At 65.7% G+C, this 55,161-nt stretch carries 59 protein-coding genes, 1 tRNA gene and 1 other RNA gene (2 of these 61 running past the window's edge); 24 read left to right on the top strand and 37 right to left on the bottom strand.

Annotated features, from left to right (window positions below; genetic code table 11):
• Window positions 1-517 carry the 3' portion of a nucleotide exchange factor GrpE gene (locus PHA81_RS06980; protein ID WP_005045070.1) on the top strand. 140 nt of this gene lie to the left of the window's left edge, so only the last 517 of its 657 coding nucleotides appear in the window; its start codon lies beyond the left edge, outside the window; the stop codon is at window positions 515-517.
• A 31-nt stretch (window positions 518-548) separates the two neighbouring features.
• Here the strand turns inward: PHA81_RS06980 and PHA81_RS06975 are convergent, their stop codons facing one another.
• Window positions 549-1,247, bottom strand: coding sequence for a DUF2071 domain-containing protein (locus PHA81_RS06975; RefSeq protein ID WP_005045068.1), 699 nt, complete (start codon window positions 1,245-1,247; stop codon window positions 549-551).
• Window positions 1,248-1,476: 229 nt separating this feature from the next.
• Between PHA81_RS06975 and dnaK the strand changes: the two genes are divergently transcribed.
• The 3 genes from dnaK to PHA81_RS06960 all read left to right on the top strand — a co-directional run bounded on the left by dnaK (window position 1,477) and on the right by PHA81_RS06960 (window position 4,357).
• On the top strand, window positions 1,477-3,411 hold the full coding sequence (dnaK, locus tag PHA81_RS06970) for a molecular chaperone DnaK (protein ID WP_005045066.1): 1,935 nt from the start codon (window positions 1,477-1,479) through the stop codon (window positions 3,409-3,411).
• Between the two features lie 71 nt (window positions 3,412-3,482).
• Window positions 3,483-3,770 (top strand): DUF211 domain-containing protein, encoded by a 288-nt coding sequence (locus PHA81_RS06965; RefSeq protein ID WP_049910319.1) that lies wholly within the window; start codon window positions 3,483-3,485, stop codon window positions 3,768-3,770.
• Window positions 3,770-4,357 (top strand): VIT1/CCC1 transporter family protein, encoded by a 588-nt coding sequence (locus PHA81_RS06960; RefSeq protein ID WP_005045061.1) that lies wholly within the window; start codon window positions 3,770-3,772, stop codon window positions 4,355-4,357. The genes PHA81_RS06965 and PHA81_RS06960 overlap by 1 nt, the downstream gene beginning before the upstream one ends.
• A 170-nt stretch (window positions 4,358-4,527) precedes the next feature.
• Here the strand turns inward: PHA81_RS06960 and PHA81_RS06955 are convergent, their stop codons facing one another.
• From PHA81_RS06955 to PHA81_RS06945, 3 genes are all read right to left on the bottom strand, one after another.
• Window positions 4,528-6,273: a Rieske (2Fe-2S) protein gene (locus PHA81_RS06955; protein ID WP_273835997.1), complete on the bottom strand. Its 1,746-nt coding sequence runs from the start codon at window positions 6,271-6,273 to the stop codon at window positions 4,528-4,530.
• 302 nt (window positions 6,274-6,575) lie between these two features.
• An RNA gene (gene ffs / locus PHA81_RS06950) (signal recognition particle sRNA) lies at window positions 6,576-6,889 on the bottom strand.
• A 350-nt stretch (window positions 6,890-7,239) separates the two neighbouring features.
• Window positions 7,240-7,653, bottom strand: coding sequence for a hypothetical protein (locus tag PHA81_RS06945; RefSeq protein WP_273835995.1), 414 nt, complete (start codon window positions 7,651-7,653; stop codon window positions 7,240-7,242).
• 102 nt (window positions 7,654-7,755) lie between these two features.
• Here PHA81_RS06945 and PHA81_RS06940 point away from each other — a divergent pair, with 102 nt between their 5' ends.
• Window positions 7,756-8,163 (top strand): DUF5798 family protein, encoded by a 408-nt coding sequence (locus PHA81_RS06940; protein WP_005045056.1) that lies wholly within the window; start codon window positions 7,756-7,758, stop codon window positions 8,161-8,163.
• 36 nt (window positions 8,164-8,199) lie between these two features.
• Here PHA81_RS06940 and PHA81_RS06935 read toward each other — a convergent pair whose 3' ends face one another.
• Window positions 8,200-8,607, bottom strand: a complete 408-nt coding sequence (locus PHA81_RS06935) for a CoA-binding protein (RefSeq protein ID WP_005045054.1) — start codon at window positions 8,605-8,607, stop codon at window positions 8,200-8,202.
• Between the two features lie 64 nt (window positions 8,608-8,671).
• Window positions 8,672-9,511 (bottom strand): geranylgeranylglycerol-phosphate geranylgeranyltransferase, encoded by an 840-nt coding sequence (locus PHA81_RS06930; RefSeq protein ID WP_005045053.1) that lies wholly within the window; start codon window positions 9,509-9,511, stop codon window positions 8,672-8,674.
• Between the two features lie 88 nt (window positions 9,512-9,599).
• Here PHA81_RS06930 and PHA81_RS06925 point away from each other — a divergent pair.
• Window positions 9,600-9,674, top strand: a tRNA-Arg gene (locus tag PHA81_RS06925).
• Between the two features lie 275 nt (window positions 9,675-9,949).
• Here the strand turns inward: PHA81_RS06925 and PHA81_RS06920 are convergent.
• A complete protein-coding gene (locus PHA81_RS06920) occupies window positions 9,950-10,132 on the bottom strand; it encodes a hypothetical protein (RefSeq protein WP_273835990.1) in 183 nt (60 codons plus the stop codon).
• A gap of 174 nt (window positions 10,133-10,306) precedes the next feature.
• On the opposite strand from PHA81_RS06920, the gene PHA81_RS06915 reads away from it, so the two are divergent.
• Complete coding sequence (locus tag PHA81_RS06915; RefSeq protein ID WP_273835988.1) at window positions 10,307-10,465, top strand: hypothetical protein; 159 nt, start codon at window positions 10,307-10,309, stop codon at window positions 10,463-10,465.
• A gap of 18 nt (window positions 10,466-10,483) precedes the next feature.
• Here the strand turns inward: PHA81_RS06915 and PHA81_RS06910 are convergent, their stop codons facing one another.
• From PHA81_RS06910 to PHA81_RS06890, 5 genes are all read right to left on the bottom strand, one after another.
• Entirely contained in the window at window positions 10,484-11,191 is a 708-nt protein-coding gene (locus PHA81_RS06910) for a maleate cis-trans isomerase (RefSeq protein ID WP_273835987.1), read from the bottom strand.
• The gene (locus tag PHA81_RS06905; protein WP_273835986.1) at window positions 11,188-12,873 is read right to left on the bottom strand and encodes a hydantoinase B/oxoprolinase family protein; all 1,686 of its coding nucleotides are present in this window, start codon (window positions 12,871-12,873) and stop codon (window positions 11,188-11,190) included. The genes PHA81_RS06910 and PHA81_RS06905 overlap by 4 nt, the downstream gene beginning before the upstream one ends.
• A complete protein-coding gene (locus tag PHA81_RS06900) occupies window positions 12,870-14,891 on the bottom strand; it encodes a hydantoinase/oxoprolinase family protein (protein ID WP_273836214.1) in 2,022 nt (673 codons plus the stop codon). The genes PHA81_RS06905 and PHA81_RS06900 overlap by 4 nt, the downstream gene beginning before the upstream one ends.
• 38 nt (window positions 14,892-14,929) lie before the next feature.
• On the bottom strand, window positions 14,930-16,138 hold the full coding sequence (locus tag PHA81_RS06895) for an Nramp family divalent metal transporter (protein ID WP_273835984.1): 1,209 nt from the start codon (window positions 16,136-16,138) through the stop codon (window positions 14,930-14,932).
• 132 nt (window positions 16,139-16,270) lie between these two features.
• Window positions 16,271-16,819: a ribbon-helix-helix protein, CopG family gene (locus PHA81_RS06890; RefSeq protein ID WP_273835980.1), complete on the bottom strand. Its 549-nt coding sequence runs from the start codon at window positions 16,817-16,819 to the stop codon at window positions 16,271-16,273.
• Between the two features lie 165 nt (window positions 16,820-16,984).
• Between PHA81_RS06890 and PHA81_RS06885 the strand changes: the two genes are divergently transcribed.
• The 3 genes from PHA81_RS06885 to PHA81_RS06875 all read left to right on the top strand — a co-directional run bounded on the left by PHA81_RS06885 (window position 16,985) and on the right by PHA81_RS06875 (window position 21,785).
• On the top strand, window positions 16,985-18,739 hold the full coding sequence (locus PHA81_RS06885; RefSeq protein ID WP_273835977.1) for a DNA mismatch repair protein: 1,755 nt from the start codon (window positions 16,985-16,987) through the stop codon (window positions 18,737-18,739).
• Window positions 18,740-18,925: 186 nt separating this feature from the next.
• Window positions 18,926-21,262: a DEAD/DEAH box helicase gene (locus PHA81_RS06880; protein ID WP_273835976.1), complete on the top strand. Its 2,337-nt coding sequence runs from the start codon at window positions 18,926-18,928 to the stop codon at window positions 21,260-21,262.
• Between the two features lie 64 nt (window positions 21,263-21,326).
• Entirely contained in the window at window positions 21,327-21,785 is a 459-nt protein-coding gene (locus PHA81_RS06875) for a hypothetical protein (protein WP_273835974.1), read from the top strand.
• Window positions 21,786-22,012: 227 nt separating this feature from the next.
• Here PHA81_RS06875 and PHA81_RS06870 read toward each other — a convergent pair whose 3' ends face one another.
• The 5 genes from PHA81_RS06870 to PHA81_RS06850 all read right to left on the bottom strand — a co-directional run bounded on the left by PHA81_RS06870 (window position 22,013) and on the right by PHA81_RS06850 (window position 27,418).
• Complete coding sequence (locus PHA81_RS06870) at window positions 22,013-22,912, bottom strand: polysaccharide deacetylase (RefSeq protein WP_273835972.1); 900 nt, start codon at window positions 22,910-22,912, stop codon at window positions 22,013-22,015.
• 93 nt (window positions 22,913-23,005) lie between these two features.
• On the bottom strand, window positions 23,006-23,992 hold the full coding sequence (locus tag PHA81_RS06865; protein WP_273835971.1) for an asparaginase: 987 nt from the start codon (window positions 23,990-23,992) through the stop codon (window positions 23,006-23,008).
• A 343-nt stretch (window positions 23,993-24,335) separates the two neighbouring features.
• Window positions 24,336-24,974, bottom strand: coding sequence for a hypothetical protein (locus PHA81_RS06860; protein WP_241430414.1), 639 nt, complete (start codon window positions 24,972-24,974; stop codon window positions 24,336-24,338).
• Window positions 24,975-25,127: 153 nt separating this feature from the next.
• Window positions 25,128-26,267 (bottom strand): FAD-dependent oxidoreductase, encoded by a 1,140-nt coding sequence (locus tag PHA81_RS06855; RefSeq protein ID WP_005045025.1) that lies wholly within the window; start codon window positions 26,265-26,267, stop codon window positions 25,128-25,130.
• Between the two features lie 263 nt (window positions 26,268-26,530).
• The gene (locus PHA81_RS06850; protein ID WP_005045023.1) at window positions 26,531-27,418 is read right to left on the bottom strand and encodes a hypothetical protein; all 888 of its coding nucleotides are present in this window, start codon (window positions 27,416-27,418) and stop codon (window positions 26,531-26,533) included.
• Window positions 27,419-27,470: 52 nt separating this feature from the next.
• Here PHA81_RS06850 and PHA81_RS06845 point away from each other — a divergent pair, with 52 nt between their 5' ends.
• Window positions 27,471-28,184, top strand: coding sequence for a lipoate--protein ligase family protein (locus PHA81_RS06845; RefSeq protein WP_005045021.1), 714 nt, complete (start codon window positions 27,471-27,473; stop codon window positions 28,182-28,184).
• Between the two features lie 24 nt (window positions 28,185-28,208).
• Window positions 28,209-29,495 (top strand): dihydroorotase, encoded by a 1,287-nt coding sequence (locus tag PHA81_RS06840; protein WP_005045019.1) that lies wholly within the window; start codon window positions 28,209-28,211, stop codon window positions 29,493-29,495.
• Here PHA81_RS06840 and PHA81_RS06835 read toward each other — a convergent pair.
• The 5 genes from PHA81_RS06835 to PHA81_RS06815 form a co-directional block, all read right to left on the bottom strand.
• Window positions 29,484-29,828, bottom strand: coding sequence for a hypothetical protein (locus PHA81_RS06835; protein ID WP_005045017.1), 345 nt, complete (start codon window positions 29,826-29,828; stop codon window positions 29,484-29,486). The genes PHA81_RS06840 and PHA81_RS06835 overlap by 12 nt on opposite strands.
• A 3-nt stretch (window positions 29,829-29,831) precedes the next feature.
• The gene (locus PHA81_RS06830) at window positions 29,832-30,803 is read right to left on the bottom strand and encodes an ABC transporter permease (RefSeq protein WP_005045015.1); all 972 of its coding nucleotides are present in this window, start codon (window positions 30,801-30,803) and stop codon (window positions 29,832-29,834) included.
• Between the two features lie 22 nt (window positions 30,804-30,825).
• On the bottom strand, window positions 30,826-31,878 hold the full coding sequence (locus tag PHA81_RS06825) for an ABC transporter permease (protein WP_273835966.1): 1,053 nt from the start codon (window positions 31,876-31,878) through the stop codon (window positions 30,826-30,828).
• 117 nt (window positions 31,879-31,995) lie between these two features.
• A complete protein-coding gene (locus tag PHA81_RS06820; protein ID WP_005045009.1) occupies window positions 31,996-33,792 on the bottom strand; it encodes an ABC transporter substrate-binding protein in 1,797 nt (598 codons plus the stop codon).
• Between the two features lie 60 nt (window positions 33,793-33,852).
• Window positions 33,853-36,333: an ABC transporter ATP-binding protein gene (locus tag PHA81_RS06815; RefSeq protein WP_005045008.1), complete on the bottom strand. Its 2,481-nt coding sequence runs from the start codon at window positions 36,331-36,333 to the stop codon at window positions 33,853-33,855.
• 82 nt (window positions 36,334-36,415) lie between these two features.
• Between PHA81_RS06815 and PHA81_RS06810 the strand changes: the two genes are divergently transcribed.
• A complete protein-coding gene (locus tag PHA81_RS06810; RefSeq protein WP_005045005.1) occupies window positions 36,416-36,877 on the top strand; it encodes a hypothetical protein in 462 nt (153 codons plus the stop codon).
• A 557-nt stretch (window positions 36,878-37,434) separates the two neighbouring features.
• Here the strand turns inward: PHA81_RS06810 and PHA81_RS06805 are convergent.
• On the bottom strand, window positions 37,435-38,277 hold the full coding sequence (locus PHA81_RS06805; protein ID WP_049910316.1) for a DUF5806 family protein: 843 nt from the start codon (window positions 38,275-38,277) through the stop codon (window positions 37,435-37,437).
• A gap of 109 nt (window positions 38,278-38,386) precedes the next feature.
• Between PHA81_RS06805 and PHA81_RS06800 the strand changes: the two genes are divergently transcribed.
• From PHA81_RS06800 to PHA81_RS06790, 3 genes are all read left to right on the top strand, one after another.
• Window positions 38,387-38,749, top strand: a complete 363-nt coding sequence (locus tag PHA81_RS06800) for a universal stress protein (protein ID WP_005044998.1) — start codon at window positions 38,387-38,389, stop codon at window positions 38,747-38,749.
• A complete protein-coding gene (locus PHA81_RS06795) occupies window positions 38,746-39,264 on the top strand; it encodes a GNAT family N-acetyltransferase (RefSeq protein ID WP_005044995.1) in 519 nt (172 codons plus the stop codon). The genes PHA81_RS06800 and PHA81_RS06795 overlap by 4 nt, the downstream gene beginning before the upstream one ends.
• A gap of 70 nt (window positions 39,265-39,334) precedes the next feature.
• Complete coding sequence (locus tag PHA81_RS06790; protein WP_273835960.1) at window positions 39,335-39,469, top strand: hypothetical protein; 135 nt, start codon at window positions 39,335-39,337, stop codon at window positions 39,467-39,469.
• A 60-nt stretch (window positions 39,470-39,529) separates the two neighbouring features.
• Here PHA81_RS06790 and PHA81_RS06785 read toward each other — a convergent pair whose 3' ends face one another.
• The gene (locus tag PHA81_RS06785) at window positions 39,530-40,039 is read right to left on the bottom strand and encodes a universal stress protein (RefSeq protein ID WP_005044992.1); all 510 of its coding nucleotides are present in this window, start codon (window positions 40,037-40,039) and stop codon (window positions 39,530-39,532) included.
• A 51-nt stretch (window positions 40,040-40,090) separates the two neighbouring features.
• Entirely contained in the window at window positions 40,091-40,252 is a 162-nt protein-coding gene (locus tag PHA81_RS06780) for a hypothetical protein (RefSeq protein ID WP_161606972.1), read from the bottom strand.
• Between the two features lie 214 nt (window positions 40,253-40,466).
• Here PHA81_RS06780 and PHA81_RS06775 point away from each other — a divergent pair, with 214 nt between their 5' ends.
• The 3 genes from PHA81_RS06775 to PHA81_RS06765 all read left to right on the top strand — a co-directional run bounded on the left by PHA81_RS06775 (window position 40,467) and on the right by PHA81_RS06765 (window position 42,553).
• A complete protein-coding gene (locus tag PHA81_RS06775) occupies window positions 40,467-40,913 on the top strand; it encodes a universal stress protein (RefSeq protein ID WP_273835957.1) in 447 nt (148 codons plus the stop codon).
• A 24-nt stretch (window positions 40,914-40,937) separates the two neighbouring features.
• Window positions 40,938-41,372 carry a universal stress protein gene (locus PHA81_RS06770; RefSeq protein WP_005044983.1) on the top strand — a complete coding sequence of 145 codons (435 nt, stop codon included), beginning with the start codon at window positions 40,938-40,940 and terminating at the stop codon, window positions 41,370-41,372.
• Window positions 41,373-41,449: 77 nt separating this feature from the next.
• Complete coding sequence (locus PHA81_RS06765) at window positions 41,450-42,553, top strand: hypothetical protein (protein WP_005044981.1); 1,104 nt, start codon at window positions 41,450-41,452, stop codon at window positions 42,551-42,553.
• Between the two features lie 8 nt (window positions 42,554-42,561).
• Here PHA81_RS06765 and PHA81_RS06760 read toward each other — a convergent pair whose 3' ends face one another.
• From PHA81_RS06760 to PHA81_RS06735, 6 genes are all read right to left on the bottom strand, one after another.
• Window positions 42,562-42,939 (bottom strand): hypothetical protein, encoded by a 378-nt coding sequence (locus PHA81_RS06760; RefSeq protein ID WP_049910307.1) that lies wholly within the window; start codon window positions 42,937-42,939, stop codon window positions 42,562-42,564.
• Window positions 42,909-44,087, bottom strand: coding sequence for an aminoglycoside phosphotransferase family protein (locus tag PHA81_RS06755; protein ID WP_005044978.1), 1,179 nt, complete (start codon window positions 44,085-44,087; stop codon window positions 42,909-42,911). Before PHA81_RS06755 ends, PHA81_RS06760 begins: the two co-directional genes overlap by 31 nt.
• A 22-nt stretch (window positions 44,088-44,109) precedes the next feature.
• Window positions 44,110-44,583: a DUF5807 family protein gene (locus PHA81_RS06750; RefSeq protein WP_273835953.1), complete on the bottom strand. Its 474-nt coding sequence runs from the start codon at window positions 44,581-44,583 to the stop codon at window positions 44,110-44,112.
• 79 nt (window positions 44,584-44,662) lie between these two features.
• A complete protein-coding gene (locus PHA81_RS06745) occupies window positions 44,663-45,103 on the bottom strand; it encodes a hypothetical protein (protein WP_005044974.1) in 441 nt (146 codons plus the stop codon).
• A 2-nt stretch (window positions 45,104-45,105) separates the two neighbouring features.
• Window positions 45,106-45,537 (bottom strand): 30S ribosomal protein S6e, encoded by a 432-nt coding sequence (locus tag PHA81_RS06740; RefSeq protein ID WP_005044973.1) that lies wholly within the window; start codon window positions 45,535-45,537, stop codon window positions 45,106-45,108.
• A 24-nt stretch (window positions 45,538-45,561) separates the two neighbouring features.
• Window positions 45,562-46,113: a hypothetical protein gene (locus tag PHA81_RS06735; RefSeq protein ID WP_273835948.1), complete on the bottom strand. Its 552-nt coding sequence runs from the start codon at window positions 46,111-46,113 to the stop codon at window positions 45,562-45,564.
• Here PHA81_RS06735 and PHA81_RS06730 point away from each other — a divergent pair.
• The 4 genes from PHA81_RS06730 to PHA81_RS06715 all read left to right on the top strand — a co-directional run bounded on the left by PHA81_RS06730 (window position 46,112) and on the right by PHA81_RS06715 (window position 49,176).
• Window positions 46,112-46,804, top strand: a complete 693-nt coding sequence (locus PHA81_RS06730) for a hypothetical protein (protein WP_273835947.1) — start codon at window positions 46,112-46,114, stop codon at window positions 46,802-46,804. The two genes, PHA81_RS06735 and PHA81_RS06730, sit on opposite strands and share 2 nt — an antisense overlap.
• A gap of 167 nt (window positions 46,805-46,971) precedes the next feature.
• Window positions 46,972-47,421 (top strand): hypothetical protein, encoded by a 450-nt coding sequence (locus PHA81_RS06725; RefSeq protein ID WP_005044971.1) that lies wholly within the window; start codon window positions 46,972-46,974, stop codon window positions 47,419-47,421.
• A gap of 43 nt (window positions 47,422-47,464) precedes the next feature.
• A complete protein-coding gene (locus tag PHA81_RS06720; RefSeq protein ID WP_005044970.1) occupies window positions 47,465-48,856 on the top strand; it encodes a hypothetical protein in 1,392 nt (463 codons plus the stop codon).
• On the top strand, window positions 48,853-49,176 hold the full coding sequence (locus PHA81_RS06715; protein WP_005044969.1) for a hypothetical protein: 324 nt from the start codon (window positions 48,853-48,855) through the stop codon (window positions 49,174-49,176). The genes PHA81_RS06720 and PHA81_RS06715 overlap by 4 nt, the downstream gene beginning before the upstream one ends.
• 30 nt (window positions 49,177-49,206) lie before the next feature.
• Here PHA81_RS06715 and PHA81_RS06710 read toward each other — a convergent pair whose 3' ends face one another.
• From PHA81_RS06710 to coxB, 6 genes are all read right to left on the bottom strand, one after another.
• Window positions 49,207-49,383, bottom strand: a complete 177-nt coding sequence (locus PHA81_RS06710) for a hypothetical protein (protein ID WP_169317827.1) — start codon at window positions 49,381-49,383, stop codon at window positions 49,207-49,209.
• 64 nt (window positions 49,384-49,447) lie between these two features.
• Entirely contained in the window at window positions 49,448-49,657 is a 210-nt protein-coding gene (locus PHA81_RS06705; protein ID WP_005044968.1) for a hypothetical protein, read from the bottom strand.
• Complete coding sequence (locus tag PHA81_RS06700) at window positions 49,657-50,019, bottom strand: hypothetical protein (protein ID WP_005044967.1); 363 nt, start codon at window positions 50,017-50,019, stop codon at window positions 49,657-49,659. Before PHA81_RS06700 ends, PHA81_RS06705 begins: the two co-directional genes overlap by 1 nt.
• A gap of 2 nt (window positions 50,020-50,021) precedes the next feature.
• Window positions 50,022-50,291, bottom strand: coding sequence for a cytochrome C oxidase subunit IV family protein (locus PHA81_RS06695; RefSeq protein WP_005044966.1), 270 nt, complete (start codon window positions 50,289-50,291; stop codon window positions 50,022-50,024).
• A gap of 11 nt (window positions 50,292-50,302) precedes the next feature.
• Window positions 50,303-52,837, bottom strand: a complete 2,535-nt coding sequence (locus PHA81_RS06690) for a cbb3-type cytochrome c oxidase subunit I (RefSeq protein WP_005044965.1) — start codon at window positions 52,835-52,837, stop codon at window positions 50,303-50,305.
• Entirely contained in the window at window positions 52,834-53,652 is an 819-nt protein-coding gene (gene coxB, locus PHA81_RS06685; RefSeq protein ID WP_241430413.1) for a cytochrome c oxidase subunit II, read from the bottom strand. The genes PHA81_RS06690 and coxB overlap by 4 nt, the downstream gene beginning before the upstream one ends.
• A 226-nt stretch (window positions 53,653-53,878) precedes the next feature.
• Between coxB and PHA81_RS06680 the strand changes: the two genes are divergently transcribed.
• Window positions 53,879-55,161, top strand: the 5' portion of a protein-coding gene (locus PHA81_RS06680; protein WP_005044963.1) for an MBL fold metallo-hydrolase. It continues 10 nt past the right edge of the window; only the first 1,283 of its 1,293 coding nucleotides appear in the window; the start codon lies at window positions 53,879-53,881; its stop codon lies off the right edge, out of view.

Genomic DNA, 55,161 nt, shown 5'->3' with positions numbered 1-55,161 from the left:
CGAAGCCCGCGTCGCGGACGCCTCGACAGAGGAACTTGCTCGCGAGATCGCCGGGCTCCGCGAGCGCGCTGCGGCGGCCGAGCGCGAACTCGAAGAGCGAACCGAGGAGATCGACGATCTCGAATCGAAACTCAAGCGCAAGCAGGCCGACTTCCAGAACTACAAGCAGCGCACCGAGCGCCAGCAAGAGGAGCTCCAGGAACGCGCGACCGAGGACCTCGTCGAGCGCCTGCTCGACGTTCGGGACAATCTCGCGCGCGCTCTCTCTCAGGACGACGACGCCGACATCCGGCCGGGCGTCGAGAGCACGTTCGCGGAGTTCGACCGGGTGCTCGACGAGGAGAACCTCACGACCATCGAGCCCGAACCGGGCAGCGAGGTCGATCCCCAGCGCCACGAGGTCATGATGAGCGTCGAGAGTGACCAGCCAGGGGATACTGTCGCGGAGGTCTTCCGACCAGGCTACGAGATGGGCGAGAAGGTGCTCCGGCCGGCCCAGATCACCGTCAGCGAGTAGCGTTCACGATCGCTCGACCGATATCTGGTTACTACTCTTGGAGTCGCTTGCTCGCCGAGGCAGTGATCTCGACGCCAGGGCTGTAGTAATGAACCGGCTCACCCAACGGATCAGCGAACCCGTTCGCCCGGAAGATGGTGTTCTCGTCGATCCGGACGTTTGCGGGATAGAGCGGCCACGGATCGTGTTCGACCGTCGAGTACCGCACCGTGCCGTCGGGGGCCTCAGTGTGAAAGCGATAGCGTTCGGTCAAAAACGCCGCGAGGGAGTCCGGCTCCGGGTTGAGGCGCTCGCCGGCGGGTTCGTACGTGGCAGCGAACTCTACCGGCCGCGCACCCGGATGGAGCCGACGACTCTCGAACCGGCTCGTCCCGCTCTCGCTCCGGCGGTGGTTCATGCGGGCGTAGTAGTACGGCAGGTGATGAAAGAGGCGTGCGCCGAGCACCCCGAGGATGCCCTCGGCGTCGAGGCTGAAGAAGTAGACGCTGGGGGTGCCCTCGCAGGTGACGTAGGTCCGGAGGTTGAGTTCGGGGAGGTCGACGCCGAGTCGGGTGGGCAACCCGCACGGGCGGACGGCCGCGTTCGTGAACGGCACCACCGAAAGCCACGCGCTCCCGTCGTAGGTATCGACCGCGAGCGCGTCCGGCAGGTGTGCATCGACGACGTCGGGATCGACGGGCCAGTTGGCGAAGAGGAGCTCCTGCCAGTCCATCGCGAGGGCGATGACCATATGAATGAGGAAGGGGCCGCGAGGGTTCGTGTGTTTCGCCGCGAACGCAGATCGGAGCGCGTTTCACCGATCGCCCGCCGAACGGTCGTATTGCGGTCGGAATATAGGCCGGTGGCGAGCACGGCTCGTGAACCACGAAATCGCAACCGGGGAGTACGATCCACGAGACGCGGCTGGTGACGCATCTTAGCAACTTTTAACCCGCCGAAAGCGATACGCGTACCCAACAATGGCGAGCAACAAGATCCTCGGTATCGATCTCGGCACGACGAACAGCGCCTTCGCAGTGATGGAGGGGAGCGACCCCGAGATCATCGTGAATGGCGAGGGCGACCGCACCACACCCTCCGTGGTGGCCTTCGACGACGACGAACGACTCGTCGGCAAACCGGCGAAGAACCAGGCGATCCAGAACCCCGATCGAACCGTCGAATCGATCAAACGCTACATGGGGGAGGATCACACCGTCGAGATCGACGGCGAGGACTACACTCCGGAAGAGATCTCGGCGCTGATCCTCGGCAAGATCAAGCGCGACGCCGAGGAGTACCTCGGTGACGAGGTCGAGAAAGCGGTCATCACCGTCCCCGCCTACTTCTCGGACAGCCAGCGCCAGGCGACGAAGGACGCCGGCGAGATCGCGGGCTTCGAGGTCGAGCGCATCATCAACGAGCCGACCGCGGCGTCGATGGCGTACGGTCTCGACGACGAGTCCGACCAGACCGTGATGGTCTACGATCTGGGTGGCGGGACGTTCGACGTCTCGGTGCTCGATCTGGGTGGCGGCGTCTACGAGGTCGTCGCCACGAACGGTGACAACGACCTTGGAGGAGACGACTGGGACGACGCCGTCGTCGACTGGCTCGCCGAAGAGTTCGAATCCGAGCACGGGTTCGACCTCCGAGAGGATCGCCAGGCCCTCCAGCGGCTGAAGGACGCGGCCGAGGAGGCCAAGATCGAACTCTCGAACCGCAAAGAGACCACGATCAACCTCCCGTTCATCACCGCCACGGACTCCGGACCGGTTCATTTGGAGGAGGACCTCACCCGCGCGAAGTTCGAGTCGCTGACCGCCGATTTGATCGAGCGAACCGTCGAGCCGACCGAGCAGGCACTCTCCGACGCGGGCTACGACGCCGACGACATCGACGAGGTGATTCTGGTCGGTGGTTCGACCCGGATGCCCCAGGTCCAAGACCAGGTCTCGGATCTCGCCGGCCAGGACCCCCAGAAGAACGTCAACCCCGACGAAGCCGTCGCGCTCGGCGCGGCGATCCAGGGCGGCGTGCTCTCGGGTGACGTCGACGACATCGTGCTGCTCGACGTCACCCCCCTGAGCCTCGGGATCGAGGTCAAAGGTGGCCTCTTCGAGCGCCTGATCGACAAAAATACGACGATTCCCACCGAGGAATCGAAGATCTTCACGACCGCGGCGGCGAACCAGACCCAGGTTCAGGTTCGCGTCTTCCAGGGCGAGCGCGAGATCGCCAACGAGAACGAGCTGCTGGGCGAGTTCCAGCTTTCGGGCATCCCGCCCGCTCCTGCGGGGACGCCCCAGATCGAGGTGACGTTCAACATCGACGAGAACGGCATCGTGAACGTCGAGGCCGAGGACCAGGGCTCGGGCAACAAGGAGGACATCACCATCGAGGGTGGCGCGGGTCTCTCTGACGACGAGATCGACCGGATGCAGGACGAAGCCGAGGAGTACGCCGAAGAGGACGAGCAGCGCCGCGAGCGCATCGAGGCGCGCAACGAGGCCGAGAGCGCGGTCCAGCGCGCGAACTCCCTCTTGGAGGAGAACGAGGAAGAGGTCGACGACGATCTGCGGGCGGACATCGAGGACGCGATCGGCGATGTCGAGGACGTTCTGGAGGACGAGGACGCCACGACCGAGGAGCTCCAGGATGCCACCGAGGAGCTCTCGACCGAGCTCCAGGAGATCGGCAAACAGATGTACCAACAGCAGGAGGCCGCCCAGCAGGCCGCGGGCGGAGCCGGCGGCGCGGGTGCCGGTCCCGGTGGTGCGGCGGGCGGGCCTGGCGGCGCGGGGCCCGGAGGAATGGGTGATATGGGCGGCGACGGTGCGGCCGACGACGACGAGGAGTACGTCGACGCCGACTTCGAGGACGTGGACGAAGACGACGACGAGTCATCTTCGTAACCCGGAGCCCCCCAGCGAGAGCATAGCTCCACCAGTACATCCTTATCATAGCGGCCCCGTATTGTGAACGTATGGCTATGATTCGCCAGCTAGTGCTGGACGTTCTCAAGCCGCATGAACCGACGATGCTCTCGGTCGCCCAGGAGATCGCCGAGACCGACGGCGTCGACGGCGTGAACGCCATTCTCATCGAGATGGACGAGGAGGTTCGTAACATCAAGTTCACCATCGAGGGCGAGGACATCGATTACGACACCGTGACCGGGGTGATCGAGGACACGGGCGCGACGGTCCACTCGGTCGATCAGGTCGCCTGCGGGGACCGTATCGTCGACGAGATGCCGACGCCTCAGGACTGATGAGTGCGGAATCGGACCCGGAGTCGCTGGTAGAGCGGATCGGGACCGACATGATCGGTCCGATCGCCCGGCGGTATTTCGTCTCGAACGGGTTCGACGGCGCGCTCACCGGCGTCGGGGTCACGGTCGGCGCGTATCTCTCGGGGATCGACGACGGGCTCACCGTCATCAGCCTCGGGCTCGGTGCGGCCGTCGGTCTCACCACATCGGGCGTGTGGAGCGTCTGGGAGATCGAGCGTGCGGAGATGCGCGCCGAGATTCAGGAAACCGAAGAGGCGATGCTCACCGACCTGAGTGACACACAGGTCGAGCGTGACAAAATGAGCGACCAGGTCGTCAACGCACTCATGAGCGGCCTGGGACCGCTGCTCGGGCTCGTGGTGCCGCTTACCCCGTTCCTGTTCGAGGGATCGGTGTTCACGCTGTTTCAGGCCACGCTGGCCTCGGTCGCCATGGCGGTCGGTATCCTGTTCACCTTCGGCGCGTACATGGCCTCGATCTCCCGACAGCGGTGGTATGTCGCCGGCATTCGGATGGGGCTCGCTGGCGTCGTCGTCGCGGTGCTCAACGTCTTCCTGCCTGGATAACCGCCTACTTTTTACTTCATCGGGTGCGCTCGCTCGTTTCGCTCACGGGTCGCTTTGCTCCCCGTTCGCTTGGCGGCCCTCGCTTCGCTCATTCCTCGCGCGAGTCGGGCGTCTTCGACGCCCTCCCGCGCGCCACCGTCAAAACATAGCAGATTCTTGACCGACAGCGGCTACTCCACTTCGTGGAGGCGCTCGCCGCGGTGGAGTCTGGTCGCGATCGAGAACGTCTGTTCGGCCGAGCGCCGCGTCGGGAAGTGTGCGGCCATGTATCGCGCACACGCCATCAGCGCCGTTCGCTGTTCGTTCTCCTCGTCAACGACCCCGAACCGGCCGAAGGCTCCCTCCACGTTCTGGAGAGTGTGGAAGTTCGCGTCCTCGCGGAGCAGCCCCCGGCCGAGGGTACGCTTGAGGTCGTCAGGATCGCCGCTGGCGTCGAAGTGTTCGCTCACGAGCGCCGCGGCCTGATTGACCTGGCCCTGTTCGTCGAACGCGTCGAGCAGGTCGGCGCGGATTTCGTCGGGTGCGCGGTCGGACTCGCCCGGATCGGGCACCGGCGCACGCGGCGAGTTGAGGAATCGATCGAGGTAGACCGACATGGCACCGTCGAAACACGCCCGATAGAGTTCGGTCGCGTCGGTCTTTCGGGTCGCGCGGTGGACCGCGTTCGCGTAGGTGAACGTGTGGTGGACGGTGTTCCAGTCGTTGAACTCGTTGTTCGTGGCGAACCACAACACCCGTCGCGTGGCCGCGCGCGCGACTGCGTCCGCGAGCTGGCTCGTCGTCGCCCCCTCCTTGATCGCGTCGGTCAGCGCGTCGATGATCGCCTCAGCGTCCTCCGAGAGCAGCGTCTCGACGAACCCCTCTGGTCGCTCCCAGTCTTTCCCCTCACCGGCCGCCACCAAGTCTGGCAGGAGATCGTTCGCGTCGGCGCAGAGACTGGCGATGTCGACGGGCTGTCGCCACGACGAGAGTTCTTCCGAGCGGGTGGCGTCGGTGATCTGGGCGACCGTCGCGGCGAGCGCGCTCTCGGCGTGCTCGTCCCACCCGAGACGCTCCGTAGTTTCGAGTGCCGTATTGATGAAATCCAGCGTGTGGCCGGTGTTCATGTACCGATGGTCGGTCGCGGCGGCGAAGACGATCTCCGCGACGTCCTTGGGCGGGAGAGAGTCGATCGCGGTGAGCAGACACCGCTCCGCGCCGTCGGTGTCGCGCACCTCGCAGGTGTTCCGGAACCACGACTTGAGCCGGGACTTCGAGAGGTCCTGGTTGTCGAAGGCGTACTGCTGGAAGCGGGGCGGCTCGCCGGCGGAGTCGTCGGCGACCTCGCGAACACCCATAAACATCGCGCGGCGCTTGTCCCGGCCGCCGACGTGCTCGTGGAGGTTCGCCATGCAGCCGAGCGTGGTGAGACCGCGCCCCCACCCCATCGCTCGATACCTGGTGCCGAAGTTGACTGCTGTTTCGAGTGGCGTGTAGAACCCCTCGCCCTCCTCGTCAAGGCCGATAACCGACTTCGCCATCACGAGCGAGATGTTCTCCTGGAGGCCGTCGGCGAGGCGATTGCGTCGTCGGGTCGCGGGCGGCACGTCGGGTTCGGGATCGGGATCGAGATACACCTCGCCGTCGTCGATCTCGGTCGGGAAAGTCTGGACATCGTCGGCGAACAGATCGAACGTGTCGCCCTCCTCCAGTTCGAAGCGCGCGTGGTGCCAGTGACAGGTGAGGATGCCGTCCTCGACGGTGCCGCGAGTGAGCGGAAATCCCATGTGCGGACACCGGTTGTCGACGGCGTAGACCTCGCCCTCGTGGTGAAAGAGTGCGATGGGTCGGCCGTCGCTACTCACGACCTGCCGGCCCTCGTCTTCGAGATCCGACAGCGATGCGACCTGAACGTACTCCGTGTCTTCGACCGCCATGTACGTGTGTTGCTGGCACACCCACAAAACGATTCGCTGAAACGACTTTTAGTTGTCCAGTTGTCTATTTTCGCATGAAGGACGCGTTCGGTAGCCCTCCCAAGCTTCACGCTGTGCAGGTTTCGAACGATAGAGCAGTGCGATTCTGGTGTCCCATTCTCCTGGTGGATGAAGGGCGAGGTCCGAACGGAGTGAGTGGCCGAGGGCTTCGGCAGTGCGGTTGCGGGGCGGTCGGCACGAGTAACCGTACTGCGAACGCCAGCGAAGCGACTAAGCTAACAGATGTGATTGATGAAGTAGTAGATCGGACGGCCCGGGATTGCCCGGCGTTCCGGCACGGGGAGACCCGCGCGCCTTCTCCACCCCGCGACCCGGCGAGCGACGGCTGTCCGGCGGTCCGCTGCTCACTTCCGTGCCTGACGGACTGCCGCCGGTTAACCACGGCGAGTCGTCCCTGCGGACGAGGTGCCGTGGACCGCCGCCCCCGACGGACGAGGCTTCCATGTTGGCTTGCGAGGCCCGTGCCGGTCGGCACGGACGCACCCGGGGTTCGGCCCCCGCTGAAGACCGTATCGCGGGTAACGAGCAGGGCCTAACTGCCCGGCCTAGTCCGGTTTCATCCTTGCCTGCTCGCCCATAAGGACTTTTCGGACCCTACCTCCACCTTTTGCTGTCGCTCGAAAGACGCGAAGCGTCTTTCGCGATGACGAGACGGCGAATCCGTCTCGAACCACGCTCGCTCACTGCGTTCGCTCGCGGGACGATCGCTTGCCGACCGCCCCACGACCGCAACCGTCCCACGACCGCAACCGTCCCACGACCGCAACCGCACGCCCGAAGCCCTCGACACTCCCTGCGGTCGCGTCTCGCCCTTCATCCGCCAGGAGAGCGTTGCTCTCCTGAGCCTCGACTCGCCGTGCTCGTCGAGACGCCAGGCCCGCCCCGCAACCGCACCGCCAAGCCGAACTACACCAGCCCGAGTGCACGGGTGTACCACGCGCTACCGATCGGAACGGCGAGCGAGACCGCGGCGAGCACCCATCGATGGAACGAGACGAGATCGGTCCGCGAGAGCTGGAAGACGATCGCGTCAGGGACCGTCACGGCCCACACGAGCGCGAGCGCCGCGATACAGACGCCAAAGACCAGCGCGACACCGGCGGCGGTCGCCGGATCGGTTCGGTCCGCGCGCCCCGCAGCGAGGGCGATGATCGTGACGGCAGCGAACAGGCCGACGAGGAGCGGGGTCGGCCCGGTGCCAGCGTCGTAGTAGACGCCGACCGCCCCGGCGTCAGCGACGAGATAGGGGGCGACGAGCGCGGCGAGCACGGCGAGGCAGCCGACGATGCCGACCAGCGGGGCGGACCGCGTACCGTCCATACCACGGCTCCGAACGGCGGCGTCTTAATCGCCGCGTTCGACGGGCCTCCGTGACTGCTGTCGAGCACAAAAGCCACGTAGCTCCGTCCCCAGTGACCGGATATGGGACTCGGAACCACGGCCAAGAAGCTCCAGACGGTGACGGAGATGGCCGAAAAGCTGTACACGAAAGTCGACGAACTCAGAACCCAGGTCAACGAAGTCAAGACTCACGTCGAGGCCACGAGCAACCGAGTCGAACGCATCGAACGCGATCTCGACGAACAGCGGGCGATCCTCGACGCGCTCGCCGAGGAGCAGGGGATCGATATCGACGAGCAGGTCGCCGAAGCGACGATCAGAGAGGCCGAGCCCGACCACGCAGCCGACGCGAACGCCGATATCTCGAGCGAAGAGGGGGCCGACGCGGACAACGCCGGAACGGGCGGAGTCGAGGTGAACGAGACCGGAACAGACGAAACAGAGACGGACCGAAGCGGGGCGGAGGGGACCGCCGGAGCCAACCGATAAGTCGGCTCGATCGTCACCCGAAGCCGGGTCGTCGCCTCAACAGAGCCGCCCGTGTTCGACTTTTATGCATTTGTCCTCGACGACCTGCCGACCCGAATCCTCGGCCCGATCGGTCGCTTCCGGGTCGCGGATCCCGAGCTGCGTCCAGATGACGGGTGCATCGTCGCGATCGAGCGCGCTATCGACGATCCCGCTCACCTCGTCGCTCGGACGGAACACGTCGACGATGTCGATCGCTTCGTCGACGTCAGCGAGCGAGTCGGCGGGCTCGCGCCCGAAGATTTCGTCGGCGTAGGGGTTGATCGGGATGACGTCGTAGCCGTGTTCGCGGAGGTAGCGCGGGATCTCGTGGGCGTCCTTACCCGGTGTGGACGAACACCCGACGACAGCCACCGTTTCCAGACCCAGGATCTCGCGGAGTTCGTCGTCGTCAGTCACTGGCATACCCGTTCGGAGGCGATCCGCGGACAAAAACGCACCGCCGATCGGGGTCGTGGCTGTGGCCGATTCAGAGTGCGACCGCGACCCGGCCGACGACGAACGCGGCGGCAGCGAGGAACATCGCGTAGCTCAGATGCTCCTGGCCGGCGGTCGGATCGGCGAAGCTCTCGACTGCGGCGTAGATCATGGCGAGATCCGCGAGCGCGACCACGACGAGATACGGCCAGCCGAACGTCCCCTGGACGTACGGCAGCGGGCTGGCGGCAAGCGCGACCGCGAGCAGCCCGACCGCGAGCCAGAGCGCAGTACGCTCGCCGACGGCGATCGGGAGGGTTTTCAGCCCTTCTTCGCGATCGCCGGCGAGGTCCTCGACATCCTTCACGATCTCGCGGGCTACCGTCGAGAGCGCCGCCAGCGCGAACAGCACGACGACCGCAGCCGTGACCCGTCCGACCGCCGCCGCACCGAACAGAAACGTGCTCCCGCCGAGATAGCCGACGACGGCGTTGCCGACGCCCGGTAGCCCCTTGAACAGCTCCGTGTAGGCGACGAGCGCGAGGAGGTTCACGACCGCGATCGCGACCGCGAGCAGGGGAAGAAAGAGTGAAAGTGCGACTGCGCCGGCGAACAGCACGAGACTGGAGACGAGTGCCTCGCGCGGCGTGACCGCACCGCGCGGGATCGCCCGATCGGGCTGGTTGATCCGGTCGATCTCGCGGTCGAAGTAGTCGTTCATCGTGTTGCCCGCGGCCACGGCGAGGACGGTCGCACCTGCCGCCGCGGCCACCATCGCAGGTCGATCCAGCCCACCGACGACGAACGCACCGATGAACGTCAGCGCGCCCGCAGCGACCGCGTTGATCGGGCGCGTGAGTTCGAACAAGCCACGGGCGCGCTCGCCAGTCATATCTGCGACTCCCGGGGGCTGGCGAATAAAGGGCGCGGAACGCGTCGATCGCGGGGTTTAACTGCGGCTCGCCTGTACCGACGGTCGAGGGCGCTTAGCTCAGTTTGGACAGAGTGTTTGGCTTCGGACCAAATTGTCGCGGGTTCAAATCCTGCAGCGCCCATTCGTTTTTCGAACGGTCCGCATTTGGCCGACGGCGTACGGATGCTTTTAAACGATCCTCCGGCTGTGCGTTTGATTTCATTCGATTATCGAACGCGGTGCCTGCCGTCTTGCGGTTCACAACATCCGAAACGGTGTCTGACCATATAATCAATCGGCGGTTGCGGTAGATTTATATCGGATGACCTACTCTCACGCGCCTTCCACTCGTACTGTACTTTCGCTTGCGGGAGTCGAGATGCTACTGAACGATTCCGTCACCTCTCGATTTGCGTGCTACTCATCGGCGAACACCGCCTTGCGAAGCGACTGCAGCTCGTCGGTCCCGTACACACAGATTCCCTCGGCGAAAATCGTTCGGAGATCGTCGCCGACCCGACGTGCGCTGTCGACTGACTCGACGTACTGTTCGAAGTCGAATCGGTCACCGTTCGACCGCGAGGCGACCGCCGCCGCCATCCTCTCCTCAGAGAACTATCGGGCATGGCTACTCGATACCGAAGACGCTATCGAGCGATTCTCCGAGCGCCGCCAGTTATGGAGGCAAAAAGCCGAGGAAGTCACCAACGAGGCAGAGGCTCTCTCTGAACGCCAGAGGAACATCGAAACTCGCATCGACGAGCTACACTCCGAGTGGGACGGCGCCTTCGAGCATCGATCGACCGAGAGCCAGCCGAACCTCAGCTGAAAGCGGAACTATCCAGCGACGACGAGTTCTACGGCGGCGAGGTTCCCGTCTGGCGGTCCGAGGAGGCAGCCGACAGCGACGACAGTGCCGAATCGACCGTCTAACAGTGGACGACAAGCCCATCAGTGTCGTCGACCGGGAACGGCTTCGGCATCGACGTCGACTGTCCGCAGTGCATCCCACGCTGTGGCTGCGTTGCTGGTGACGACCGGGAGTCCGAGATCGGCTTCGAGTGTCTCCACGACCGACAGGGATGAATAGTTCGTACACGAGACGAAGACGCCATCGGGTTCGTCGACGTCCGCGAGAAGCGCTTTGACCTGTCGGTAGGCGTCTTCAGCCGTGAGCGAGCCGATGGCCGTGTTCGCCTCGATCTCCCGGCCGTCGACGGCGACGACCTCGCGGTCGCTCGCTTCGAGATACTCGACTTCACGCCGTGTGAGGTCGTTCACGTACGGTGTCGCGAGGGCGATACGCTGACACCCGAGCGCATCGAGACACCGCTCGACCGAGAGTGCAGTCGCCACCGTCGGGCAGTCTGCCGTCGCCTCGATTGTCGCTTCCAGTTCGGCGTCGAAGCCGTGTCCGTGCAGCAGGCTGCCGGTCGTACACCCGTAGGCGACGACGTCGACAGCGGCGTCGTTCAGAAGCTCCGCGCAATCGATCGCACGGTCCGCCATCGTATCGAGATCGTCCGCAGTGACGTTTTCCAGCGGCATTCGAGCGGCATGAACGCTCACGCCTGCCGGAGTGGCTGCCGAAAGCTCCGGCTCGGCGGTCGTGTTCGAGGAAGGGACGATCAGTCCGATCCGAGCGCGCCAGCCGTTCATGACTGGTTCTCCATACCCGTCTTGCCGTCCGCACGGTCGCGTGCTTCGAGTGTCTCGTCGCGTTCGTCGGGATCACCATGACCGCCGCCGCCCGGCGTGCGCACAGTTACGGTCGTTCCGGCATCGACCTCGCGAGTCGTCTTTGCTGGCACCGGCTCGTCGTCAATGAAGTTCTCGCCGGTCGCGCCGTCCGCACCGCCAGCGATGCCACGCGGCGGGATTCGGCGGCGCTCGGTGAGCAGCGAGACGGTCGCGTCGGTGCCGAGCGTGACGGAACGTTCGATTCCCAACCCACCACGATACCGTCCGTTCCCACCGCTGCCCGGCCGCAGCGCATACCGCTCGACGGCAAGTGGGTAGGCCGCTTCGAGCGCCTCGACTGGGGTGTTCAACGTGTTCGTCATTCCCACCTGTACGCCGTCCATGCCGTCTTTGCTTGGACGTGCGCCGAAGCCACCGCCGATGGTTTCGTAGTAGGAGAACTCCTCGGCCGTGATCTCGTCATCGCCGTCGGTCCGGCCGCCAATAGTGAGGTTGTTCATCGTCCCCTGACCACCGGCAGGCACCACCTCGGGGGCGGCCTTGGCGAGCGCAGCGAAGGTCACGTCGGTCACGCGCTGGCTCGTCTCGACGTTGCCACCGACGACGGCGGCCGGTGACTCGGGGTTCAACAGCGATTTCGACGGGACATGAACCGAGATCGGGTCGTAACACCCTTGATTCGGTGGTATTTCCGGGTCCGTCACGCACCGGATGACGAAATACACCGCACTTTTGGCCACCGCCAGCGGCGCGTTCAGGTTGCCCGCGACTTGTCCAGCGGTGCCCGTGAAATCGACGGTCGCTTCGCCACCATCGAGTTCGACCGTCACTTCGATTGGAATGTCCACGTCGGTCACACCGTCGCCTTCGAGTGCATCACTGGCTTCCCACGTGCCATCGGGAAGCTCGGAAAGTTCGCTTGCGACCCGGTCGCGCGAGTAGTCGATGACTGCATCGAACGCCGTGAGGAGTTCCTCGTGGCCGTGTTCGTCGAGCAGCGCTCGGAGCCGTTCGCCGCCACGCTCGTTGGCCGCGAGCTGGGCGCGCAGGTCCGCCCAGCGCTCGCGGGAATCGCGAACGTTCGCGAGGATCAGCTCCCGGACGTCCGCGTCGATCTCGCCGCCGTCGACGAGTCGCGTCGGCGGGAGGCGAAGCCCTTCCTGCTGGATGTCGCGCGCGCCGGCCGGCATGCTGCCGGGCGTCATCCCACCCACGTCGGCGTGATGTGCGCGTGAGACCGCATAGCCGACGATTTCCGGGCTGGCCTCAGCATCCAGGCTGGCCTCAGCACATCCGGTCTCCGCTACGGAGATCGGGGAGACCATCGTGATGTCGGGGAGGTGTGTGCCACCCGCGAAGGGGTCGTTGAGCACGAACACGTCGCCCGGCTTGGGCTCGTCGTCGAGCACGGCATCGACCGCCTCGGGCATCGCGCCGAGATGCACGGGGATATGTTCGGCCTGAGCGACGAGCCGTCCGTCCGCATCGAAGAGCGCCGTCGAGCAGTCCCGGCGCTCCTTGATGTTGGGAGAGTACGCGCTCGTGATGAGCACCTCGCCCATCTCCTCGGCGACGCCTTCGAGCTGATTGCGAATGATTTCGAGCGTTACTGCGTCGAGGGTCGATTCGGTATCACTCATGGTTCATCACCCCGTTCGAGAACGAGCGTTCCATCGGTCCCGACCGTTCCGCACCATCCCGGTGGGACGACGACGGTACTTTCGTTCCCTTCACAAATCACCGGTCCAGTCAGTTCGTCCTCGGCGGGAAGCGCTTCACGAGCATAGACCGGCGTTCGGTGTCGCTCGTCACCGAAGACTGCCTCCCGCTGGTCCTTCTGCGGCTCGCCCTCGCCGGCGTACGCGGGGGTCGTCGGTTCGCGTTCGATGGTCGCGGTCGTCCGCAGCGTGACGAGTTCGACCGCGTCGTCCATCCGATAGCCGTAGGCGGTGTCGTGGGCCGTCTGGAAGCGCTCTTCGAGCGCCGTCGGATCGAGCGGCTCCGCGACCGGGACGGTGAGTTCGAAGCTCTGGCCAGCGTACCGACAGTCCGCCGCCCGCTCGATGGACGCGGCGTTCGGGGCAGAAGCGTCCGCTCTGACGCTTTCGGCGAGATCGTCGTAGGCGTTCTCGACCGCGTCGGTGTCGATAGCCGCAAGCGGCGTCCGGTAGGTCTGGACAGCATCGTGTTTCTCGTCGGCCGCCAGCAGCCCGTACGCCGATAGCACGCCGCAGGCACGCGGGACGACGACCCGCTCGATGTCGAGCGCGTCGGCGAGTGCGGTCGCGTGCATCGGCCCTGCACCGCCAAAGGCGACGAGGCCGAACTGCCGCGGATCGTGGCCGCGCTCGACGGTAATCGAGCGAATCGCGCGCGTCATCGTCGCGTTCGCCACCCGATAGACCCCGCGTGCGGCTTCAACTGCATCGTCGAGCCCCGCCTCGGCCGCGAGGCCAGCGAGCGCTTCGTGGGCGGCCACCTCGTCGAGTTCGAGTTCGCCGCCCAGTGCGGAGCTCCCACCGATATAACCGAGCACGACGTTCGCATCGGTCACTGTGGGCGTGGTTCCGCCGCGCCCGTAGCAGGCGGGACCGGGGTTCGCGCCGGCGCTCTCGGGACCGACACGGAGTGCGCCGCCCGCATCCACCCACGCAACCGAGCCGCCACCAGCGCCGACCGTGGTCAGATCGACCATCGGGACGCCGATGGGGCGGTTCCCGATCGTGGCGTCGGTCGTGCGTTCGACCTCGCCATCGCGGACGAGGCTCACGTCCGAGGAGGTCCCGCCCATGTCGAAGGTGATGAGGCCCGCCAGTTCGTCCGCTCGGTCGGCGGCAGTCGTGTCAGCTCCGACGACGCCCGCCGCCGGTCCCGATAGAACGGTGGTAACGGCGTTCTCACGCACGGTCGTCGGGTCGGCGATGCCACCGTTCGACTGCATCACGCGCGGCGTCGATATCCCGTGCTCGTCGGCGCGCGCTTCGAGCTGACCGATGTAGCTATCGATTGCGGGCGTGACGTACGCATCGGCGACCGTGGTTGCAGTGCGTTCGTACTCGCGGAACTCGGCCAGTACCTCGTGGGAGACCGAAACGTGGGCGTCGCACTCCTCGCGGAGGATCTCGGCGACGCGGCGCTCGTTTTCGGGGTGGGCGTAGGCGTGCAGCAGACAGACCGCGACGGACTCGATGTCGTCGGCGAGTTCGTCGGCGAGCGCCCGCACGTCCTCGTCGTCGATCGGCGTCTCGATACCATCGACGGTCGCGCGTTCGGTGAGTTCGTGACGTCGCCGGCGGGGAACCAGCGGCGTCGGCTTTTCGGCGTCGAGATCGTACAGCGCGGGGCGATCCTGACGGCCGATTTCGAGCACGTCGCCGAAGCCCTCGGTCGTGACTAGCGCGGTCTTCGCACCTGTCTCTTCGAGAAGTGCGTTGACCGAGACGGTCATGCCGTGGGCGAACGAGTCGATGTCCGCGGGGTCGATGCCGGCCTCGGCGCAGGCTTTCTCGATGCCCTCGATGACGCCGACGCTCTGGTCGTCGGTGCTCGGCACCTTCGCGGTCGTGAGGTCGTCACCGCTGAGCACCACCACGTCGGTGAACGTGCCACCGACATCGACAGCGAGGCGCACATCGTGATCCTCGATACCGAGGAGCATATCGTGGGTCTCGGCATCGAGGCGGGCTGTATCGTCCATTAGAGCACTCCCGTCACCGTGAGGAACGTCCGGACGCCGAGCCAGACGACGATTATCGTCACGAGACCACCGAGAACGTTCGACACCGTGCCGTTGGTGTACTCGCCGAGTAGTGTATCGGAGTTCATTGCGATGATGAGGAAGACCGCGATGATCGGGAGGAGAATACCGTTGACGACCTGTGCGAACACGATGATTTCGACCGGACTCCCACCAAGAAGGACCGACGAGACGCCCACCAAGAGAATGACACCCCACACCGCCTGAAACCGGGGCGCGGAGAGGTCGGTATCCCACCCGAGCGCGCCCGTGGTGGCGTAGGCACCAGCCAGCGGGGCGGTCGTTGCGCTCGTGAACCCGGCCGCGAACAGTCCGATGCTGAAAAACAGCGTCGCGTACGGACCGGCGATCGGCCGGAGCTGCTCGGCCATCCGCCCGACGTCGGAGATCTCGGTGCCGGTCGGGAACGCAGCCGCCGCCGTCACGAGCACGGCGATAGTGATGAGCCCGCCGATGAGGATCGATAGCACCGTGTCCGTCCGACAGTCGGACAGTTCCGCTGGACCGCTCCAGCGCTCCTGGACGTTGCTCGCGTGCAAGAAGAGGTTGTAGCCGACGACTGTCGTACCGATGAGTCCCGTGATGAGAAACACCGATCCGTCGGGAATCGTCGGGACGAACCCGGCCGCGAGCGCACCGAAGTCCGGGCCGATGAGCGCTGCCGACACGAGAAACGAGATCGCCATAATGGCGACCAGCCCGACGAGCGCGCGCTCAATGAGCTTGTATTTCCCCGTATAGAGGAGCGCTCCGGCCACAACTCCCATCGTGATCCCCCAGATCGTCGAACTCACGCCGGTGATGGTTTCCAACCCGGCCGCCCCGCCGAGGATGTTCCCGGCTTCGTACGCGGCCGTGCCGGCCCCGATGGCAGCAACGACGAGGACGATCGATCCCCATTTGGCGATCGGATTGTCAAACTGATCACGCAACGCTTCGCCAAGCCCCTCACGAGAAACGAGCCCCAGGCGAGCGCTCATCTCCTGAAGGACGATCGTTGCGAGTATCGAAAAGCCGAGCGTCCAGACCAGTGCATAGCCGAAGCGTGCGCCCGTGACGCTCGCCGTCGTGACGGTTCCGGGTCCGATGAACGCCGCCGCGACCATCGCTCCCGGGCCGATCGTCCGCAATCGTTGGATGAGTCCCATTCCCAATCTACCTCACGATAGATCACTACACAATCGGGTGAAAAGGGTTGCTGTGAACGGTGTGCATACAGTATGCAGCCGTATGAACTGGCCAAGCAAGACCACTGCGAACCGGACTCACTGCATCGGTATTCATTCGTGTCGTTCGGTGAGCAACACTTTCGAAACACCCTCGTTGACATCGATGTCGAAGTTGAGCGATGCGGTGCTACGCTCGATGAACCGAAGCATGAACCACTTCATCGACTCCGTCGGAAAGACGACGTGGTAGGTGTCCGCTTCGGTTTCGCGAACCGTGAGAAAACCACAGAACGACAGCCAATCGAGAAGTTCGCCGAGATCGGTGAATCGCTCGTCGTATTCGCTCGTATGATACTCTGCAACGCGATCGGTACACTCCAGAAAGTCGGGGTCGGGATCGCCCGACTCACCCTCAATGTGTTCGAGAAAGCAGTGCAGGAAGTCGACATCGAGAAGGACGTGTTCACCACCAGCGAGCATCTGGTGATACTCTTCCAAGTTGGCACTTGCATCGGCCGTCGCTGCTTCGAAATTTGCCGCATAGAACGTGAGTGCCTGGCGGACGAGCTCGCTTTGTCCGTTCTCTGTGCGGCTAGTGAGCGTTTCGAGGGCGGCACTTGCATCGCTATCCAACGAGACCGTGACGCGGTCGCCAGTCATGGTGCTCCGAACATCCGTACGAACTACACTCTTTCGTCGGTGCTGACCCGCTCTCAGTCCGCGCTCTTGCTCGTCCTTGGCTCGCCAATCACGTGTGCTTCACGCAGGAGCCCGGGGATCACGAGCCAAGCACCTATTTGGGTGCTCGCAGCGGAGCGGGTTTCTATGCACCTCCAGGACTACTGGGGAATCGGCCCGAAGACAGCCTCCCAGCTCGAAGACGGACTCGGCACTGAGCGCGCGATTCGGGCGATCGAATCGATGGATATCGGCGTCCTCGTCGATGCTGGACTCGCCCGCGGGCGGGCAACCCGGATCCTTCGGCACGCCCACGGCGAACAGGGGATGGGGATCCTCACGACGCCGGATGCACGCACCGTCTACAAGGACCTCCTCGCACGGGTCCAAACATACGCTGTCACCGATCACGCGGGCGACCGTATCCGTGTGCTGACACCGCTTACCTCGCGCGACGCTATGGAAGACCGCCTCGACGAGGTGATCCTCGCAACGGACACCTGGGGCGATCTCGACGACGCCACTTGCGAGGAAGTTCTCGACGTCTTCGCCGGCTTCGATGAGATGGGTGGTGGCGATCGGGCCGCGGTCGAGACTGTGCTCGCACTCCAAGACATCGGCGTCAGCATCGGTGTGTTCGCCTCGATCGACGCCATCGATCCCGACGCGCTCGACGATGCCCGCGAAGCGCTCGGCTCCCTCGACACAGAGGGAGGCGAGCCCACCGTTCGCGAAGGCATCGACGACGAACTCGATACGGCCCGCGAGCAGCTCACGGCGGTCGAACAGCTCGAAGCGCAGGGCATCGACGTCATCGAGGCCATCCAATCCGACGGCGTTCGTTCGAGCGAGGAGTTCCGTGAAGCGTTCATCAGTCATGTGGCGAGCGAGACGCCACTCCCGGCACCGCGGGTCCGGGAGGCAACCCCCACCGGGGCTGCCGACGCTACGGATTTCGTGACGCAGGGCCTCCGCGAGCTGCTCGGGACACTCCGCGAATCGGTCGAAGCTCGCGAGCAAGCGGTCGCAGACGAACTGGAGGCCGCACTCGACGACAGCCGCGACGAGATCGAAGCTGCCGTCACCGCAGTGAGCGAGACGGCCTTCCAGCTCTCGCTCGCACGGTTCGTCCGCGCCTACGATCTGACTCGCCCCACGTTCGTCGAGTCGGGTTGTGTTGGGGCTGTGAACGCACGCAACCTCTCGCTCGTCGCGGCCAACGACGATGTGCAGCCAGTCACGTACGCCGTCGGCGACCACGAGTGTGCGGCCGAGGTACCGACCGGGGATCAGGTCACGGTACTCACCGGGGCGAACAGTGGTGGGAAGACCACCCTTTTGGAGACGCTCTGTCAGGTGGTCGTCCTCGCGCACATGGGCTTGCCCGTCCCGGCCGATGAGGCCGAAGTGAGCCGCGTCGACGCCATCGTGTTCCATCGCCGACACGCGAGTTTCAACGCTGGCGTGCTCGAATCCACGCTCCAGACGATCGTGCCGCCGTTGACCGAAAGCAACCGGACGCTGATGCTGGTCGACGAGTTCGAGGCGATCACCGAACCGGGAAGCGCCGCCGACCTGCTGTACGGATTAGTCCGTCTCGCGGTCGATGCGGGAGCCGTCGGCGTCTACGTCACCCACCTCGCGGACGATCTCGAACCCCTGCCGGATCGGGCGCGTACCGACGGCATTTTCGCCAGAGGCCTGCGCGACGATCTGACGCTCGACGTGGATTATCAGCCACAATTCGGGACCGTCGGTCGATCCACGCCGGAGTTCATCGTCTCACGACTGGTGGCGAACGCGAGCGATCGGAGCGAGCGTGCTGGTTTCGAGGCGCTCGCCGACGCCGTCGGCCAAGACATCGTCCAGCAGACGCTGCTCGATGCAGAATGGTCGGGATGAACGGATAGGTGGATCACCGGAAGTGACAAGATCGACTGGCCGACGAGGCTGCTGTTTGCTCCAGTCACGTCACCCGACCCCGAACGAAGAAACCGTGTCACCGACTACTGTCAACAGTAGCCGAGTACATCAGCGAGCGGGGTCCGGGATCGCAACCGTTAGCTCCGCGGACTGCGTACTGATTCTGTGGAGAACACCGTCGCGTGGCTCCGGGACCGGCCGTACTACGATGGGCAGGTGCAGCTCCACCAGCAAGTTTCCGGCCGGTCCGCTACCTTCCGAGATGTCGATGTCGAGTCCCGCCTCGGGAGTGTCCTCACCGACGACGGGATCGAGCAGTTCTACGACCACCAGGCCGCCGCGATCGAAGCCGTCCGCGACGGCCAGAACACCGTCCTCGCGACCCGGACCGCGAGCGGGAAGAGTCTCGCCTACACGGTTCCAGCCTTCGAGCGCGCGCTCGCGGACAGTCGCTGCACGCTCTACATCGCGCCACAGGTCGCGCTCATCAACGATCAGGCCGATACCCTCTCCGAGCTCGCTCACGGCCTCGGCTTCGGCAGCCGCGTCCGCGTCGACCAGTACACCGGCCGCCTCTCGAAATCAGAGAAACGCGACGTCCGCGACCGCCAGCCCACGGTCCTTCTCACGACACCGGATATGCTCCACTACGGGATTCTGCCGCACGCTCGCCGGCTCTGGGACTGGTTCGTCGAGCGGCTCGACACCGTCGTGATCGACGAGGTTCACGAGTACCGTGGGGTGTTCGGCAGCCACGTTTCGCTCGTGCTCCGCCGGCTGGCGCGCGTCTGCGAGGAGTTCGACGCCGATCCCCAGTTCGTCTGCTGTTCGGCCACCATCGGCAATCCCACCGAGCACGCCAGTGCCGTCACCGGCCAGCCTGCCTCCTCGTTCGCGCTGGTCGACGAGGACACGAGTACGACCGGGCCGACCCACTGGCTGTTCTGGAACCCGCCCGAGTACGACGACGAATCCCAGCAGGGCCGCAGCGACAGCAGCGGACGACGACAATCGAGCCATACCGAGACCAAACGGCTGTTCGCGGACCTCGTGAGTCGGGGCTTCCAGACCGTGGCGTTCACGAGCGCCCGTCAGGCCGCCGAACGCTACGCGTCCGAGAGCGCCGACGCTCTCCGCGACCGCGGTCACGGCGACCTCGCCAGCAGCGTCACCGCCTATCAGGCGGCGCTCCCGCAGTCCCGCCGCAACACCATCGAAGACGGGCTTCACGATGGGTCGATCCGCGGCGTCTGGTCGACGAACGCGCTCGAACTCGGGGTCGACATTGGCGAACTCGATGTGGTACTGCTCGACGGCTATCCGGACACGCGAATGTCGACTCACCAGCGTGCCGGGCGGGCAGGCAGGGGCGACGATCCGAGTCTGGTCGTGCTCGTCGCCGGCGAGGATCAACTCGACCAGTACCTGATGGATAACCCCGCGGACTTCTTCGATGGCGACCCCGAACAGGCGGTCGTCAACCCCGCGAACGACCAGCTCATGCCCGATCACGTGCTGAGTGCAGCGCGGGAATCGTGGCTCACGCCCGAGGATCGCGAGCATTTCAGCGAGGCGTTCCCGCCGCTGGTCGCCGATCTCGAAGAGTCGGGTGATCTCGATCGCCGCAGTACGAACGGCGTCGTCCGCTGGACCTACGGCGGCGACGGCAGTCCACAGCACGAGATGAGCCTGCGAACGATCGACGACCGCACCATCCAGCTACGGGACCGCCAGCGCGGCGAGACGGTCGGCCAGCTCCCGTTCGGTGACGGGCTCCGCGACGCTCACCCCGGCGCGATCTACCACCATCAAGGACAAACCTACGAGGTCGCGGAGCTCGATCTCTCACACGACACCGCCGGGCTCGAATCCACGTGGGCGGACTACTACACGCAGGTGCTCCACGACAAGCAGATCACCGTCGAGGAGGATCTCGATGCAGTCACGCTGTCGACCCGCGAGGACGTCACGGTCCGGTTCGCCGAGGTCACGATGCGCAAGCAGATCACGGGCTACGAACGCCGCGACCGGGCCACCGGCGAGTCGCTCGGGCGCTTCTCGCTCGATCTGCCCGAGACCTCGCTCCGAACGCGGGCGCTATACTTCACGGTACCCGAATCGGTCGAGACGGCGATGCGTGCGGCGGACGGCAACTTCGACGGCGGGATCCACGCCGCCGAGCACGCCATGATCGCCATGTTCCCTTTCGAGCTGCTCTGCGATCGACGCGACATCGGCGGGCTCTCGACGCCGCTGCACCCACACACGAACCAGAGCACGATCTTCATCTACGACGGCTATCCCGGCGGTGTCGGGCTCACGAGAGCTGGCTACGACGACATCGAGACGCTGCTGCGCCGAACGCGGGAGATGATCGAGAACTGCTCGTGTGCTGAGGGCTGTCCCGCCTGCGTTCAGTCACCGCACTGCGGGAACGCGAACGATCCACTCGACAAGGGCCTCGCGGTCATGCTGTTGGATCGATTGCTCGATAGTGCGTAGCTGAGAGCCGTGCCGCATCGCGCGAAGGGGACACTATCTTCAGCCAGCGTTCCTCAACAGGTGCATGAGCACCGATACCGACGACACGCCACCCCGCCTCAAACGACCGCTGCTCTACGTGATGGGGGTCTTCTACGCCGCCGCGGGGGTGATGCATTTCGTTGCACCGAAGGTGTACGCTCGGATCGTTCCACCACGGTTTCCCAAACCGGTCGCACTCGTGTATCTCTCCGGCATCGCGGAGATCGTACTCGGCATTGGCGTCCTGCTCCGGCGGACGCGCCAGCGGTCCGCGTGGGGACTCATCGCGCTCCTGATCGCCGTGTTTCCGGCGAACGTTCATATGGCGACCAGCGACGTGGCAACTGATGCAGCCCCCGACTGGGCCGAGGGCATCACTCGGGCGGCGATGTGGGCACGACTCCCGCTCCAAGGCGTCCTGATTCTCTGGGCGTGGTGGTACACGCGCCTGATGCCCGAGAGTTCGGAGAAAGACGCCTCAAACCCCGAGACACACCAGTAACGGACGAGTAGGCTCCATCGAAGCACTGTCTTCATCCACAGCCGCTGTCGTGTACCGAGAGCCTGTCTCACGCCGCTGGTGGCGCAACGTCGGCAGTCATCGCTTCCGAGCCGCTCGCTTCGGGTTGTCACGTCATCGGTCGTGAATCAGTTCGAAACGGCAGTCGATGTCCGATATGCAAGTAGCAGTACGAAGTCGATCAAAAGTCGCCGGAGAAGCGACCCGGTTCAGACGTATTCACCACGAGCTTCGTAGACGGATGGATCGTCGTCGTACTTGCGCGCGACCTCTTCCAGCGTTTTGAACTCCGCGTTTTCGTGGCTTTTCACGTAGTTGATGAACGCTTCGAGATGGGGAATCATGTGGGGTAGTCCATGCAGGTCGGGGTGGATAGTGAACGTGTAGACACCAGCACCGCGGCGATTGTAGAGGTAATCGAACTGCGGTTTGTAATACTGCTCGTACATCATCTCCGGATTTTTGTAGCCGGCGTGATAGAGTGGCTGCTTGATGAACAGCATCGATGGGATATCATCTCGATACCAGCTGATAGGAATCTCCACGACATCGGTTTCGTCACCGTATTCGTACGGTGTCGTCCACGAATCAGGCTCCTGATCGTAGTCGATTTTCTCCCAGCTATCGCCCTTGCGCATGTAGCCCGGTTCGAACTCGCGCTCCATGAGGCTACTATCGTAGAGGAAGTCGTACTTCTCGACGAGATCTGGCGTGTTTTCACTGAACTCCCACCAGCTCGCGCGGTGGCCGACCGGTTTCTCACCCGTCACTTCCTCGACGAGATCGATCGAGAGTTGAAGGATCTCGTCTTCCTGTTCGCGTGAGAGGTCGGTCGGGTTTTCGTGAGAGTAGCCGTGAACGCCGATTTCGTGGCCAGCGTCCGCGACTGCCTGAATCTCCTCACGGAAGGTTTCGATAGTATGCCCTGGAACGTACCACGAGGTGTCGATAGCTTCGTCTTCGAACAGCTGGAGCAGACGCGGAATGCCCTCATTTCCGGCGGAGAGTCCACGCGAGAGATCCGCCGGTGAATCCGCGCCGCCGTACGATCCCAGCCAGCCAGCAACACAGTCCGCATCGACACCGATTGCGACATCGATATCACTCATTGTGACCGCATATCGGTTCACACCCACGGCCAATAGCAATGATCGTCGTCGCAAGTATTTCCGGAGTCTGCTCGTGTTCGTTCTCCGTCTTCGTCACGAATTCGCCTCGAATGCCTCGCGGAGAGTGGTGAGATCGGCCGCCTCATACTCTTCGATGAGTAGCATGAGTTTCAGACGTGCCTTGTGAGCGGGGAGATCACCGCCATCGATTATCCCATGCGAGCGGAGCGTTTTCCCGCCACCGGGCGTTCCGTACACGGGCGCGACTGCCCCGCCCTGACAGCGCGAGGTGATGACAACTGGAACATCCGCTTCGAGGGCGTCACGGATCGCACCGCCGAGTGGACTCGTCGTATTGCCGAGACCGGTCCCCTCGACGATGAGGCCATCGACACTCCCACCGAGGGCGGCGTCGACCTGCTGTGTACCGACACCGATCCCCGTTTTCACCACTACGACATCAGCCGACGTTGTGGTGGCCTCGATCGTGTCCGACCGACTTCCCGGCTCGCGGTGGACGCGTACGCTTTCGCGGGTGAAGTGTGCGACTGGGGATTTATCCGGAGAAACGAACGCCGAGAGGTCACTCGTGTGTGCTTTCGTGACGTCTCGTGCGGCGTGCAGCTCTTCGTCGAATGCAATGTAGACACCGCCTCTGCCGCGGAATCGGTCGTGGCTTGCCGCCCGGGCTGCGGTGAGAAGATTGCTCGGGCCATCGGGACTGACTTCGTCCGAACGACGCTGTGCTCCCGTGAGAACGACCGGTGCATCCAGATCGAGGACGAGATCCAAGTAGTAGGCGGATTCCGCCATCGTGTCCGTCCCGTGGGTGATGACGACGCCATCAGCGCCATCATCGACGGCCGTGCGTGTTTGTTCGACGATCACTGCAAGCGACTCGATATCCATATCGAAGCTCGGCGTCTGCACGACTTCCGTCACCGCGATATCGGCGTGCGATCCGAGCTCCGGTACGGCTGCAATGAGATCGCCACCGCTTCTGCTTGGCGTTGCACCGTCCTCCGCTTGCGTACTTGCGATCGTCCCGCCGGTGCTCAGTACAGTGATGGATGCAGACATTCTCGGCAGGTGGTGTGCACTACTGCCACTTAAACGAACGGCGTCGATGTCCGAGACGGCGAAACCCGATGTCCGAGACGGCGAAACCCGATGTCCGCACGACGCTACATGTGCTGTGTGAGCTTGGGTTACCACGGTGTCGGCGAACGCACTGCCCGTCGGGAACCGTATCAACGTCTCTGCCACGAACGGGAACTGTTGGCGGCGAAAGAGGGTCGAAGGCATCGAAGAAGGAACCGACAGCGTGATCGCCACGGTCTCGTGGGGAGTGGTTGTCAGTCGTTCCGAGATCGGCCGCACGAAGACGTGCGATCGGGCCAGTGATCGGTTACAACCGTCCCTCTCAATCGTCGGTCTCGATCCGTTCGCCGTCGACGTACACGTCGACCGCACCCTCGCTGGCGGCCTCGAAGTCGGTGATCTCGCCGGTGATCCGGTAGGCGTCACCACCGCCGCCGAGTCGGCCGCTAACGCTCGAACCGTTCGGCGAGATGATATCGATGTCGGGATCGCGGGTCACGCCATCGTCGTTGATCGGTGCGCCGTAGCTCTCGCCGCGGCGCTCGATCGTCCCCGTGACCGAGAAGTCGTAGGTCACCTTGTCGTCGGGGCTCCCGCCGATGATGACGACGAAGTGGGACTCGAGCGATGGCGTCGCGGTCGGGGAGGGTGTTCCGGTCGTCGTCGGGGCTGCCGTCGAGGTTCGGGTTGGCGTCGTGGTTTCGGTCGCTGTCGGCGTGCTGCTCGTCGGAGCCTGCCCCTGGATGGTTTCCGTGGTGGTGTTCGCTGCGGCGGTCGTGTTCGGTGTGGTGGTCGCGTTTGCTGTGGCGTTTGTGGTCGTCGGGGACGGCGTTGCACTCTGCACGTCCGTTCCGGCGACCGTCGTGTTCTCGGGCTGCTCGTTCGGTGCCGACGCGAGCTGCGAACATCCCGCGAGCAGGAGGAGGACTGCCAGCAAAACGGGGGCGAATCGTCCGGTCATACCCCATTCAGGTCGCGTCCGGGGTATAACTTCCTCGGTCGTTTTCCGTTCGGCCATCGTTTCGGGCACGAAACGGTCGGCAGAACGGTTTCGAATCGGCTCGCCGGCGATGACCGAAAAGCACGACACGGACGGCGTTAGCGCCGGACGGCCTCAGTCGCCGGCGAGTTCTTCGCGCACGAGTCCGGCCGCGTTCTCGATCGCGCCGACCGAGGAGAGATAGCCCGCCCCGACGCTCGTTTTGAGCGCCTTCGCGGCCGGTCCCCGGAACACCGTCGGTCCGACCTGGGCCACCGCACCGTCGCCGACGCTGACCAGCCAGCCGGGCGCGTCGAACCTGAATCGCTCTGGCCGTGGCTCGAACAGCGCGTCGTCTCCACCGCCATCCTGTCGGTGGGACACGATCCCGGCGATGCTGTCGGCGACGCTTCGTGCCTCGCGGACGGCGGCCGCGGCGCTCGCCGGGACCGCCGCGCCGTCGGCGTCGGTGACTCGCGCGGCGTCGCCGAGCACGAACGTGTCGCCGCCGAGCCGGAGCGTGTCGGGCACGATCGGGCGCTCGCCGGCAAGCGCGTCCGGTCCGCGGATGCCGCCGGTCCAAATGAACTGGCCGTAGGGCAGCTCGTCGGTGTCGAGTTCGATGGCGTCGTCGGTCGCGCGCTCGACCGCCGCGCCGGTGTTGACGATCACGTCGCGGGCTTCGAGCTCCTCGTGGACCGCCTCCTGAAAGTTCGCCGGGAAGTTCGGGGCGACGCTGTCGAGGCGTTCGAGCAGCACGATCTCGCGATCGATCCCCTCCTCGCGGGCGAGCGCGGCGAGTTCGCCCGCGATCTGGACGCCCGAGAGGCCGGCTCCACCGACCACGACCCGATCGCCGGCGGCGAGTTCGAGGAGCTCCTCGCGGATGCGCGCGGCGTCGGGCAGACGTTTCAGCGGTGTGGCGTGTTCCTCGACGCCCTCCAGATCGTGAAACGCGGTTTCGGCCCCGAGACAGACCGCACCGACGTCGTACGAGAGTTCCTCGTCATCGTCGAGTTCGGCGACGCCTCGCTCGTGATCGACGTTCGTGACTCGCGCGACGCGGAGGGTCGCACGATCGAGGACGTCGGCGAGATCGACCGTGATCCCGTCGGCGAGCGACGGCCGTCGGACGACGCGGTGGAGTTCGTGCTGGACGAGGTGATCGGGGCGGTCGTTGACGACGACGATCTCGTCCGACTCTGACAGCCGTTTTTCGAGCTGTCGAGCGAGCGTGAGACCGGCGTAGCCGGCTCCGAGGACGGCGATTCGCATCGGTGTTCGGTAGGGGTGCGTCGGTTAAATGCGTTGAGAACGCCGAAGTCGACCTAGGTATGTAGGGTGCAGAGGACGAACAACAACGCTGCTCGCACGGGGCAACTGAGAACCACAGGCCACACAGCACCACCAGCACCGCAACCATCCACATGCCTCCCAACCGACTCCCTCACTCGCTTCACTCGTGCAGATCTCGCACGCGAGTCGCGCCTTCGGCGCTCCCGCGCGCCAACCGCACCGTCCGGCCTGCGGTGTGCGGATCAGCCGAGTCGAATCGGATCGTCGCTCGGGTGGAGTTCGACCGTGACGCGCTCGCCGCAGGCGAACTCGGTGTCGGGACAGACGAGTTTCGCGCCGAAATCGGCCTCGCGGCCACAGAACAGCGAGAGGCCGGTGATGCGCTCGCCGTTGGCGAGCACGTCGAGCGACTCCCACGCCACGTCACGGCCGGAGGCGTGGCCCACCGCACGCCCGAGCAAGGACACCGCGCCGTCGCGTTCGCGGTCGCCATCAGTGGCGAGCGCGCCGCCGCCCGTGTAGTGGATGAGGCCGCCGTCGAGAACCCCTCCGTCGTCGGCCGCGATCCCGACGAAGCGCTCGCCTGGATCGGGATGGGAGGGAGCGTCGAGCACGGCGTAGGTGTCGCCCGTCTCGACGACCCTACCTGTCCCGTCCCAGTCGAGCCCCACGATCGGGCACTCAACCGCGAGCGGAAGCGACCCGCTCGCACGATACGAGTTCGCGTCGGGCGAGCGAAATTCGAGATGAACGTGGTTGTCGACCCACGGCGCGAAGAATCCCGCCCGGACGAGCCGACCAAGCGGATCACCGACGGCGATCGAATCACCTGGCGAGACGGTCGGCTCGACGTGAAGCACGCGGGCGACGTGCTCGCCGGTGTCGACGAGAAGGAGGTGGTCGTCAGCCTCGGCGTGGGATTTCGGTGGGGCGCGCACGGTTCGGGTGTCGAGCACCTCGCCAGCGACCGGCGACGGTGCGATCGAGGGCTCGCCGTCGGTCGCCGGGCCGAGCCCCGCATCGGGGTAGAGATCGATCGCGTGTCCCTGCTCGTGGGCGACGTAGGGGGAGTTATACAACGAAAAGCGACGGTACTGCGAGAGGACGTCGGCACCGAGCGAGACGGCCATTGGCGAGACGACGAAGCGCGGGCGTTTAGCCCCGTCGCCCCCTCCATCGACTATGCGCGTCTTCGAGGGGCGAGCGGCCGACATCGAGGCCGATCGCGAGCGCACCCGCGAGCTGGTCGCACACACCGCAACGACCGGCGAGCCGGCAGTGCGCGCGTGGACGCCCCACCGTCAGATCGCGTTCGGTCGGCGCGACGCCCGCGCCGAAGGCTACGACCGGGCGCGCGAAATCGCCGCCGACCACGACTTCTCTCCCATCGAGCGCGAGGTCGGCGGCCGCGCAGTCGCGTACACCGGGTCGACGGTGGCGTTCGCGCGAGCAGAGCCCATCGAGGGGCGGGAGATCCAGCAACGCTACGCACGAGCGACCACCAATCTCCAAGCGGCGTTCGACCGGCTCGGAGTCGAGGCGCGCGACGGCGAACCGCCGAACTCGTTCTGTCCGGGGTCGCACTCACTTCAGGCCGACGGCAAGATCGCGGGGCTCGCCCAGCGCGTGCGGAGCGACGCCGCGCTCGTCGCGGGAATCGTCGTGACCCGCGACGCTGCGGCGATGGCGGAGGTGCTCGAACCGATCTACGACGCCCTCGATGTGGCGTTCGATCCCGACTCGGTCGGGAGTGTGGCGCGCGCCGGCAGCGACGCCGACCCCGAGACCGTCGCCCGCACGATCGAGCAGGCACTCGCGGAGGGGTATCGGAGTACGAACGACCAGTCGACGGACGAATCGGCGGCAGACGACCCAGCCGACGATCGGGACGCTTAGGCCTGCGGGCGGTCGAGCGTCACCATGCTCATCGCGAACGCGACGCTCGTCGACGGTCGCCAGCGCGACGTCCGAGTGGCAGGCGAGCGGATCGCCGCCGTCGAGCGCCGACTGTCGGCCGGTGCTGACGAGACGACTATCGACGCCACCGGAAAGCTCCTACTGCCGGGGATGATCGACGCCCACGTCCACTTCCGCGAACCGGGCTTTCCCGAGAAGGAGACGTGGGCGAGCGGCAGCCGGGCGGCAGCGGCCGGTGGCGTCACCACGGTTGTGGACCAGCCGAACACCCAGCCCCCGACGGTCGACGGAGAAACGTTCGACGAGAAGGCCACCTGTACTACGGATTCGGTCGTCGACTTCGGAATCAACGGCGGCGTCACGCCCGACTGGCAGCCCGACGAACTGCTCGATCGGCCCCTGTTCGCGCTCGGCGAGGTCTTTCTCGCGGATTCGACGGGCGAAATGGGAATCGACGCCGACCTGTTCGCCGACGCCGTAACGGCCGCGACCGAGCGCGGCGTTCCCGTCACCGTCCACGCCGAGGACGCGACGCGGTTCGACGCGTCCACTAGGGATCGTGACGACGCCGACGCGTGGAGCGCGTTCCGAACCCCGGAGGCCGAGCGCGCGGCGGTCGAGCGCGCGTGCGAGGTCGGCAGAGACACCGGCGCACAGCTCCACATCGCCCACGCGAGCACGCCGGAGGGGATCGACGCCGCGGATAGTATGGAGATGACCTGCGAGGTGACGCCCCATCACCTCCTGCTCTCGCGCGAAGACTACGACGACCTCGGCACTCACGGACGGATGAACCCGCCGCTGCGGAGCGAGGAGCGGAGGGAGGGGGTGTACGAGCGCGTCGCCGATGGGACGGTCGATCTGATCGCAACCGACCACGCGCCGCACACCCGCGAGGAGAAGGACGCGGGGATCTGGGACGCCCCGAGCGGTGTTCCGGGTGTCGAGACCGCGCTCCCCCTGCTCCTCGCGGAGGCGCGCGCAGGACGGCTCGACTACGAGCGGGTGCGTGATCTCACGGCCGCGAACCCCGCCGCGGTGTTCGACCTTCCACAAAAAGGCCGTGTCGAGGCCGGGAAGGACGCCGATCTCGTGCTCGTCGACCCCGACGCGACCCGCGATATTCGGGGCGAGGAACTGGCGACGGACTGCGGGTGGACGCCGTTCGACGGGTTCGAAGGCGTGTTCCCGGAGTGGACGATGGTACGCGGCGAGACGGTCTACGAGCGCACCGACGGCGAAGAGCGATTCGGCGCGGCGATCGGCGAGAACGTCCGGTCACGAGAGTAGCGTCGTCGCGACCACGACGCCGATCATCACACCCACACCGAACCCGACCAGCCGAGCCATCGCGCGCCGCGAATCGCGCTCGGTCCAGCCGGTATCGGTGTCGAGATGGGTTTGGAGGGTTTCGACAGCGTTGCCGGCGAGCACCGAGCCCGACCAGCCGAGCACCGCGAACCCGAGCACGAGCGCACCGACCGCGAAGGTCTGTGTGCTGGCGAACTCGGGAGTGCGAACGGCGGCGAGCGCGAAGAGGGCGAGTGCGCCCGCGACGACCCCGACCGCACCCGCCGTGGCGAGCAGTCGGATTCGCGGGCGGAGCCACGCACCGAGCGCCACGGATCAGTCGATGGCCTCGCGCATCCGTGGGTCGAGGGCGTCGCGCATCCCGTCACCGAGGAGATTGAACCCCAAGACGGTGATCGCGAGGAACAGTCCCGGGAAGAACGACCACCACCACTGACCGGTCAGAAGTCCCTGCTCCACGCCATTGGAGAGCATCAGCCCCCACGAGGGCGTGCCGGTGGGCGCACCGAACCCGAGGAAGGACAGCGCGGCGAGGTCGATGATCGCGAGCCCGAAGTTCAGCGTGCTCTGGACGGTGATGGGCGCGAGACAGTTCGGGAGGATGTGCCGAACGATCACCCGGGGATCGGTCGCACCGAGCGCCACCGTCGCGTCGACGTACTCGTCCTCCAGTACGGCGAGCGCCGCGCCACGAATGACGCGGGCGAACCGTGGCGTGTAGACGAGGGTGAGCGCGGCGACCGCGCGCCAGAGCCCGAGATCGTCGGGGAAGATGGCGACCAGCGCGAGCGCGAGCAGGAGCGAGGGGAACGCGAGCAGCACGTCCATCGTCCGCATCACGACGTTGTCGGTGACGTCGCCGAAGTACGCGGCGACGATCCCGAGTCCGACGCCGGCGACCGTCGAGATCGCAACGGTGATCGTGCCGTAGAGCAGGGCGTACCACGCGCCGTAGAGCACCCGTGGGAAGATGTCCCGCGCCTGGCCGTCGGTGCCGAACGGGTATTCGAGGAAACCGACCGTCGTGGCCGTCGCCCCGCTGCCGAACAGGTTCGCCCACCAGCCCGGAGCCTGCCGCGGCGGGTTCTGGCCGAACTGGGTGAGCGAGATCGCCTCCAGATCGACGAACAGCCGCGCGTAGATCGCGACCGCCGCCATCCCGAACACGATGACGATGCCGGCGAGCGCGAGCCGGTTCGAGAGGAGATCCGAGAGGAACGGCGACGCCCGGAGCCGATCGAAGACCCCGCGCGTACGACCGCTGCCCATCTCCGTTTCGGTGCTCATCGCCGTCCCTCCAGTTTGCGTGTCATTGTTGGATCCTCGGATCGAGCGCGGAGTAGGTGATGTCGACGCCCAGGTTCACCAGCGTGAACAGGAACGCGAACACCAACACCGTCCCCTGAACCACCGGGTAGTCGCCGACGTTGATCGCCTCGACGAGGAGGGTGCCGATCCCGCCGATGCCGAAGACGGTCTCGGTCAGGACTGCCCCGCCAAGGAGCGAGCCGAACTGGATGCCGATGACGGTGATCACCGGAATGAGCGCGTTCCGGAGGCCGTGTTTCATCAGCGTGATCTTCGCGCCCTGGCCCTTCGCGCGGGCGGTGCGGATGTAATCCTGCCTGATGACTTCGAGCATCGACGACCGCATCATCCGCGAGATCAGCGCCATCGAGTAGATCCCGATCGTCGCCGCGGGCAGGATCATGTGACTGACCGCCGAGAAGAAGGCCGCGAAGTTGCTCACCGCGAACCCGCTCGCGATGGTGGCCTGAATCCCCTGGATGAACGTGTCGACCGTGATGAGCCCGGTGATCGACTCGATCGCGAACCGCTGGGCGTCGATCCGGCCGCTCGTCGGGAGCCACCCGAGGATCTGGGCGAACAGGAGGATCACGAGCGGCCCGCTCCAGAAGATCGGAATGGAGATGCCCGAGAGGGCACCCACGCGGGTGAGGTGGTCGGTGATGGTGTCCTGTTTCACCGCGCTGATGATGCCGAAGGGGATCCCGAGCAGGATGCCGATGAGCTGGCCGTAGAGCGCGAGTTCGAGCGTGATCGGCAGCTTGTTCACGAGGATCGTCCGCACCGGCGTGTCGCGCTGGATGGTGTACGAACTCCCGAGGTCGAACTGGACCGCATCGACGAGAAAGCGGCCGTACTGCACCCAGATCGGATCGTTGAGCCCGAGTTCGCGCTCGATCTGTCTGACGAACTCCTCGGATGCACGCTGGCCGGCGATCGCGCGTGCCGGGTTGCCCGGTGAGAGCTGAAGGATCGCGAAAACCAGCGTTGCGACCCCGAACAGCACCGGGATGAGGAGCAACAACCGCTTCGCGATGAACCGCGTCGAGACCATTACGCCGAACCCTGTCCGGCAAAGGTAAAAGTTGCTCGCTCGTCATCGGCCGATTTCGCCACTTTCAGACGTTCAGCACCGCTCACAGCGCTGGTGGACCGGTGGTGGTGTGGCGGCCTACTGTCCGAGCGTGACGAGGTTGAGGTAGGGGCCGCCGATCGCCGCGACCGTGTAGTTCGACACCCGGCCCCCGACACCACGCAGCTCCTTCGCGTGGTCGAGGAACACCCACGGCGCCTCGTCGTGGGCGATCTGCATCGCCTGGTTGTACTTCTCCTTCCGGGTTGCCTCGTCGTAGGTCGCCTGACCCTCCTCGACGAGAGTCATGTACTCACGGTTCGCCCACGCCGCCCGGTTCGAGGTGTTGTAGCCCTCGGTGTCGAAGCTGACCCAGTCCTGGCCCTCGGTGAGTGCGCTGTCCTCGACCTGTGGGTGCAGCAGGACGTACGCGAAGTTGTCCGGGTCGGCGTTGTCGGTGTACCACCCGAGGAAGCAGGCGTCGTGTTTGCCTTCGGCGGTGTAGTCGAGGAACGGGTCGAACGACTGCTGGTTGATCGTGACCTCGATCCCGATCTCAGAGAGGTTCGATTTGACGGTTTGAGCGGTCGGCAGCGGCGAGGGGTTGTACCCTCGCGGGTTCTGGAACGTCGCGAGTTCGAAGGAGAACCCGTCGCCGTAGCCTGCCTCCTCCAGCAGCGACTGGGCCTGTTCGAGGTCGCGGGCGTACGGTTCGAGCTCCCCGTTGTGGCCGAGCACGTTCGGCGGGATGGGTTGGGCGGCCTGGGAGGCGAAGCCGGCGTAGATGTTCTCGACGATCGCTTTGGTGTCGATGGCGTAGCTGATCGCCTGGCGCACCTGCTTGCTCTGGAACTCCTCGACGTTCATGTTGAACGCCATGTAGCCGGTGTTGATCCCCTCGACCGACCGGAGTTCGGCGTTCTGGGCGCTCTGGACCTGCTGTGAGGCCTGCGCACCGAGCCCGTCGGCGATGTCGATCTCACCGCTGGTGAGCGACTGCGCACGCGTGGAGTTCTGGCCGATGGTCTCGAAGACCACTGCCGACACCTGCGGGCCCTCGCCCCAGTAGTCGTCGTACGCCGACAGCCGAACGACGCCCTGGCCGTCGTTCAGGTTCTCGAGCTGGAACGCACCCGTTCCGACGGCCTGTTGGCTGAGGTCGATGCTGTCGTCCTCGATCGCGGCTTTCGAGTGGATCGCCGCCGCGAAGATCGCGAGGTTTCGGAGGAACGGCGCGTACTTCTGGGTCAGCGAGATCGTCATGCTGTAGTCGCCGTCGGTCGAGATCTCGTCGATCCAGTCACCGAACGTGAACGGCCCGTACGCCGACACGTAGTCGTCGCCCGCGTAGTACTGGTACTCGGCGTCGGTGAAACGCCGGAACGTGGCGACGAAGTCCTCGGCGGTGAACTCCTCGCCGTTGTGGAAGGTCACGCCCTCGCGGAGCGTCAGCGTGGCCTCCTGCTCTTCGAGACTGTAGTCGGTCGCCAGCTCCTCGGTGAGGGTGGCCTCGCCGGGCACGAACCCGATCAGCGAGTCGTACATCTGCTCGGTGACCTTCGCGACCTCGCCGCTGGTCGAGTTCTGGAAGTCGAGCGTCGAGGAGTGGCTGCCGCGGGCGTAGACGAGCGTCCCGCCGCTGCCGCCACCGCCGGCGCTCTGGTTGCCACCGGTTTCGTTCCCGCCAGTCCCGTTCCCACCACCGGTCGCGTTCCCGCCGGCGGAGCCGTTGGCACCGCCGCCCGAGGCGCCACCGCCATCCCCGCCGGAGCCGTTGCCATCACTGCCGTTGCCGCTGTCGCCGCCACCGAGACAGCCCGCGATCGCCGTCGCCGCCGCCGCGCCGCCGGCGGCCTTCAGGAAAGATCGTCTGTTTCTCTCGTCATCGTGTGACATGGGCGTGAGTGACGAGAGGAAGATAATAAGACTACCGGAAAAAATTGCGTTCGGCGCGGGCTACGTCGGGCGGTCGGGTTGGTCGTAGAGGTGACACGCCGCCGGGTGTGCCTCGTTCTGGAGAGTGGGCTGTTGGCGCTCGCACACGCTCTCGAAGCGCTCGCGGAGCACCTGAGCGGCCTCCTCGAACTCGTCGTCGGCGACGAGTTCGAAGGAGGTTTCGATCACCGCGCGCGATTCGGTGTCGAGCGCGTCATCGTGCTCGAAGAAATGTGTCCAGAGCGTGCGCTTCGCGTCGGAGAGGCCGCCATCGGTCGCCACCGCCTCGGCAGGGGTGTCGGCCTCCGCACGGATCGACTCGACCGAGATCGCGCGGTTTTCGACGCGCTCGCGGTAGTCCATCACCTCGCGGTACGCTTCCTGAGAGACGTCGATGTCGTCGGGCGGGATCACCGACGGACACCGGGTCCGGAAGCGACAGCCCGAGGGTGGGTCGATCGGGCTCGGAACGTCGCCTTCGAGCGTGACGCGCTCGCTCGCGGCCGCTGGATCGGGTTCGGGGATCGCCGAGAGCAGGGCCCTGGTGTAGGGGTGTTTCGGATCGGCGAACAGCTCCTCGGTGCCTGCGACTTCGACGATTTCGCCGAGATACATCACCGCGACTCGATCGCAGATGTGACGGACAACGGAGAGGTCGTGCGCGATGAAGAGGAACGTCAGCCCGAACTCCTCCTGGAGGTCTTCGAGGAGATTCAGGATCTGGGCCTGCACGGAGACGTCGAGCGCGCTCACGGGCTCGTCGCAGACGATGAACTCGGGGTCGACCGCGAGCGCGCGGGCGATCCCGACACGCTGGCGCTGGCCGCCAGAGAGTTCGTGGGGATAGCGATCGTACTGGCCGATTTCGAGCCCGACCGCCTCGATGAGCTCCTCGACCCGATCGCGGCGTCGCTCTCTCCCCGAACGATCGTCGTCGGCATCGGCCTCGGGGAGATCGTGGATCTTGAGGGGTTCGGCGATCGTCGCGCCGACGCTCATCCGGGGATCGAGACTGCTCATCGGGTCCTGAAAGATCATCTGCATGTCGCGGCGCTTCTCCCGAAGCCCGTCCTTGTCGAGGCCGCCGAGCTCCTCGCCCGCGAACACGACTCGACCGTCGGTGGGTTCGAGCAGTCGGAGGAGCGATCGGCCGGTGGTCGACTTGCCACAGCCCGACTCACCGACGAGGCCGAGAGTTTCCCCTTCGTACACCTCGAAGTCGACGCCGTCGACCGCGCGCACCGGCTTCTGCTCGCGCGCGAGCCACGAATCGAGCAGGTCGTCGGCCTGCGAGAAGTGCTTCTGGAGGCCGTCGACATCGAGCAGCGGCTCCTCGGTCGCCTCCTGCGTGGAAACGGGATCGCTCGTGGCCGTCGCGCCCGCTTCGCCCCCGTACTCGTTCGTGTCGAAGTCCTCCAGAACGCATTTCGAACGGTGGTCGACCGCCTCGGGGCCGTGCTGAAGATACGGGATCTCGCCCTCGCGACACTCGGGCTTGGCCCACGGACACCGCGGCGCGAAGTGACACCCATCGGGGAGGTCGACGAGATCGGGGACGTTGCCCTCGATCGGGGTCAGCCGGTCGGTGTTCTCGCGGGGGATGGATTCGAGCAGGGTGTAGGTGTACGGATGGCTGGGGTTGGCGAAGATCTCCTCGACGGGGCCTTCCTCGACGATCTCGCCGGCGTACATCACCGCGACCCGATCCGCAGTCTCGGCGATCACGCCGAGGTCGTGGGTGATGAACAGCACTGACATCCCGTACTCGTCCTGGAGATCGTTGATGAGATCGAGAATCTGGGCCTGGATCGTGACGTCGAGGGCGGTCGTGGGCTCGTCCGCGATCAGGAGCTGGGGTCGACAGGCAAGGGCGATCGCGATCAACACTCGCTGGCGCATCCCGCCCGAGAACTCGTGGGGGTACTCGTCGACCCGCGCGGCGGGCTCGGGGATGCCGACCTCCGCGAGCATGTCGATCGTGTCCTCCAGGATCGCGTCGTCGATGTCCGAGCCCGTCTTGGGCAGGATCTCGCGGACGGCGTTGAACCACGAGTCCTTCTTCCGGCCACCGTACTGGTGGAGGCGGAGACTCTCGGCGACCTGCTCGCCCACCGGCACGGCGGGGTTGAGCGAGGTCATCGGATCCTGGAAGATCATACTCATCTCACCGCCTCGAACGGTGCGCATGGCGTCCTCGGGCGCGCGCGTCAGGTCGACGGTGCCCGCCTCGGGATCCGCGAACTCGCCCCGATACTCGTCGGCGAACGAGCGGGCGAGGTCGGCGTCGTGAAACTCGACCGTGCCGTCGGCCACGCGACCCGGATCGTCGACGAGGCCCATCGCCGACAGCGCCGTCACCGACTTTCCCGAGCCCGATTCACCGACGAGGCCCACGGTCTCGCCGGGTTCGATGGTGAGATCGAGCCCGTCGACCGCCTTCACCGTCCCCCGTTCGGTGGCGAACTCGGTCCGCAGGCCCGCAATCGAGAGTAGATCGGTCACGTCGAGCCGTTTGGAACCGTGGTATATACATTTGCCGCAACCGAAAGGAATCCTTTTGGTCCCCACCCTCCCGACACGGGGTATGTCCGAGAGCAATCCGTTCGATCGGGTCGTCGAACCCTGGGAGGAGGTCATGGGCGATATGGAAGCCACGGCCGCGGAGTACCGCGAGGCAGGCTGGGACGTGCTCGAACTCCATCCCGGCGACGTCACGATTCTGGACGGCGAACGCTACGGCCTCGACGTGCTCGTGCCCGGTGACGAGTACGAGCGCCTCGCCGACGTCGCCGAGGCGGGAACGTTCGATTCCTACGAGGTGTACCGCGCCAGCGAGTCCGATATCGTGTTCGCGCTCGCGGTGCTCGAGGATCCGGCGAGCGAGCAGGCGGTGTGCTGTCCGGTCTACTACGAGCGAGGCAAAGCCGACGAGATGGCCCGCCGTGCTCGCGGGGAAGGGCGGATGTACACCCACATCCGGCCGCTCGCCGACGACGAGGCCGTGACCTTCGCCTACGAGGACCCCGATCTGTTCTTCGCGAACTGACCGATCACGTGGGATCGTATTGCTGACTTCCGCGGCCGCATCGCCACCGCGCTCCGCACGGTCGGTGGCGACCGAAATCGTCGGAAAAGCACCTGTGGTGGTGCCTGTAGGGTAGATCAGCCTTCCCGAAATCCCAAGCACAGCGAGGTGAAAATTGATAACGGACGCACGAGAAATCCGTCCCGTGCCAGCAGGAGGTGGACCAAGTGGACCGGTGTCTACCGTCTTGGGATTGCTCACAGTCGTGGGCGTCGGAGGGATCTTTGGTATCGTCTACAGAGAATTGAAGAGGTCCGTAGCGAGATCGTCCAGCGGCGGGATGGAGTCCGAAGATCGACAGCGATGGAAGTCAAATGTAGGAGTAGTGTGTATCATAGCAGCGCTATTGGGAATACTGTCCAGACATGGGATCGGGTTCGGATTCCGTGGTTTGACCGATCCAGTAGTCGTTTCCCTCTTCCTGATCGTCGGCATCGCCTCGCTGGTTTCCGTGAGGTCCTGAACCACCAACCGCGCCGACCATCGGTCGACGATTACCGTCTCGCTGCGACGACGATCTACTCCGCCGCGTCGGTTTCGCTCGCTGTAGCCTCGTCCGTGGCCGGGTCGTCGGCCGCGTCGCCTGGCTCGAACGACTCGCCACAGTGCGGACAGGTGAGGTCGTCGTGGCGCAGCGCCGCGCTCTGGGTGCGGACCTCGCGCATCGTGCTCGAAATCCGCTCTTCGGCCGCTAGCTCCTCGTCGACCGCGAGGTCGACGCCCTCCACTTCGAGCAAGAACTTCGCCACCTCGGTCGCCTCGTACATCACGTCGTCCAACTGCTCGGCGGTGAAGAAATCGCTCATCGCACCGTAGAGGAAGGTCGCACCGGCCATCCGGACCTTCTCCTCGAAGGCGGCCCGGGCCTGGTTCACGGCCTGCGGGGTGTAGGTGTCGGTCATGAACGGGACGAGCTCGGGGAGATGCTCGCCGATCTTGGTCATCTCGACGCCGGTCTCCGTGCGGAAATCGGCACACAGCCGCGCGATCGCCCACTCGCGCGCAGTAATGTACGTCCGATCGCGCAGAAACTCGTTGGCGCGATCGTAGCGCGCGCCGTCCATTTTGGTGAAGCGATCGTACTTCCGGACGTCTTCCGGAACGGAGTGGGCCGCGGTTTGGGAGTCGTCGACGCCAGCGGTTGCGTCGGCAGCCGAATCGTCAGTTCTCGGTTCATCAGTCGACGGCTCGTCATCTGCCGGTTCGTCGTCTGTCGGTCCGTCAGTCGCCGATTCGTCGGTGGACGTTCTATCGGCTGCGTCGGTGGCCGATCCGGGGGCGTCGTCGGCTGGCGTCCCGTCCGTGCGCTCGTCATCGCCGGGGCGCTCGGGACGATCGCGGGACGTGGAGTCGTCGGTCATCGTCGAGCGTCCGAACGGGGCGTGAAAAAGCGTGTCGACGGGCACGTGGCGGCACGACGCGGAGACGAGTGGGCACAACGGTTTTGCCCCGAGGCCGCCAGGCCCGGGTATGAACGTCCTAGTGGGGATCGACGGGACCGAACGCGCGTTCACGGCGTTCGAACGGGTTGTCGCGCGGGTGAAAGAGACTGGCGACGACCTCACGGCGGCGATCGTCGCGAGCGAGATCGAACGGCCGGAGACGGTCGAACGCCGGGTGCGCGAGGTGCTCGACGGCGAGGGAATCGAGGCCGCGATCAGGCGGATCGAGGGCCACGCCGGCGGTGGACTGGTCGATCTGGCCGACGACGGCGAGTTCGATCGCCTCGTCGTCGACGGCGGCGAGCGATCGCCGACGGGGAAGATCCGGCTCGACTCCACCACCGAGTTCGTCCTGTTGAACGCCGAGACGTCGGTGACGCTCGCCCGATGAGCCGACCGTACCCCGACGAACCCGCAGGACCGTTCGAGCGGCCACCGGAGACGTTCACCGACGCTCACGGCCGCGAGATCGAGATATCGGTGTACGACGACGAGGAGTTCACGGTGCTCGCCGAGATGTACGTCGCGTTCGACCCCGCTGACCGTGCGCAGGGCATCCCACCGGCGAACGAGGAGGCGATCGAGGAGTGGCTCGACACCATCCTCGAATCGGGGTACGACGTGGTCGCGTACCACGGCGATACGTGTGTGGGCCACGCGACGCTCGTAGCCGACGGTGACGCGTGCCACGAGCTCGCGATTTTCGTTCTCGACACCCACCAGGCCGCCGGAATCGGGTCGCGACTGTTGAAGGCACTGCTCGGCCACGCCGGTCGCGAGGGTGCAGAACGTGTCTGGCTCACCGTCGAGCGGTGGAACCAGGCCGCGATCGCGCTCTACCGGAAGGTCGGGTTCGAGACCTGCGACAGCGAGAGCTTCGAGATCGAGATGGCGATCCGGCTGTAGCCGCGACCCCGATGGTGTGGTATGGTGGATCACCCCGAGGATTCAATAGCCGTCGGCCGATATCGTCGTCATGGGGCCGTACCAACAGTGCCCGTTCTGTGAGACCGTCGTCGAACTCGACTCCGACGACAAGGCCGCGCTCCGCAGACACATCCGAGTCGCCCATCCCGACGAGGAGCGGACGGCGGTCCATCGAGCGATGTGAGCTGCGGATAGCGGAACGCATGTCGGAGGGAGGGGCCGAAGAAGAGAACACAGCGACAGCTCAGACCGAGAGAACGGGTTCGGTGGCGTACTGGAGGACGTACTCGGCCGCACGTCCGAGGAGTTCATTGGCCTCGCCGCCGGGTTCGCGCGGGACCACCACGAAGTCCACCTCGGCGTCGGCGGCGGCGTCGAGCACCACGCTCCCGGGATGACGGGATTTCATCGTGGGCGAGAAGCCGTACGCAGAGGAGTGAGTGAGTTCGACGCGCTCGGCGGCGAGGTCGCGAGCGGCGTCCATGAACCCCTCGCTTGCGGCGGCGATCGCGTCGTCGTCGGGCTCGCCGGGCGCATCCCGACGGACCATCTCCGGGTCGAGGACGTAGAGCGCGTGGACCCGTGCGCCGTAGCGCTCGGCGACCGCGACCGCGTACTCGACGGCGTGCATCGACTCGTCGCTGCCGTCGACCGGGACGAGCACGGTCGTCACGTCGAACGGCGTACCTGGGGCGTGGGCATCGTTGACCCCATTCGACGAGTTCGAGTCGTCGTGGTCGGCTGTGGCGTCCATACACGCTCGTCGCCGGCCCACCTCAAAAACGCTCGGCTCGCCCACCGCACTCTACGCTCGTTCGCTCGCGGTGTTCGTTCGATCGCGGCGGCGCTCGTAGTGTTCGTTCGCCCGCAGTGTTCGTTCGCGGGTCAGCCACTTGCCTGCCGCTACCGCACCGCAACAGCCACACGCCCCTCCAACCGATTCCCTCGTCTCGTTCGTGTCACTCACTCGCCTCAGTCATCCCTCGCGCGAGTCGCACGCCTACGGCGTGCTCCCGCGCGCCTACTGTTGCTTCGAGGGCACACATCAGCGGCCGACAGCACACAGTCGGGACAGTGTCGATCGCTATCGGGACAGTGTCGGTCGCTAGACTGTCGTCGGAGTGCGCGATCCGCAAGAATCACCGGAGGTTTTAGGACGGCCCGCCACACGATGTGGGAGCATGGAGCGCGCGCTTGCCGTCGTCGAAGGCACCGAGGAGACCAAACAGCTCGTTCGAGAGGCCGGCGAACTCGCCGCCGGCGTCGATGCCGAGCTGTTCCTGTTGCACGTCACCACCGAGGAGGAGTTCAGCGACCGGGCGAACACGCTCGCGAGCATCCCGAACTACGACACGGAGTACAGCGTCGATCAGGCGCGCGACGGGGCCCGCCAGTTCGCCGCCGATATCGGCCGTGAGGTCTTCGAGGGGCTCGACGTCGAGTACGAGGCCGTCGGCGCGCTCGGCGACAAACAGGGAACGATTCTGGACGTCGCCGCCGAGCGCGACTGCGATCACCTGTTCATCAGCGGCCGGAAGCGCTCACCGACCGGAAAAGCGCTGTTCGGCGACCTCACCCAGTCGATAATCTTGGAGTTCGATGGCGCGGTGACGGTCACCACCGTTTAAGCCCCGCCGCCGGGTAGCCGACCTATGATCGACACCGTGGTCATCGCGACCGACGGCTCGGCGAGCGCATCACGTGCGGTGAGCGTCGCGCTCGACCTCGCGCGCCGGTTCGAGGCCGAAGTCCACGCGCTGTACGTCGTCGAGGAGAGCGACGTCTCCGCTGCGCCCGACGACGTCCGCGATCGCCTCCGGAAAGCGCTCGAGGACGACGGCGAGACCGCACTCGAAGACATCCGCGAGGCGAGCGGACGGACGGTTACGACCGCGGTCCGCGAGGGCCGGCCCGCCAGCGAGATCGGCACGTACGCCCGCGAACACGACGCCGATCTCGTGGCGACCGGGACGCGCGGCCGCCACGGCGAACACCGGTTCGTGCTCGGGAGCGTCGCCGAGGCCGTCGTCCGGAGCTGTCCGGTCCCCGTCCTCACCGTGCGCCAGCTCGACGCTGCCAGCGCGTAGCGCGGTCGCTGGCGGGGTGGTACACCCCTCCCCCGGCGGACCGAGGGGTTCTTCGGCCGCGGTAGCGTGGGACGGGCATGAACGACCGACTCATCGACGACGACCGTCTCGACCTCGCCCGGAAATCCGTCCTCCCCGGCGAGGGATTCTTCTACCCCGACTCGTTCGACGCCGAGCGCGCCGACCGAGAGGTGCGCGAGGCGCTCGCGGGGGCCGACACCGTCGTGCTCGCCGATCCCGACGCCGACGGGCTGGCCTGCGTCGCGCTGCTCCGCGAGGCGTTCGGCGCGGCGGCGTTGATCCCGACGAGTCCTCACGATCTGAGTGATACCCTCGATCGGGTGGCGGATCACGTCGAGCCCGGCGCGCGGGTGTTCGTCTGTGATCTCTGTCCCGACGAGTACCGCTACATCGCCGGCCAGTTCGAGCGGCTCGTCGAGCGGGCTGTGAGCGTGCAGTGGTTCGACCACCACCAGTGGACCGACGAGACCGCCGAACGGGTCCGTGCAGCAGGGGCCGAACTCGTCGTCGGCGACTCGGACGAGGAGTGCTCGGCCGACGTCACGCTGGCCGCGCTCGATCACGATTTTTCCCCCGAGTACGCCGAGCTCGCCGCCGTGACCCGCGATCACGACCTCTGGCTGCGGGAGGACCCGCGAAGCGACGATCTCGCGGACTTCGCGTACTGGAGCGATCCCGAGGAGTACGTCGAGATCGTCCGCGAGCACGGCCCCGATCTCCCCAGCGAGGTCGAGGAGTACCTCGCCGAACAGCGCGTCGAGAAGGAAGCGCTGATCGAGCGCGCGGTCGAGCGGGCCGAAACCCACGAGATCGGGCCGTGGACCGTCGGCGTGACGTACGGCCGGTGTTCGCAGAACGAGGTCGCGGAAGCACTCCGTGAAGCGGGCACCGACGCCGCCGTGGTGGTCAAACCCTCGGGGTCAGCGAGCATCCGCGGGACGGAGCACTTCGAGCGGTGTCACGAGGTCGCGGGCCAGGTCAACGGCGGCGGCCACCCGAAGGCTGCGGGCTGCAAGCCCGACATCTACGATGACATGCTAGATTACGCTCACCACTGGACGACCCGCGGCGCGACCACGAAGCAAGTGATTCTCGGGGCGTTCGAGCGACTCGATAGTGAAGCGGACGACGGGGGCGCACGCGGGAGCGAGGGGCGGTAGTTCGAGTCTCACAACCTGACATCGACGTTCCAGACGCACCAACCGTTGCGTCTCCCATCCCCGAGATCACTCCCGTCGTAGTCGCTGGGTCGTAGCTCGACGAGCGCATCGATCTCGACCACGGTGGCGACGTCAAGGCTCGCTTCGATGCTCGCTGTGGTCGGGCCTTCCTCGACAACCGTGACTTCAGTGACTTCTGTGGGAACCGTCCTCAAGATGACGGTAGCGAGGAAATTGGTCATGGCCGCCGACAAGATCATCGCGACGTCGCCAGCACCCTCCAGCGGCCCTTCGGAGTGGATCAAGTCGTTTGCTTCATCGAATTCGCCGTTACTGAACCGCTTGAGGAACGCTGTCACCACCGCCGCTGGAGACTCATTTTCCATGCGAGCGAGATTTTCCGTCGGAACAAGTCGGTTTCGGAATGTGCACTGTCTGTCGGGGGCAGAAAACGAAGTCGTGGTCTGTAACTACAGAAACGTCGCGACGAACGCGCGATGCTGGCGCTCTCGTTCGTCTCGCTCCGCTGGCGTGCAGTCTTGCAGCCACAGCGGGAGACACGCCATCGCGTCCACGCGACATTTGAGACGGTACGTCTCGATGCGTTCCTCGATCGCGGCCGTGAACGCCCAGTCGTCCCGTTCGGTCGCGTACGCATCACGGAACGAATCGCTGAGCGCCGCAGCCCACTCTGCGGTGTCGCCGGCCCCAGGGTCGAGCAGGTGCGATTCGGTTTTCGCGAGGTTGTACGCCGGCTCCGCGGCGAGCAGGTTCGCCCAGTCGAGGACGGCTCGCGTCGCGCCTGTGTCCGGATCGACGAGGCAGTTGCCGTACCGTAGTCCCAGTGGCAGTACCGCGGTGGTGCCGGCTCCGGGAGCGCGGCGAGACGCGCGCCGAGTTCCTCGCGGAGCGCGGGAACGAGGTCGACGAACCGCTCCGGTTCCAGCGCGAGATCGGGGTAGTACGTTCCGTCCGCGAGCGCGTCGAGTCCCGCCTCGATATCAGCCTGAAACCACCCGTTGAAATCCTCGACGGGACCGTGTTCGCCGTCGAGTACAGTAAGTTCGCCCTCGTTGACGCCGACCCGTCCGACCTGGGGCAGCGGTCCGAGATCGTGGAGTCTGGCGAGGTTCCGCCCAGCCTCGACGACGACGTGTTCCCGGGCATCGTCGTCGAGATCGGCGGGACACCCCTCGTAGTTCTCGCCGGGAACGTTCTCCAGCAGATAGAACGGAGCCGGATACTCGGGATGGGAGTCGGCAAACCCGAACACCTGCGGGACGGGAATCGCGGTCTCGCGGCCGACGAGATCGAGCAGTCGTGGTTCCGACCGAGCGATCGCGGGTGCAACGAAATCAGCGGTCGTCGCCTTCAGAACCACGTCGGACCGTCCACTGGATGTCGAAACGTCGAGAACGGCCACGAGATCGGTACCGTGCTCGCTGCGACGGATCGAATCGACCGTCCACTCCGGACGGAGGGAAGCGACCATTCCGTGGATGGCGGCGTCGGTGGCCGACGACTCGTCGCTCACGACAAGGGATCAACACCAGCCATCACTCGCTCGCCACCCACCGATCGGAGTACGCCGTTCCACACTCACAGACCGCGTACGCGTGGATCACGTCACCCTCGGCGTAGATCCCGCCGGCCTCCTCGTTTCGCTCCTCGGCGAACCCGAAGACGAATCGGGGGGCGTGCTCCTCTGTCGTGGTCTCGGCGTCGTCCGCTTCGTCCGCGCCGCCCTCACCGTTCGCGTCCGCTTCGGGACACTCGCCCTCGAACGCGTCGAGATCGAGGTCGCCCTCGGAACCCATCGCCGAGCTCGCGAGCGTCATCGGATCGACGCCGGTCGCGCCCTCGAACGCGCTCCGACCGCGCTCCGCCTCCAGAATCAGGACGACACCGCGTTCGACCTGCTCGCCGTGCTGGGCGAGCGTGCCGAGGTCCGAAACCGCCGATTCCGCGATGAACAACAGAACGTCGTCGGGGCGATCGCCGGCGAGAAACTGCGTGCGTGCGGAGTCCATGCGGGCGGTATCGGGGCTGACGGCAAAAGCGGGCGGGTATCGGGACGGCTGGGACAGCCGAGACAGCGGACCGTCGGCGTCAGCCGTCGCGGTCGCCGTCGAGGTCCTGCGCGATCGCGGCGAGTCCCTCGTCGGGCGGTTCGGTCGCCTCGTAAACCGTGCTCTCGCCGGGTTCACGGACGCCGTACAGGAATCCGGATTCCACGACGTCGACCGCGACGCTCCGGCCGAGATCGATTCCCGAAGACTGCCGCCACTCGTCGAGCCGGTCGGTGCCGTCGCGTTCGCGCGCGAGCCGGGCGTTGTCGTACGCGCCGGTGATCTCGCGATCGCCGTCAAGCGCGCTCTCGATTTGGGTGTGGTAGGTCTCCCCGTCAAGCACGAGGCGCGTCGTTCCGGTCGGGAAGCGGTCGGCGTCGTCGGGGAGCGCGAGCCGTGGCCGGGAGCTCCGGCCGCGACGCGCGAGCGTCGCCCGCACCGTTTCGACCGAGAGGTGGTCGTGCGGGATCCGCTCGGGCACGGCTACTCGTCGTCGTCGCTCGCGTCGTCCGCGTCGGCATCGGCGTCGGCGTCGCCGTCTCCGAACAGCTCCGCGACCGACTGATCCCCGCGGTCGGCGATGCTCGCGTTGATCTGACGCGTCTCCTCGCCGATCTCGCGCCCGCGGACGGTGATCCGCTTGCGTTCGCCCTCGCGTGTCGGCTTGTATCCGGTGCCGCCGTCGACGAGAATCGACGTGAGCGCCGGGCCCGCGACGTCCTCGCGCATCGGTCGGCCGGCGGTGTCGGAGCCGCCGGTGATCGTAACGGTGTAGCCGTCGAGGCCCACCGCGGAGCCATCGATCTCCTCGCCGATGGAACGGCCGATGAAGCGGTTTGCGTCCTGTCCCTCGACCGCACGCTGGTGGGCCGCCCCCTCCTCGGGGTCGGCCACGACGACGGTGAAGTCTGCCATATACGAAGCGAAGCCGGTCGTCCCTCAAAAGCGTATTGAAAGCCGCACACCGGAGAAACGCGTTCGAGCCTCCCGCTCGGCCGCAGTATATGGACCGAGAGCCGTGTGAACAGGAAGCTTCGATCGAACGGAACCTCTTCGCGAACCGGCAGAATAATATTTATGCGTGGGGTGGGGCGAGTAAGCAATGACGCGACGGACGGTACTCGTGGTCGCGGTCGCTATGCTCGTGTTACTCGCCGGCTGTAGCTCGCTGGCGGGCAACGGGGCGGATTCGACCGAGACCTCCGCAGCCACGAACGGAACGACCATCGACAACGGAACCGCTACCGCGACCACAACCCCGACTAGTTCGGCAACGCCGACGACGACTTCTACGCCGACAGCCACCGCGACGCAAACGGCGACGTCCACGCCGACGGCAACGCAGACGGCGACGCCGACGCAGACGGCGACGTCCACGCCGACGCCAACGCAGACGGCGACGTCCACGCCAACGCCGACGCAGACGGCGACACCCACACCGACAGCGACCCCAACGGCAACACCGACGCCCACTCCGACGGCGACACCCATGCCGACTCCCACCGCAACGCCGGAGCCGGCGATCGGAGCCGAACCGCCGCTGGAGGCTGGTTCGATCGCGAGCACCCACCAGAGTGGGCTCGAAGCGGCGGGGACGTTCACCGTCAACAGCAGCTCGACGATTCGCGGAGCCGGCGAGGATTCGGGAACCGACACCAGTGGAGCCCGCGTTGACCTCGACGCGAACTCCGCCTACCAGGTCTCCCAACCGACCGAGGAGGCAACCCGGTACACCTACGCCGAAGGTGCGACGGCGTACAAGAAGAACGTTCTCGACGCGTTCGACGAGCCGGAGTACGAAACCGACGAGCTCGGCCGGCCGCTGGCCGAGAGTCTCACCGCTGGCCGCACCGTTCTCGAAACGGTCCGTGCGGTCGACTACGAACGCAGCGGGACCGTCACGAACGACGGCCAGCAGCTCGCGGTGTACGTCGCCAACGGCTCGGACAGTGTCGAAACAGGGCCCCTGTATCAGGGCGAGGAGATCACCGAGTTCAGTTCGACGCTCGTGGTCAACCCCGAGACCGGCGTCGTCCACCGGCTCCAGACCGAGCGCACGACCGACGCGTTCAGCGCCGGTGAGCCGACGACCGTCGTCGAAACCCTGGAGTTCTCGAACGTCGGCTCGACCACGGTCGAACAGCCCGACTGGGTCGAACAGCTGAAAAACGGCGGAGACTGAGCAGCTCAGTTACGTCGCGACGCTGATTTTCGACCGAGACGGAGCCGAACAGTCGTTCGATCGTCGGGATCGAACGCTACGAGTCGTCGAGTCGGTCTGTGACTCGTGGTTCGACCGAAGAATGAAGTGGAGTGCCAACGAAGACCACGGTATCGCACCGGCCTCACATGGCACCACTCACCTACGTCGCCAGCACCGTACTGACTGGCCTCGTCGTCGTCGCGCTCGTCGTTGCGGTCGCACGCAGTCGGGAGTGGCGGGCCGCCGCCGCGACTCCCGGGGACGTCAGAACCGGCGGGACGAGTCCAGCCACGACGCTCGCCGCAGCGGCGCGAAGCCCGCTGGGGTGGACCGTCGCCTTCCTCGTGCTGGTTCTCGGGATCGGCGGCGGTGCGCTCGCGTTCGTCACCGGCGCGATCCCGTCGGCGGTCAGCCAGGTCGCGGGCGTGGCGCTCGTGATCGTGGCGGCGGCGGTGATGGGCGGGTATCTCTTCTGGGGCGTCTATCACTCCGCACGCTACCGCGGGATCGAGAGCGCGCAGGCGACGGGCACAGGATTGTGGGTGCTCGGCATGCTCCTGATCGTCGCGATCGTCGTGCGACTCGTCGTGGCCTGACCGCCATGCGGAACGAACCACCCACCAACATCGGCGAGACCGGATGAGACGGTCACGAGCCGTCGCTCGAGGTGTCATCGCAGTCGTCGTTACACTGGTGCTCACCGGCGAGGCAACGGCCCACGCGGGCGGGCTGAGCGGGACGTTCAAACCCGTCGCCGTCCCGTCGTGGCTGGTCGTGACGACCGGCGGCGGCGTCATCGGGGCCTCCTTCCTGCTCACGAGCCTCGTGACCGACCACGCGTTCATCCGTGACGTCACCGACTGGCGTGCCGAACTCCCGACCCGAGCGACGATCCGAACCATCGCCGTCCGGGGTTGCCGATGGTTGGGCGTCGGCTTGCTCGCCGCGATCGTGGCGGTCGGGTGGATCGGTCCGCAGGTGGCAGCGGCGAACCTTGCCATCGTGGCGGTCTGGGCCGGCTGGTGGGCGGGCTACTCGATGACCACCTATCTCGTCGGGAACACGTGGCCAGCGGTGAACCCGTGGCGGACGCTCGCCGCGCTCGGCTCCCGACTCCGGGGGAGCCAGCCGATCCAGCGCTATCCCGACCGCCTCGGCGCGTGGCCGAGCGTCGTCGGATTGGTCGGGCTGGTCTGGCTCGAAGTCGTCAGCCCGCTCGCCCAGCAGCCACGAACTCTCGTTGGAGTGATCGTGGCCTACTCGGTCGTGACGGTCGCCGGTGCGGTCGTCTATGGGAGCGAGACGTGGTTCGGCGTCGTCGACCCGATCGCGCGTGTCTTCCGGTGGTACGGCCGGGTCGCACCGCTCCAGCGGACACGAAAGGGGTTCGATTTCGTGCTTCCCGGTGGGGCGCTTTCCGAGGAGCGGCCGACTGGGGCGGACGAAACCGCGTTCGTGGTCGCGCTGCTCTGGGTCACCACCTACGATGGACTCGTCGCGACGCCAGCGTGGGCGAGGGCCGTTCGTGCGCTCGTCGGGTGGGGAGTACCACCCTCCGTGGTTTATCTCGGGGCCGCGATCGCGGGCTTCGGCTGTTTCCTGTACGTCTATCGGGTCGCCGCACGCTGGTCGCGCCGGACGGCGGACACGTACGTCACCGCCCGCTACCTCCGGGACTGGTTCGCGCCCGCCCTAGTCCCGATCGCCGCCGGCTACCATCTCGCACATTTTCTGGGATACTTCCTCAGCCTCTCACCCGCCTTGATCGCGGTCGCGACCCAGCCCCTCGCCCCGCCGGCGGCCATCCAGACCCTCGTCCTACCGGCGTGGTTCGGCACGCTCCAGCTCGTGTTCGTGCTCGCGGGCCACATGCTCGCGGTCTGGGTGGCCCACGCGCGCTCGTTTGCGCTCTTCCCCGGACGGCTCGCGCCGATCCGGAGCCAGTACCCCTTCGTCCTCGTGATGGTTTTCTACACCGTTCTCAGCATGTGGATCGTCGGCCAGCCGTACACACCACCACCCTACCTATGACCGAATCACTCGCCCCCGACAGTTCAGCAGCAACCGACAGCGAACGCATTCCCGACACCGCGATCCCGGAGGCGGAGACGCCCGCGGCGCGGTGTCCGTACTGCTCACAACCGTTCCGGACCGAGCAGGCGTGTACGCTCCACGTCGGTGATACTCACCGCGAGGCCTGGACCGACGACGAGCGCGCGGCCTACGAGACCGCCGTCGACGACGAGGCCGACGACCTGTTCGTCTTCCATCTCAAGGTCGTCGGTGCGCTCAGCCTGCTGTACGCCGGGTACGTGCTCGCGTACATGATCGTTCTCGGGCTACAGAGCTGACCAGCGGGGCCAAGGAAGCCTATTCGGCGTTCAGCCGTCGAGCGCCCCGATGAGGCCGGTCAGTCCGCCGACGGCGGCGAGTGCGATCACGCCACCGAGGACGATCATCGTCTCGCCAGCCCCGACTGCTTCCGCGGCCAGCAGGATGGCCAACCCCACGACGACCCCGAGAACGGTCAGCCCGAAGAGGAGCGGCTCGCGTCGCATGATCGATGGACGTTCCGTGCTATCATAAACCAACCGGCTCCGCGGATGGCTCTCGATCAGAGACTCATCGCGCGGATGATCGCTCCTCGTCGGGCGAGCCGGTTGCAAGCATCGCGACGACGAACGCGAAGAGGACGAGCGCCGCCACCACGCCCGCACCCGCGACGACCGGGTTCGTGAGTCCGCCGCCCGCCATCCTGAGCACGCCCATCGACACGCCGACACCGACCGGGACCGAGAACAACACTGCGTACCCGAGAGCGGATCGCTCCATCACAGCCTCGCCACGCAGTCGTGACAGTACGTGAATTCGGGATCGTTGTCGGCGTCACAGCGACGGCAGACGATCGTCGACGGGGTTGACGATGCGGCTGATTCGGGTAGTGTGGACGGCGCGGGCGATGCGGACAGTAGGGGTGGCGTCGACGGTGAGGACCGATCCGGCGTCGAAGCATCAGCCGACTCCTGGCCGACCTGTTGTGAGACGTTCGGATCGGGTGGGTACACGCCGTCACCCCAGCCTGCCGGGGGCGGGGACTCCTCGTCGGTCTCGACACGGCGCGAGAGATAGACGATGAGCGGGAGCTGCAACAGCGGGAGCACCACGAGCATCACGAGTCCCCAGACCGCATTCATGATCAGGTGATCGAGTACGAGGCCGCGATCGTCAACACGAGCGCCGTGATGAGTCCCGAGAGCACGACGAACGTGATCGAGCGGGGCTCGTATCGGAGGTGCTGGTAGTAGCCCGCGACGAACAGCGCCTTGATCAGCGAGAGCACGATGATCCCCCCGAACGCGATCCAGTACGCGCTTTCGAGCAGCCCCACGAACTCGAACGCGACCTGGGCGGTCGCGAACACGAACAACACGACGTAGATCCCGGCGTAGAGTCTGGTTGATGGCATGCGTGATCACCTCACAGGATGTAGAACAGCGGGAACAGGAACAGCCACACGATGTCGACGAAATGCCAGTACAGCCCGAAGTATTCGAGCGGGCGCTCGTCGTCCAGGTACGCCCCCCGCCACGCCCGCACGAGCATGTAGACCGCGATCAACAGGCCGATGATGACGTGGGCGGCGTGGAGTCCCGTGGTGAGGAAGAACGTCGACGTGCGGACGTTCGAGGAGATCGCGATCCCCTCGTGGAAGAGGTGGTTCCATTCGAGCCCCTTGTTCACGAGGAAGCCGATCCCGAGCAGGATCGTGGTGGTCAGACTCGCCACCACGCCCCACCGATTTCGCTTCTCGGCCGCGACCAGCGCGAGGATCACGGTGAAGCTGCTGGTGAGGAGCAGGTAGGTGTTCATCAGCCCCGGAATGGGATCGCCGGGGACGAGCTCCCATCCGGTCCACCCCGCAGAAATCCGGACGAACACGTACGAGCCGATGAACGCACCGAACAGCACGATATCGGAGGCGAGGAAGATCCAGACGCCGAGCTTGGTGTTCTCGACCGCCTCAAATGGCCAGCTCTCCCCGAACGGTCCCGTCGGGGCGTGGAACCGTTCGCGGCCGAGCGCCACGAGCGACACCGCACCGATCGCGGTCCCGACGAGCGCGAACGTGAGGTACATGCCGCCGGCGAAACCGGGTGCGAGAGTCCCTTCCTGGAAACCCGACAGTCCGAGGAAGACGAAGAAGGCTCCGACGCCGATCGCGAACGGCCAGATGCTCGCGTGGCTCTCGGGCTCTCCCGCGTGCGCTTCGTGTGCGTGATCGTCACGCGTCGTGAGCGTGCCGCCGTCGGTAACCTCACCGCCGTCAGCGACCTCCGGCGAACCACCGAGGAAGTCGAGCGAGCCACTCCGGTAGCTCGGGACGCCGGGGAAGTTCTCGAGCGGTGGCGGCGACGGGATCGCCCACTCGGCGGTGGTCGAGTACGCCCACGGGTTGCCCGTGGCGGCCTCGCCGTCGACGAGGCTCTTCGTGAGATTGTAGAACATCACGAGGAACGAAGCTCCGAGAATGAACCCGCCGACCGTGGCGAGCTGATGCCAGATCGTGAGCGCCTCGGGGTACTCGAACACCCGACGCGGGGTCTCCCACGCCACGAACATCGGGAAGTAGAGCAGGTTGAACCCCACGAAATAGAGGACGAAGTGGACCTTCCCGAGGAACTCGTCGTACATCTTTCCGGTCATCTTCGGGAACCAGTAGTAGAGCCCGCCGATCAGCGCGGTGACGCCGCCGACCATCACGTAGTGGAAGTGCGCGACCACCCAGTACGTCCCCCGGAACTGGTAATCGAGCACGACAGCCCCCAGAAAGACGCCCGTGATCCCGCCAACGATGAACAGGATCAGCGCGCCGAACGTGAACAGGAAGGGGGTGGCAAAGCGCACTTTCCCCTTGATCGTGGTGTAGATCAGCGAGAACACCATCAGGTCGAAGGGGAGGGAGATGCCGATGGTGGTCGCCATAAAGAGCGTCTTGATCTGGAGGTTGATCGAGGTCAGGAACATGTGATGCATCCAGACCACGAAGCTCTGGAGCGCCACCAGTACCATCGCGGCGATGAACCACTTCCGGCCCACGATCCGTCGTCCGGTGAAGGTCTGGAAGGTTTCCGCCATCACGCCGAGCGCGGGGAAGAAAACGATGTAGACCTCTGGATGGCCGAAAAACCAGAACAGATGGGTCCAGAGGATCGACCCACCGGGGCTACTGGCGGCGAAGTACGTCGTGCCGACGAGTCGGTCCGTCGAGAGGATCACGAGCGCCGCGAGCAGCGCCGCGAAGGCGAACAGCATCATCCACACAGTCAGAAGAATGGTCCACGTGAAGAGGGGGAGTCGTCGGAGGGTCAGCCCCTCCGCGCGCATCCGGTGCATCGTGGTCAGGAAGTTCACCGACGAGACGGTGACGCTCACCACGAACAGTAAGAGTGCGAGGATCGCCGTGCTGGCCCCGATGCTCGGCGTGTAGGTCGGGATGTTGAGCGGCGCGTACATCGTCCAACCGCCGGCGAACGTCCCGCCCTGGAAGAACGAAACGCCGAGCAACAGTCCCGAAAAGAGGTACAGCCAGTAGCTGAGGGCGTTCAATCGGGGGAAGGCGAGGTCTTTCGCACCGATCTGAAGTGGGACGACGTAGTTCGCGAAGCCGAACGCGAACGGCGAGAGGAACCAGAACACCATGATGAGGCCGTGCGTCGAGACGGTCTGGTTGTACCCCATCGGGCTGAGGACCCCCGACCCAGGCGAGAAGAGCTGGACCCGCATCAAGAGTGCGAGAACGCCCCCGAACACGAGGAAAAAGAGCGCAGTCACGGTGTAGAGGATGCCGACGTCCTTGTGATTCGTGGTGACGAGCCACCGCTTGACCGATCCGTACGGCGGCAGTCCATGCGATTCAGTCGTCGCATGGTCCCCGTCGTCGGTCGTCGCGGGGAGCTCCTCGCCCGCTCCCGCGTACCCCCCGTCCGGCGTCGGTTCTGATCGATCGGTCATGCTGCTGTGGTTCCGTTGGTCGCTGCCGTCGCGTTGTTCGCCGTCGTCGCGTTCCCTGTGGTGGCGTTGGTTGCTGTCGCGTTATCCGTCGTGGCGTTCGTAGTAGCGTTACCCGTGGTGTTCGCAGGAGTGGTGTTTTCGTACCACTGCTCGTACGCGTCGGGTTCCATCACGCTCACGTTCGCGTTCATCGCGGAGTGGCCCGCGCCGCAGAGCTCGAAACACTGGGCCTGGTACGTCCCGGTCTCGTTCGGCTGGAACCACGTGTCGGTGGTCTGGCCGGGGAGAGCGTCGGTCTTCATCTTGAACGCCGGGATCCCGAAGTTGTGGAAGACATCGCGCGAGGTGACGGTGAGCTGTACCGTCGTGTTTGCGGGCACCCGGAGCGTCTCGGAGGTGTTGCCGTTCGGATAGATGAACTCCCAGCCGAACTGGAACCCCTCGACCTGCACGTTGAGACTGTCGTCGGTCTGGGTCGCCCGGGTTTCGACGTCCACGAGCGCGAAGTACGTCCACGTGATGAGCGAGATCACGATGGCGGCGCTCAACAGGAGCGACAGCGCGAGCTTCCGCCCGCCACCGCCACCCTCGGGCAGTTCACCCAGTTCGGGACGGTCGATACCGTCGTCATCGTCCCGCTCCCCGCGGTCCCGGAACTTGTACGCATTGTAGAGCATGTACCCGATGACGACGACCCCGACGATCGTCCCGAGGATCAGGAACCACACGAAGATCGTCTGAAAGATCTCGTCGCGGCCGCCGTCCGGAACGAGACCGCTCTGGAGCGGCATGACGAGCGCCGTGAGCGGGACCATCGGATACATCGAAACTTCGTCATACATCATCATCGGTGAGAGTACTTATTCATTGGGGGTCGGTATCATGGACCACTCGTCTCGGGGACGGCGAGCCGATCGAGGGGCGAACGAAAGCGATCGGGGGTGGACAAAGACGATCGAGTGTCACTCTCGCCGATCACGAGGTGCGTGCAGCCGGCTGTGAACCGACGGGCCGAAACCCGTTCGACGGGTAGTGCTCCCAATGGATCTCCGCTTTCTCGGGGGCGCTCGCGAGGTCGGTCGGAGCGCCGTCCTCGTCAACGACTCTCTTCTACTCGATTACGGGATGCGATCGGGCACGCCGCCGGGGTTTCCCGTCGGATCGGTCGATCCCGAAGCGGTGGTCGTCTCGCATGGCCACCTCGACCACGCCGGGGTCGTGCCTGGGCTGCTTTCGGGTGATTCCCGCCCCTCGATCCACTGGACGCCACCGACCGGCGAGCTCGCCCGAACCCTCGCGCGAGACACGCTCAAACTCCACGGCGGCTCCTATCGGTGCCCGTTCACCGAGACCGACCTCAAACGCGTCAGTGAAGTCGCCACGACCCACAGCTATCGTGAGTCGTTCACCGCCGCCGGCCACGCGGTGACGTTCTTCGACGCGGGCCACATTCCCGGTAGCGCGCACGTCCTCGTGGATGACGGCGACACCAGCCTGCTCTACACGGGGGATTTCCACACCGGAACGTCACAGAACGACGGCAGTGTTGGAGATCGCACGAACGAGATCGAGGCGTCCGTCGGCGGACAGCGGCTCGTTCCGCCAACCACCGCACGTCCGGATGCGGACGTGGTGCTCTGTGAGAGCACGTACTCGGACGTCGAGCATGAGGACCGTGCCGCGGTCGAGGAGCGGTTCGTCGAGAGCGTCCGGACGACGCTGTGGGAGGGCGGGACGGTGGTGATCCCGGCGTTCGCGATCGGTCGCACTCAGGAGCTGTTACTCGTCTGTTCGGAGTACGACATCCCGTGTTACGTCGACGGGATGGGCCAGGGAGTGACGGAGATGCTCCGCCAGTATCCCGAGTTCGTCCGCGACGCCGACGCGCTCCAGCGAGCCACGAGCCACGCCAGATTCGTCACGGGGCGAGACGGCCAGCGAAAGCGGATCGCCGAGCAGTCGACCGCGATCGTCACCACCAGCGGGATGCTGTCGGGCGGGCCCGCGATGACGTACATCCCCGCGATCTCCGGCCATCCGGTGAACAAGATCGCGCTCACCGGCTACCAGGTCGAGGGGACGCCGGGCCGCGACCTGCTCGACACCGGGAGTGCCGAGATCGACGGCCGCCGGATGCCGGTCAGCGCCCAGGTCGAGCAGTACGACTTCTCCGCACACGCCGATCGTGATGGACTGTTCGACTACCTCGATTCGTACCGCGACAGCCAGGTGCTCGTCAACCACGGCGATCGGTGCGAGGCGTTCGCGGCGGAGCTGCAGGACGAGGGGATCGATGCTGCCGCGCCCGATCTCGGCGACACCAT

This window comes from Halococcus sp. PRR34 (genome assembly GCF_028617175.1).
Taxonomy (GTDB): domain Archaea; phylum Halobacteriota; class Halobacteria; order Halobacteriales; family Halococcaceae; genus Halococcus; species Halococcus salifodinae.
Note: the sequence above shows the minus strand (reverse complement) of the source record. Positions and strands in the feature narration are given on the sequence as shown.

Bases quoted from the DNA above. Each gene is read 5' to 3' on its own strand.
- PHA81_RS06735 (WP_273835948.1), bottom strand. From the start codon at position 46,113: ATGGGTGTCGCCGTCGGAGTGGGCGTCGGTGTTGCCGTTGGGGTCGCT.
- PHA81_RS06850 (WP_005045023.1), bottom strand. From the start codon at position 27,418: ATGGCCGTCTCGCTCGGTGCCGACGTCCTCTCGCAGTACCGTCGCTTT.
- PHA81_RS06790 (WP_273835960.1), top strand. From the start codon at position 39,335: ATGGGGCCGTACCAACAGTGCCCGTTCTGTGAGACCGTCGTCGAACTC.
- PHA81_RS06695 (WP_005044966.1), bottom strand. From the start codon at position 50,291: ATGCCATCAACCAGACTCTACGCCGGGATCTACGTCGTGTTGTTCGTG.
- PHA81_RS06770 (WP_005044983.1), top strand. From the start codon at position 40,938: ATGATCGACACCGTGGTCATCGCGACCGACGGCTCGGCGAGCGCATCA.
- PHA81_RS06845 (WP_005045021.1), top strand. From the start codon at position 27,471: ATGCGCGTCTTCGAGGGGCGAGCGGCCGACATCGAGGCCGATCGCGAG.
- PHA81_RS06920 (WP_273835990.1), bottom strand. From the start codon at position 10,132: ATGGCGGCGGCGGTCGCCTCGCGGTCGAACGGTGACCGATTCGACTTC.
- PHA81_RS06840 (WP_005045019.1), top strand. From the start codon at position 28,209: ATGCTCATCGCGAACGCGACGCTCGTCGACGGTCGCCAGCGCGACGTC.
- PHA81_RS06720 (WP_005044970.1), top strand. From the start codon at position 47,465: ATGAGACGGTCACGAGCCGTCGCTCGAGGTGTCATCGCAGTCGTCGTT.
- PHA81_RS06760 (WP_049910307.1), bottom strand. From the start codon at position 42,939: ATGGAAAATGAGTCTCCAGCGGCGGTGGTGACAGCGTTCCTCAAGCGG.
- PHA81_RS06955 (WP_273835997.1), bottom strand. From the start codon at position 6,273: ATGGCGGTCGAAGACACGGAGTACGTTCAGGTCGCATCGCTGTCGGAT.
- PHA81_RS06975 (WP_005045068.1), bottom strand. From the start codon at position 1,247: ATGGTCATCGCCCTCGCGATGGACTGGCAGGAGCTCCTCTTCGCCAAC.
- dnaK (WP_005045066.1), top strand. From the start codon at position 1,477: ATGGCGAGCAACAAGATCCTCGGTATCGATCTCGGCACGACGAACAGC.
- PHA81_RS06910 (WP_273835987.1), bottom strand. From the start codon at position 11,191: ATGAACGGCTGGCGCGCTCGGATCGGACTGATCGTCCCTTCCTCGAAC.
- PHA81_RS06945 (WP_273835995.1), bottom strand. From the start codon at position 7,653: ATGGACGGTACGCGGTCCGCCCCGCTGGTCGGCATCGTCGGCTGCCTC.
- PHA81_RS06715 (WP_005044969.1), top strand. From the start codon at position 48,853: ATGACCGAATCACTCGCCCCCGACAGTTCAGCAGCAACCGACAGCGAA.
- PHA81_RS06710 (WP_169317827.1), bottom strand. From the start codon at position 49,383: ATGCGACGCGAGCCGCTCCTCTTCGGGCTGACCGTTCTCGGGGTCGTC.
- PHA81_RS06865 (WP_273835971.1), bottom strand. From the start codon at position 23,992: ATGTCTGCATCCATCACTGTACTGAGCACCGGCGGGACGATCGCAAGT.
- PHA81_RS06690 (WP_005044965.1), bottom strand. From the start codon at position 52,837: ATGACCGATCGATCAGAACCGACGCCGGACGGGGGGTACGCGGGAGCG.
- PHA81_RS06705 (WP_005044968.1), bottom strand. From the start codon at position 49,657: ATGGAGCGATCCGCTCTCGGGTACGCAGTGTTGTTCTCGGTCCCGGTC.
- PHA81_RS06935 (WP_005045054.1), bottom strand. From the start codon at position 8,607: ATGCCAGTGACTGACGACGACGAACTCCGCGAGATCCTGGGTCTGGAA.
- PHA81_RS06855 (WP_005045025.1), bottom strand. From the start codon at position 26,267: ATGCGAATCGCCGTCCTCGGAGCCGGCTACGCCGGTCTCACGCTCGCT.
- PHA81_RS06700 (WP_005044967.1), bottom strand. From the start codon at position 50,019: ATGAATGCGGTCTGGGGACTCGTGATGCTCGTGGTGCTCCCGCTGTTG.
- PHA81_RS06885 (WP_273835977.1), top strand. From the start codon at position 16,985: ATGCACCTCCAGGACTACTGGGGAATCGGCCCGAAGACAGCCTCCCAG.
- PHA81_RS06830 (WP_005045015.1), bottom strand. From the start codon at position 30,803: ATGAGCACCGAAACGGAGATGGGCAGCGGTCGTACGCGCGGGGTCTTC.
- PHA81_RS06895 (WP_273835984.1), bottom strand. From the start codon at position 16,138: ATGGGACTCATCCAACGATTGCGGACGATCGGCCCGGGAGCGATGGTC.
- PHA81_RS06800 (WP_005044998.1), top strand. From the start codon at position 38,387: ATGAACGTCCTAGTGGGGATCGACGGGACCGAACGCGCGTTCACGGCG.
- PHA81_RS06930 (WP_005045053.1), bottom strand. From the start codon at position 9,511: ATGACTGGCGAGCGCGCCCGTGGCTTGTTCGAACTCACGCGCCCGATC.
- PHA81_RS06795 (WP_005044995.1), top strand. From the start codon at position 38,746: ATGAGCCGACCGTACCCCGACGAACCCGCAGGACCGTTCGAGCGGCCA.
- PHA81_RS06940 (WP_005045056.1), top strand. From the start codon at position 7,756: ATGGGACTCGGAACCACGGCCAAGAAGCTCCAGACGGTGACGGAGATG.
- coxB (WP_241430413.1), bottom strand. From the start codon at position 53,652: ATGGTCCCGCTCACGGCGCTCGTCATGCCGCTCCAGAGCGGTCTCGTT.
- PHA81_RS06860 (WP_241430414.1), bottom strand. From the start codon at position 24,974: ATGACCGGACGATTCGCCCCCGTTTTGCTGGCAGTCCTCCTCCTGCTC.
- PHA81_RS06820 (WP_005045009.1), bottom strand. From the start codon at position 33,792: ATGTCACACGATGACGAGAGAAACAGACGATCTTTCCTGAAGGCCGCC.
- PHA81_RS06775 (WP_273835957.1), top strand. From the start codon at position 40,467: ATGGAGCGCGCGCTTGCCGTCGTCGAAGGCACCGAGGAGACCAAACAG.
- PHA81_RS06870 (WP_273835972.1), bottom strand. From the start codon at position 22,912: ATGAGTGATATCGATGTCGCAATCGGTGTCGATGCGGACTGTGTTGCT.
- PHA81_RS06730 (WP_273835947.1), top strand. From the start codon at position 46,112: ATGCCGACTCCCACCGCAACGCCGGAGCCGGCGATCGGAGCCGAACCG.
- PHA81_RS06740 (WP_005044973.1), bottom strand. From the start codon at position 45,537: ATGGCAGACTTCACCGTCGTCGTGGCCGACCCCGAGGAGGGGGCGGCC.
- PHA81_RS06965 (WP_049910319.1), top strand. From the start codon at position 3,483: ATGGCTATGATTCGCCAGCTAGTGCTGGACGTTCTCAAGCCGCATGAA.
- PHA81_RS06810 (WP_005045005.1), top strand. From the start codon at position 36,416: ATGTCCGAGAGCAATCCGTTCGATCGGGTCGTCGAACCCTGGGAGGAG.
- PHA81_RS06805 (WP_049910316.1), bottom strand. From the start codon at position 38,277: ATGACCGACGACTCCACGTCCCGCGATCGTCCCGAGCGCCCCGGCGAT.
- PHA81_RS06890 (WP_273835980.1), bottom strand. From the start codon at position 16,819: ATGACTGGCGACCGCGTCACGGTCTCGTTGGATAGCGATGCAAGTGCC.
- PHA81_RS06750 (WP_273835953.1), bottom strand. From the start codon at position 44,583: ATGGACTCCGCACGCACGCAGTTTCTCGCCGGCGATCGCCCCGACGAC.
- PHA81_RS06825 (WP_273835966.1), bottom strand. From the start codon at position 31,878: ATGGTCTCGACGCGGTTCATCGCGAAGCGGTTGTTGCTCCTCATCCCG.
- PHA81_RS06725 (WP_005044971.1), top strand. From the start codon at position 46,972: ATGGCACCACTCACCTACGTCGCCAGCACCGTACTGACTGGCCTCGTC.
- PHA81_RS06905 (WP_273835986.1), bottom strand. From the start codon at position 12,873: ATGAGTGATACCGAATCGACCCTCGACGCAGTAACGCTCGAAATCATT.
- PHA81_RS06765 (WP_005044981.1), top strand. From the start codon at position 41,450: ATGAACGACCGACTCATCGACGACGACCGTCTCGACCTCGCCCGGAAA.
- PHA81_RS06785 (WP_005044992.1), bottom strand. From the start codon at position 40,039: ATGGACGCCACAGCCGACCACGACGACTCGAACTCGTCGAATGGGGTC.
- PHA81_RS06960 (WP_005045061.1), top strand. From the start codon at position 3,770: ATGAGTGCGGAATCGGACCCGGAGTCGCTGGTAGAGCGGATCGGGACC.
- PHA81_RS06900 (WP_273836214.1), bottom strand. From the start codon at position 14,891: ATGCTCCTCGGTATCGAGGATCACGATGTGCGCCTCGCTGTCGATGTC.
- PHA81_RS06875 (WP_273835974.1), top strand. From the start codon at position 21,327: ATGAGCACCGATACCGACGACACGCCACCCCGCCTCAAACGACCGCTG.